The organism is Thiohalophilus sp. (assembly GCF_034522235.1).
GTDB lineage: Bacteria > Pseudomonadota > Gammaproteobacteria > UBA6429 > Thiohalophilaceae > Thiohalophilus.
In genome coordinates this window covers 1-56561 of record NZ_JAXHLN010000002.1, presented here as the reverse complement: position 1 = coordinate 56561, position 56561 = coordinate 1, and the positions used below count along the sequence as shown (strand labels likewise).

Sequence of the window (56561 nt, the reverse complement as noted above, 5' to 3'; positions counted from 1 at the left end):
CTAACTGTTATATTTTTCGACAAACTCATCGTATATCAATGTCTATACCTACCAGGGCAAAACAGGCATAAAAATATAGACTTATAAATATAATGACTTTGTAGTATAACCCGTTAAAAACCCGGCGTGCTGGTGCATATAAATACAGAATGTTGGGGAAATAGCGCCTGATTTTCAACCAAACGCCTTTGGAAAACTGCGTGGAGCAATGCCCGGAACGGACTGGAATGCGATAAGACGGATGCCCTGCCCAGGTGCGTTTAAAAGCCATTCGAAAAGATACTGAGTTACAGCTGGTCGAAATCCCGGAACATCGCTGATGCACTGCAAAAGCTGGAGACGAAACAGGCCGATGACGCGGTTACGAACAGATACATGGTGCGCAGGCCTGGCGGTGAGAACAGTCTTTTGATAGCTCAGGGAAGATGTATCTCGATAGCCAGTCAAAAAACTACTTGTAAAAGATATGCCATCCGATGCTGGCGACTTTCGTCTTGGTGCGCGCCCAGCTGGGCTGAATATACGAAGCATGATAGAACAATGCGTCTTCCACCTGCGGCTCATTGCGACGGTAATAGACATCCTCGGCGATCTTGCGCGCACTCTTGTAAGCCGGGTCCCTGGCATCCGCCTTGAGTTCCAGTTCGGTCCATGAGAAGGCCCCGACATGGCGCTTGCGTATCCTGTCCCAGCGCTGTTCGTGGACGACTTTGCATACCGTATTCGGAAAATGGCGCGAGGCCACCCGGTTCAGGGTGACTTCCGCCACCGCGTATTGGCCGGCTGCCGATTCCCCGCGTGCTTCGTGGTAAATGTTCTGCGTCAGGCAACGCAGATCGCGACTGATCTGCTTGCTGTCCTGCGCGTGGCTGATCAGCCCGTAAATACTCAGCGGCACCGCCAGCAGGACAGCGAGCAGGACACTCATGAAAGTCAGCCGGGACTTGTCTCGTGTGTACCACCACGACTGCAAACCCAGCCGCCAGCCATACCAGGTGGACGGCCGGGTCAGTTCACGCAGTTTTTCCAATACACGATACATAATGTGAGTATAGCTGTCAGCGCTCCACAAAGAGTCAGGCGACTGGCCAAAATGTGCCGCAGGCCACATCCCGGCCGTCAGTCACGCATCCTTCGGCTTTACCCGCGGGCGACGCAGAGTGCTTGATTTGATCCCGCACCGGGAGTAAATTTTTACACTTTATAATAATAAGGGAACTCACGGATGGGCAAAACACTCTTTATCTGCACCGACGGCACCTGGAACACTGCCGATCAAAAAGACGACGGGGTCATCTCCCCCAGTAACGTGGCCAAAATGGCGCGCATTATCCTCAGCACCCCGAAACAGCTTACCTGGTATGACGAAGGGGTCGGTACGCGCAACTGGCTGGACAAACTCACCGGTGGCGCCTTCGGCCACGGCCTGTTCGAGAACATCCAGGAGGCCTATCGTTTCGTGGTGGAACACTACCAGCCCGGCGACAGGCTGGTGTTGTTCGGTTTCAGTCGCGGGGCCTATACCGCCCGCAGCCTGGCGGGACTGATTGGTAAATTCGGCGTGTTGCGCAAAAAATATATCAGCAAGATCGAACAGACTTATGAAATGTATCGCAACCATGATACCGACCTGGAAAAAATTGAAGCCTACCGCGAACGCTACAGTCATGTTGACCGGGATGTGCATTTTCTCGGCGTCTGGGACACGGTCGGTGCGCTGGGGGTTCCATTGAAATCGCTCAACTGGACCACCTCATGGCTGTATAAATTCCACGACACAAAACTCTCGCCGCATGTGAAACACGCCTTTCATGCTGTGGCCGTCGATGAGAAACGCCGCACCTTCACCCCGACCCTGTGGCTGGCCGATAACCTGTGCGAGGATCAGGTCGTTGAGCAGCGCTGGTTCGCCGGCGTGCACTCGAACATCGGCGGCAGCTATAAGGAAAAAGGATTATCGGACATCACCCTGCGCTGGATGCTGGACAGGCTTAAGGAAGTATTACCGGAGGTGCAACTGGATGAAGTCTACATTGCGAGGACCGTTCTGCCCGACTACACAGATACGCTACGTGAGTCCCGCAGTTGTCTCTATATCAGTTCCTGGATCAGGCCCCATATACGCGACACCCGGCGTGCACATATCTGCAATCAGGTCATCGATGACTCGGTATACCAGAGAATAGATTGTGATCAGTGTGATTACCAGCCGAAGAATATTGTACGGAACTGACATTCTCGGCTGGCCCTGCCTCGTGTTGAGTTAAAGCAACAATGGTCTCGCAGAGACGTTTATGCCCGTTGTTTGGGTGCAAAACCGCAAAATTTCTTTCTGGATCTCTCCGGCGTTGAGAGAGTCACGCAGTTTGGACAAGCACAGCATTTATACGTAGGTCAGGTTGCGCGTAGCGCTACCTGACATTCTCGTTATTGGTCAGACGAGTCTGTTCAGTCTTTCTGCGCAATGATTATTGCCCGCCTGGGGGCGGGATAGCCTTCGATTGACTTGCGGTGATCGTCGGGGTCGAGAAAATCGGCCAGGGACTGGAAGGTCATCCAGTCGGTGGCGCGCTGTTCGTCGGTGGAGGTAGTCGTGACATCAACCGTGCGGATGTTGGTGAAACGGCAACGTCGCAACCAGCGTTCGAGCATCAACACCGAGGGCAAAAACCAGACGTTACCCATGCGGGCATAGCGATCTTCCGGGAACAGACAGGTATGCTCGTCGCCTTCCACCACCAGCGTCTCCAGCACCAGCTCACCACCCGGAGCCAGACAGTCACGCAATTGCAGCAGATGATCCAGGGGCGAGCGACGGTGGTACAGCACGCCCATGGAGAAGACAGTATCGAAGGCCTCCAGTTTTTCCGGCACATCGTCGATGCCCAGCGGCAGCACATACACGCCCTGCTCGCCGGCATAACGGTGCATGACTTCATACTGCAGGGTAAATAACGGGGTGGGATCGACACCGATGACCAGCTCGGCACCGGCACCTTTCATGCGCCAGCAGTGATAGCCATTGCCGCAGCCGACATCCAGTACCGTGCGCCCGGCCAGTGGTGAGATGTGATCTTTTAATCGATCCCATTTCCAGTCGGAGTGCCATTCGGTATCGATATGGATCCCGAACAGCTCGAACGGGCCCTTGCGCCAGGGGTGCAGTTGTTTTAACTGCCGCGTTAATGTCTCACGTTGTTTGTCGTCCAGTTCGCCGCCGTCGCCGATGCGCACCGCGCCCCGACTGAAATCACAACTGACCGGTGGCGCCTCCGGCATCGCCGCCACCGCGGCCTGCCATTTTGGCAGATCGCCATAGCGTTTGGGATCCAGTCTTTTTTCGATCTGCCCCGACAACTGTTGCGCCCAGCCGGCCAGCGGGGTATTCGCCATGCGTTGATACAGGCCGGAATAGTCGATCATTTCACCGCCAGCAGGGAAGCAAAGTTAAAACATTGAAACCATTGATGGACCTCTTTAAAACCGGCCTGTTGCAAGCGTTCACGATGGGTTTCAAAACTATCGGGAACCAGTACTTTTTCCAACGCGGTGCGCTTCTGACTGATCTCCAGTTCGCTGTAGCCGTTGGCTTTTTTAAAGGCCAGGTGCATGTCGCTCTGAAACTGCTGCTCATTGTCGTTATCAAATGCGAGCTTTTCCGATAACACCAGCGCACCACCGGGCAACAATCCGGCATAGATCTGATCCAGCAGAGCCTGGCGCTCGGCCTGTGGAATAAACTGCAGGGTAAAGTTGAGCACCACCAGCGAGGCCTGTTCTACCTTGATATCGCGAATATCAGCGCAGATCACATCCACTTCAACCCCAGAGTCCTTAATCCCAGAGTCCTTAATCCCAGAGTCGTCCTGTGCCAGGAACTGGCGACAGCGTTCGGTCATGGCTGTGGAGTTGTCCACCGCGATAATCCGGCAACTGTCATGCGCAATCCGCTGACGCATGGAGAGTGTCGCCGCGCCCAGTGAACTGCCAAAATCATAGATCCGGCTGTCGGGCTTTGCATAACGCTCCGCCAGCAGGCCCAGCAGGGAAATGACCGTCTCATAGCCGGGAACCGAGCGACGGATCATATCCGGAAACACGCCCGCCACCTTCTCGTCGAAGGCAAAGTCCACAATCATCGGTTGTGGCGAGGCATAAATCTTGTCGCGGGGTTTATCGCTCATGGTCGCTTACATAAATACGTATAACAGACCGGCGCCCAGTAACAACCGGTAGATGACAAACGGCAGCATGCCGATGCGATCCAGCAGTTTCAAAAACCAGTGAATGCACAGATAGGCAGTGATACCCGATAATACTGTGCCCAGTACGATTGGCGCCCATTCAATCCCGCCCTGTTGAATCAGCTTCAGACTCTCGTAGCCCCCGGCCATCAATATGGCCGGGATGGACAACAAAAAGGAGAACCGCGCTGCGGCCGTGCGGGTCAGCCCCATCAACAGACCGGCAGTCATGGTGATCCCCGAGCGGGAAGTGCCGGGGATCAATGCCACGGCCTGCGCAAGACCGATGAAAACGATATCCTTCCAGCCGAGGCGGTGTTCATCGCGTACCTGCCGGCCCATCACATCGGCCAGCCACAGCAATAATCCGAAACCAATCGTCGCCCAGGCAATGACCAGCGGCGAGCGCAATGTGGTATCCACCAGGTCGTGCAACAGCAGGCCGAAGACCGCCACCGGAATACTGCCCAGGATCACCGCCCAGGCCAGGCGGCTATCACCGGTCTGTTGGCGCTGCACGCAGGAACTCCCCCAGTCGCGTGCCATGGTGATCACTTCGCTGCGAAAATACCAGACCACCGCCGAGAGCGTCCCCACATGCACGGCCACGTCGAATGCCAGGCCCTGATCGGGCCAATCGCTCAGTTGCGGTACCAGAATCAGGTGCGCCGAGCTGGAAATGGGCAGAAACTCGGTCAATCCCTGGAGCACGGCCAGGATGATGATCTGAATCAAAAGCATGTCGGGTTCTCGTTATAATTGGTGGCGTAAATCACGCCCGCTGAAACCTTTCGGTAATACCGTACTGCCCTTGTTGAGCAGCATCACCTTGAAGATCTCGCCCATCTCCTGGGGCAGGGTCAAACGCTTGACCTCGCCGGCACGTTGCAAATAGTCGGCTTCATCACCGCCGTGCTGTTCGAGCCGCTGCATCAGGCCGGCATCCAGCAAAAAATGCGCCTGGGTGGTATAACCGGCCACGCCAAATCCGGCCGCCAGGGCGCTGTCCGCCACACAAGTAAAATCCACGTGCGCGGTGATATCCTGCAATCCCGGATAGACAAACGGATCATCATGGGCACGATGGCGATAGTGGCACATGAGCGTGCCGCGCTGACGCTGGGGATGATAATACTCGTGGCGCGGATAACCGTAATCGATCAACAACACGATGCCCTGCTGCATCTGTTCACCAAGCGATTCAATCCACTGCGCCGCATCAAGATTGATTTCGCTCAGATAATCATCGGGTAACGGCTGCGGCTGTTCGATCGCCGCCAGGTGTTGTTGCAACTGTTCATTGACAAGCAGTTGCTCGCCGCTGACAAAGCCATCCTGCTCAAACCCGACAGTCTGCTCGTACCACTGGCCCTCGCGCTTGTGAACCCGATGCACAGGCATCGCGTCCAGCAACTCGTTGGCCAGCACCACACCGTTAAAATCTGTCGGCCAGTTTTGCAGCCACTGCACCCGGGATAACAATTCGGGACAGTGTTGTTCGAGCTGTTGCCGCTGGCGTTCGCGCAGATCGGCGCTCAGCTCCAGTATATAATAGTGTCGCGGCAGACAATCCTTTGCCTGCCAGTCCTGTAACAACCGCGCGGCCAGTATGCCGCTGCCGGCCCCCGCTTCCAGCAGATCCCAGTCAGGCCGGCTCTTTAATACAGGCGACAGGGCTTCGGCGAGACATTCAGCAAATAAAGACGAAATTTCCGGCGCGGTGACAAAATCGCCGGCGGCGCCGAACTTGCTGCTGCCGGCGGCGTAGTAACCGAGTCCCGGCGTATACAGGGCCGCCTGCATATAGTCATGGAAGGGGATCGCGCCGCCGGCAGTGGTTACGATCCGTTCACGGATCGCCTCGATCAGGTTCAGGCTGTGTTGCTGCGCTGCCGCATCGGGCTCGGGCCAGTCGGCCAGATCCACCTGACTCTGGCGCAAGCGCCGGGGAAAGCGTTCGATCGGCGCGCCGCGCCCGGAATGGGGATCCGCTGTATTCATCGACTGATTACGTTTAAAGTGTACGGCTGGTGGCGAAAACCGAAGGATAACACAGCATGTCTGAACACAAGGTGGTTTTGATTACCGGCGCGGCCCACCGGATCGGCGCCACAACCGCACGCCTGCTGCACGAGCAGGGCATGAACATCGTGCTGCATTATCGCCACTCACGCGAGGCGGCGGAAAACCTGCAACTGGAACTGGAACACCAGCGCGCCGATTCGGTGGTGCTGGTGCAGGCCGATTTGCATCACACCCACGAGCTGCGGCAACTGGCCAAACAGGCCGCGCAGGTCTGGGGACGACTCGATGTATTGATCAACAACGCCTCGACCTTTTATTCCACCCCCGTCGAATCGGCCAGTGTTGCGCAGTGGGATGACCTGATGGGCACCAACGTCAAGGCGCCGTTTTTCCTGAGCCAGGCGGCGGCCCCGTATCTGCAAGAACAGCAAGGCTGCATCGTCAACATCGTCGACATCCACGCCGAACGGCCGTTGCGCAACTTTCCCATCTACAGCATGGCCAAGGCCGCACTGGGCATGATGACCAAGGCCCTGGCCGCCGAACTCGGCCCCGAGATCCGCGTCAACGGCGTCGCCCCCGGCGCCATTCTCTGGCCGGAAAACCTGGAAGACGCAGATAAGGAAAAAATTATCTCACGCACCTTCCTCAAACGCCGCGGCAGCCCGGATGACATTGCCAAAGCGATTCTGTATCTGATCCGTGACGCCGGCTACATGACCGGCCAGATCCTCGCCGTCGACGGCGGGCGGTCGCTGAATTCATAAAAAAAGGCTTCACCACCAAGACACAAAGACACCAAGAAGATCACAAATAATTTTATTATGAAGATGTTGGCTTAGTGTTCAGTCATCAATTTAACCGGGTCACATTACATATGATTATGTCCCGCGGCTGGAGATAATTTCCTCCCCTGGCCAGATTGAATTATTTATTACTTCGTGTCTTGGTGTCTTGGTGGTTAATCTCTTTTTATTTCCATTCAAAAGGAATCGGCCAGAGAGACTGGCTGGCCTTGTCGAACTGTTGCCACAGTTCCGACATGGTGTTCTGTATTTGGGGATGTTTGAGATCCGGGGCGATCTCGGCCAGGGGTTGCAGGACGAAGGCGTTGTGGGTGATCTCTTCGCGCGGCAGGTCGATGCCCTGGTCCTGCAAATCCAGGTCGTCGTAGAGCAGCAGATCCAGGTCCAGGGTTCTGGATGAAAAACGCGGGCCGGTGCGTTTGCGGCCAAACCGGTTTTCGATATCGTGCAGGGTATCAAGGACCTGTTGTACGGGCTGCTGCGTTTTCAATCCGACGACCAGGTTGAGAAAGTTGTCGCCCTCGAAGCCGACCGAGGCGCTTTCGTAGACACGGGAGAGGATCAGTTCACCGTACTGTTCTCTCAGTGCATGGATGGCGCCGCGAATATTGTGTTCCGCGTCGATATTGCTGCCAATGCTGATATAGATCTGCGCCATATCAGGCCTGCGTGCCGCGCTCGATGATCACGCCCACGTCCCGTGCGCCACGCACCGCGCCCTGCTTGTTGAGCCGGATCCGCACCCAGGGCACGTCGAATTCGCCCAGAATGATCTCGGCGACTTTTTCCGCCAGGGTTTCCACCAGCTGGTATTCACTCTCTTCTACAAATCCGATGATGCGCTTGGCCACCGCCTTGTAGTTCAGGGTATCGTCGATGTGGTCGCTGGCGGCGGCCTGACGGATGTCGGCACCCATTTCCAGATCCAGCACCACGGTCTGCTTGATGCGCCGCTCCCAGTCATAGATACCGATGACGGTATCGATGCGCAGATCGTTGAGGTAGATAATATCCATACTCGTACAACTTTGCCTGATCAACTGGCGCACAACTATACACGGCTTGCGCCAATCCCTCTATAATCCGGCCTCCAGTGGGGAGGATTTATCCATGGCGATCATCGATTACAGTCTGATAGCGGGCGCTTATCTGCTCGGCTCGCTCTCATCCGCCATCATTGTCTGCAAGCTGGCGGGGCTGCCCGATCCGCGCGGCACGGGCTCCGGCAACCCTGGCGCCACCAACGTGCTGCGCCTGGGCAGCAAGAAGGCCGCCGCCATTACTTTGCTCGGCGATATGCTCAAGGGCTTGCTGCCGGTACTGCTGGCGATCACGCTGCAGGTCAGTCCGCTGGTGCTGGGGCTGGTCGGCTTCGCGGCCTTTGTCGGCCATCTGTATCCGGTGTTTTTCCGGTTCAAAGGCGGCAAGGGCGTGGCGACGCTGCTGGGCGTCCTGTTCGGGTTTGGCTTCTGGGTTGGTCTGGCGACGGCCGCCACCTGGCTGTTTATTGCCAAGGGCTTGAAGATCTCCTCCCTGTCGGCGCTGGTCGCCATGGCACTGGCGCCGGTTTATACGTGGTTGATACTCGGCCCGGTATGGGAGCTGGTGATTGCCAGCGCCGCCATGGCCGTGCTTTCCTTCTGGCGCCATCGCAGCAATATTGCCCGGCTGTTAAAAGGTGAAGAGAGCCTGATCGGAAAAAGCTGACCTGGATCATACAGTGGCACGCGGCAACCAGACGGAACGATATCCAATTTCTCACCAATTCTTAAAGGCGGTTCCAGGTCATTGCGAGCACCCTTGAGGGCATAAACTTCGCGCGGCAATCTGGCGAAGACAAATCAATCGGCTAAAGATTGCTTCGTCACTTTGTTCCTCGCAATGACCCTTTAACTCAAAGGCTGCCTAGAAAAAGGTCCCATCCAGCGGCGATGAGGCACTGGCGTACTGCTTGCGCGGCATGCGCCCGGCCAGGTAAGCCTCGCGGCCGGCCTCGATCGCCTTTTTCATGGCCGAGGCCATCAGTACCGGATACTGCGCGCCGGCGATAGCGGTGTTCATCAACACCCCGTCGCAACCCAGCTCCATGGCCACCGCCGCATCGGACGCGGTGCCGACCCCGGCATCCACCAGCACCGGCACGCTCAACTCATCGATGATAAAGCGGATGTTATAGGGATTGCGGATCCCCAGCCCCGAACCGATGGGCGCGGCCAGCGGCATCACCGCCACGCAACCCATGGCTTCCAGCTCTTTGGCGATAATCAGATCGTCGGTGGTGTAGACCATCACCTTGAAGCCGTCCTTGATCAGGGTCTCGGCCGCCTTGAGGGTTTGCTGCACATCGGGGAACAGGGTCTTCTCGTCGCCCAGCACTTCCAGCTTGACCAGATCGTGGCCGTCCAGCAGCTCGCGGGCCAGGCGACAGGTGCGCACCGCATCCTCAGCGGTATAGCAGCCGGCGGTGTTGGGCAGGATGGTGTATTTGTCCGTCGGGATGGCCTCGAGCAGGTTGGGCTCGTCCGGATTCTGGCCGATGTTGCTGCGGCGAACCGCCACGGTGACGATCTCCGCGCCGGAGGCCTCGGTGGCCAGGCGGGTTTCTTCCAGATCCCTGTACTTGCCGCTGCCGACCAGCAGGCGGGAGTGGTATTCCCTGCCGGCAATGGTCAACGGGGTATCTTGTTTACTGCTGCTCATAATCCTTCCTGAAAATCGGGCGGGTGAAAAAAAAGATTATACCCTCTCGGGCAGCGAGACAGGTCAACCGCCACCCACGGCATGGACGATTTCCACCCGGTCACCGTCGGTAAAGGTATGCTCGCCATAGCGGCTGCGCGGCAGGATCTCCAGATTCACCTCCATGGCGATACGCCGCCCGCCCAGGCCCATCTGCTCGACCAGCGCCGCCGCCGTCAGACCTGACTCGATCTGTTTCTGCTCGCCATTAACAATGATCTGCATAATCCTGCCGCCAAACGCCACGTAAAAATAAGGGAAACCCGGCCGCCGCCACGGTAAAGAGCGGTATCTTACCAGTTGCGGGCATACTTCGTCAGGATCAAGGGAGCCCGATTCAAAAAGCGCAAGGGGCGCGTACCCGGCGCTGTTCGAAGGACTCATGGGAGATCCTTGCCACGGCGACTGCCCTGCCTCTGACCATCGCGCTTGTAAAGCGCTCCCACAAAGACAAATCTGAAACAGCAAGCACCCGGACCCGAATTTCCCTGGCACCTGGTACCTCGCCTCTGCTCGACGCAGGTGTCTGGTTACCAGGGGCAAAGACCTGAACCTGCCCGGGGCTGGTTTTCCTCGTCCCTAGTACCTAGTACCTCGCCCCTGCTCGCGCTAGAATAGCGCGAGCCTGCGGGTGTAGTTCAATGGTAGAACCGGAGCTTCCCAAGCTTCTAATGTGGGTTCGATTCCCATCACCCGCTCCACTTTCAGGCGACCTCGCTCTGCCCGCCGGTGCATCGAACATAACCCGGTCAGCGCGTGCGACTCGCCGAATCAGACCCGGGGTCGAGGATCTCCCTGTCTGTATCCGACACCCTTAATCCCGTTTTCGGCACCAACCAACAGACAGCGGTTTACCCCTGTAATACACTCTTACTTTAATACGTTAGCCCGTTCGGATGGTGACAGGACAACCCATGAAATCGATTTTAAAAATCTTTTTGATCACATTGGCAGCTCTGGTGTTACTGGTGCTGGCCAGTATTGCAGTGGTCACCCTGGTGATCGATCCCAACGACTACAAGGCACAGATCATCGACACGGTCGAGGCGCAGACCGGCCGTGAGCTGAGCATCCCGGGTGACATTCGCTGGAGTTTCTTTCCCTGGCTGGGCGTGGAACTGGGTGAGACCCGACTGGGCAATGCGCCCGGCTTCGAACCCGACACCTTTGCCGCGGTGGAACAGGTCGAGATGCGGGTCCGACTGTGGCCATTGCTGTTCGCCGAGCTGGAAGTCGGCCAGATTATCCTGGGCGGGCTGGATGTGACGTTGCAACGTAATGCCGCCGGTGTCAGCAACTGGGATGATCTGCTGCACCCGGCGCCGGTGGAGCAAGCACCTGACGCGGCGCCGGATACCGGTGGTCCCTCGCCGTTGTCGGCACTGGCCGTGGCGGGAGTGGAAATACGCCAGGCACGAGTGGTCTGGGACGATCAATCCACCGGGCAATACGTCGAAGTGGCGCCCCTGAATCTGACGCTCGGGCGCATCGCATTGGCCACTCCCATCCCGGTCAGTGCAGACTTTCGTCTGCAAAGCCGCGCGCCGCAGGTCGATGCCAGGGGCCGCCTCTCGGTGCAGATCACCGCGCACCTGGAACAACAGCAGTTGCTGGCCGAGAAGCTGCAATTTCACACTGACATGAAGAGCACCCTGATCCCCGGCAATCAGGCCGAGATCAGGCTGAACGGGCCGCGGATTCATCTGGATCTGGCCCGGCAAACGGCCACCGCCGAGGCCTTCTCTCTCGAGACATTCGACTTGCAATTGCAAACGGACATCGAGGCCAGTCAGATTCTGCAAGCACCCAGGTATAAAGTCAGTGTGGCACTGGAACCGTTCTCCCCCAAAATGCTGCTGAAAAAGCTGCAGATCGAACTGCCACCGATGGCCGACGAGCAGGCACTGCAAACGGCGCAACTGAATGCGACAATCGACGGCGATCTCCAACAGATCCGTATCCCGGAGCTGTTTGTACAGTTCGATGAAAGCGAGCTGAGCGGTGAACTGGCGATCAGCAATTTCAGCCGCCCCGCGATCACCTATGCGCTGACACTCAATCAAATCGACGTAGACCGTTACCTGCCGCCGCCGGCCGACGCCAGCGAGGCTGCCCCATCTGCCGACACGTCAGCCTCCGACAGCAAGACCGTGCCCGCCACGCCGGCCACCGCGGCGGCCGCCACCACGGAGTTGATCCCGGTGGAAATCATTCGCCCGCTGGATATCGGCGGCACACTGCGCATCGATCGGCTCAAGGCCATGAACCTGCGTTCCCACGAGATCCGGATCACCACAAGGGCCCGGGACGGTCGGGTTCGACTGCACCCACTGGGGGCACAACTGTACGAGGGCAATTACAGCGGCGATATCACCCTGGATGTCCGCGGCGACACCCCGCGCCTGACACTGAATGAAACCCTGGCCGGTGTGCAGATCGGCCCCCTGCTCAAGGATTTGTGGGGCGACGACAAACTGCGTGGCCGCACCGACCTGTCACTCGATCTGACCGCGCGGGGTAACGATCCCGATGCCATTCGCAAGACCCTGAGCGGCAACAGCCGGTTTGCTGTCCAGGAGGCCGAGGTGAAAGACATCGACATGGCGCAACTGCAAAACGTGGTCAACGAGATCGACAACGACATCAAAGCTGTCACCAACGCCGCCAACCTGGTGGAAGCCAAAACCCGCCTGGACAACATCAAACAGCAGTTCGCTGGCATCAAGAATCCGCAGGCGGACAACGCCAGTTACTTTTCCGAGGTGACCGGTACGGTGCAAATCAAAAACGGCCTGGCGCGCAACAAGGATCTGCGGGCACGCCTGCCCTTCGGTCGCATCCGCGGCGAAGGCAGTTTCGATCTGGTACGCCTGTACAGTGACTACACCGCCTTTATCAAGCTGACCTCCAAAGGTGAAGTGGCAGAAGGCGAGAGCTATGAGCAGATGGACAAGACGCCGTTCAAGATTCACTTCAAGGGTCCGCTCGACAGCCTGACGCCACAACCGGACTTCAGCGATTACCTGCGCGCCGAGAGCCGCAAGGTGCTGGACAAGATGGAAGCCGAAGCCAGGGCCAAAGTGAAAAAGAAAGCCGACGAAAAAATCGAACAGGAAAAAGAGGAGATTGAAAAGAAGCTGGAGGAGAAGGCTGGCGACGCACTCAAGAAACTGTTCAAGTAAGCCTGCCTGCCGCTGGTTCGTGACGCTGCTGGCGGCCTGCCTGTGTCCCGCCGCCCTGCACGCCGGGGAAGTGCTGCACTCACAGGTGCGCCGCGACGGCGATCATTTTCTGATTCACCTGCAAATGCAAATTGACGTCCCGACCGACGAGGTTTACCGACAACTTACCGACTATGATCAGTTGCACCGCTTGAGCGATGTGATCGTCAGCAGCCGGGTGATCGACACCCGGGACCACCGGCAGCGCGTGGAGGTGATCAGCGAAGGCTGTGTGCTGGTGTTCTGCCGCCGGGTCACCCAGGTACAGATCGCCACTACCCTGGGCCAGGGCTATATCCGCCTGATCGACGATCCCCAACAGAGCGATTTTCACTCGGGGCGCACCCTGTGGCATATTGCGCCGGCCGAGCGTGGCACCCATGTCACCCTCAGCGCCGATTTGCAGCCGCGCTTCTGGGTGCCGCCGCTGATCGGCACGGCCATCTTCAAACACAAACTGCTCAGCGAGAGCACTACTTTGATCAACAACCTGGAACAATCCGCCCCCGATGCCCCCTGAAAGCCAAACCGCGCAGCAACCCGCCCGCTTCGACCAGCGTCTGCTTAACTGGTTCGATCAGTCCGGTCGCCACGATCTCCCCTGGCAGCAGGAGCGCTCTGCGTACCGGGTCTGGATTTCGGAGATCATGCTGCAGCAGACCCAGGTGGCCACGGTGATCCCCTATTTCGAGCGCTTCATGGCCCGCTTCCCCGACATCCGCGCACTGGCCGATGCCGAACTGGACGCGGTGCTGCATCTGTGGACCGGGCTGGGTTACTACGCCCGGGCGCGTAACCTGCACAAGGCCGCACAACAGATCCGGGATCAGCATGGCAGCGATTTTCCTGACGACTTCGAGCAGGTGCTGGCCCTGCCCGGCATCGGCCGTTCCACCGCCGGGGCGATTCTGGCCCAGGCCCGGGATCAACGCTTTGCCATCCTCGACGGCAATGCCAAACGGGTTCTGGCGCGCTACCACGCCGTCGACGGCTGGCCGGGCGATAAGGCGGTGGAGCGCCGCCTCTGGGAGCTGGCCGAGGCCGCCACCCCGACACAGCGGGTCCGAGACTATACCCAGGCGATCATGGACCTGGGCGCCACCGTCTGCCGGCGCCGTCAGCCCGACTGCCCCGCCTGCCCGCTGGCCGAGGATTGCCAGGCCCGCCGGCAGGGCAATCCCCACGATTATCCCGGCCGCAAGCCGCGCAAGGCCCTGCCGGTGCGCCAGACCACCATGCTGATCCTGCAAAACCCCGCCGGCGAAGTGTTGCTGGAACAGCGCCCGCCAGCGGGCATCTGGGGCGGGCTGTGGAGCTTTCCCGAGTGCCCGCCGGACACCCCGCCACAGCAGTGGTGCGCCAGCCAGCTCGGCCTGGAGGCGGATGAGCTGACCCCGCAGGCCCCGTTGCGTCACACCTTCAGCCACTTTCATCTCGACATCCAGCCGCTGTGCGGCACGATTCGGGGGGACCCCACGCGGATGATGGAACCGAGTAAAAGAGTCTGGTATAACACACGCCGGCCTGACGCGCGGGGGCTGCCCGCCCCGGTCAAGGCCCTGTTGCAACAGCTGGCAACCGAATCCGACTAATTGTCCAAGCGAAGGAGACTTTCATGGCCCGTATGGTGCACTGCGCAAAACTCGACAAAGAAGCCGAAGGGCTCGACATGCCCCCCTATCCGGGCGAACTGGGCAAGCGTATTTTCGAGAATGTCTCCAAGGAAGCCTGGCAGATGTGGATCCAGCATCAGACCATGCTGATCAACGAATACCGCCTCAGCCCCATGGATCCCGAGCACCGTAAAATGCTGGAAGCGCAAATGGAACAGTTCCTCTTCGGTGAAGGCGCCGACACCCCCGAAGGCTACGTCCCGCCCTCCGCCTGATTCGACTTGACGCCGGGGTCGCTTTTCACGTTAAATACGCGACTCTTGCCCGTACGTACGTAAGGGCCAAGGGCCGAGTAACGAGGGACGAGGCACGGCAATAGCGTTCTTCCCCGAACCCGAACTGTGGCACAACCCGGTTTTTACTCGTTACTCGTCCCTCGTAACTCGTCACTGATATATAGGCCGGGTAGCTCAGTCGGTAGAGCAGGGGATTGAAAATCCCCGTGTCGGCAGTTCGATTCTGTCCCCGGCCACCATCTTTTCCAGTAACTAGGAGCTAGGTACTAGTGACTAGACACTGCATCACGGGCCCTTTCATCCGATACGTCTTGCCGGTAATTCTGATACCTGTGGCCGGACCAGTACCACGCATCTATAACGCTCGTGCCTACGCAGCGCACCGAAATCAATTTTCATACGAATGAAACCAGAGCCCGTTCAGGCCCATGACCATCGATGACCCCAAGCTCAGCCAGTATCTCGATCACCTGTGCAATCAGGGATGTACGGCGGTGCGCGAGGTAATTGAACAGATGGAAGCCGGTGACGATGTACCCGAACTGGCCAGTTTAAGTCCGTCCGAACAAGAGTATTTGTTAGCGGAACTCAAAGCCATCATGGCAGTGTACGACACCCGCGATTATCACTGAAGGTATTCGGCCCAGTTGATCGACTGATCGCCGAAGACCAGGAAGTGGGGGTTTAGCAGCTCTTCTTTGGTGTTGTAACGCAGCGGCTGCATCCGGGTATCGGTCATGCAGCCGCCAGCCTCCTCCACAATACACTGCGCCGCCGCGGTGTCCCATTCCGAAGTCGGCCCGAGACGGGCATACAGATCGGCCGTCCCCTCGGCCACCAGGCAGGATTTGAGCGCGCTGCCCATGCTGATAATTTCATAATTGTCGAGCTGGGCGATGAAGTTCTTGAACTCGGGCGTCTGGTGCGAACGGCTGCCGGCGATGATCATCTTGTCAGGGCAATGTTCCCTTACCCGGATGCGTTGCGGCTCATCCAGGCCGCTGCGCTTGTAGGCGCCCAGTCCGTGGGCGGCGTAATAGAGACTGCCGATCACCGGTGCATACACCACGCCGAGGATCGGCTCGTGGTCGTCGATCAGCGCAATATTCACGGTAAACTCGCCGTTGCGCTTGATGAACTCGCGGGTCCCGTCCAGCGGGTCCACCAGCCAGTAAGTCGGCCAGCTGGCCCGTTCGGCAAAGCTCATCGGCTTTGACTCCTCGGAGAGAATCGGCAACTGCGGGGTCAACGCTCTCAGGCCGGCTTCGACCGCCTCATGGGCCGCCATATCAGCTTCGGTCAGCGGCGTGCTGTCGTGCTTCTGCTCGACCGAGAAACCCAGATCGTAGATCACCATGATTCGCCGGCCGGCTTCATAGGCGATCCGTTTCACCGGATCGATGAGGGTTTTCAGTTGCTGGTGACTCATGGGTGCACGATACACCTGGGTGGCCGAATGCAGGCGCGTATTGTGCCAGTATTCCCCGGACAACTCCACGCACCCATTGCCGCGCAACAGCGTCCGATACTTGACAAACTCGCCACCCTGCCGGCCTGTTAGGCAGCCACAAAGTGCACCGCGATCGATTCAGTTAACCGCCGCCCGGAACATCAATTCGGTATTCAGACGTCCTTCGAACCAGGCATTGACATTGATACCCTCGGAGCGTTCATCGACCTCGAACCCACGCTGTTGTTGGGGTGATACCGAAACCAGTTGCAGACCGGTACCGCTATAGTCGATATCCATGCTGACCCGCATGGGGTAATAGCCATCCAGAAACTTGCGCATGAACGGACCGTTTTGCATGGTAAACCGCCCCCCGTCGCGACTTTCCAGCGCCCGGGTCCAGGCGGAGACACACAGCTGCGCCCCGGCCTGCACATCGCGCAACTGGACGCTATTTCCCTCCACCCAGCTTTCACTGATATTTTCGGCGCGGGTAATCGTCAGATCCCGAATGCGTCCCTTTTTGAACAGGACCTGGACCCGACTGAACTCATCCATGTTGTCATGGCACTGTTGCAACCGGACCCATCCGGTCGCCAGGCTCAATTCGCTGATCACCAGCTTGTTGTGGTGATGGTGCACCGGCTTGCCGGGGGGCTGGGGAAGAAAAACCAGACTACCTTCATTGACATTCGCCGCCGACTGACCCGGCGGATGGGGATCATCGCTCTCAAACCAGCGCTCCAGCTCCTCCTGGGACAGCTCCTGACTCGCTACCGAGCCACCGGCCAGTAACAGCAGACCGGCCAGAAGAATTTTGCCGTAGCTATTCATAAAGACCGCCTCCAACATGCTGCCCTATGCGATAAGCCTAGATCAAAATTGCACAATCCGGTACGTTAGCCGCCACAAATCCGACCCCGATAGCCGATGCTTGACTGGAATAATATTGACACTGTTTTGCTGGATATGGACGGCACCCTGCTGGACCTGAATTTTGACACCTATTTCTGGACCGAGCATGTGCCGCGCCGCTATGCCCAGCAGCACGCCATGGAACTGGACGCCGCCAAGCAGGCGCTCTACCCGGTTTTTCGTCGTATCGAGGGTACGCTCAACTGGTACTGTGTCGATTACTGGAGTGAGACCCTGGGAATGGACATCGCCGCCCTCAAGACGGAGATCGATCACCTGATCGCCATCCATCCCTATGTGACGGAATTTCTCGACCAGCTGCTACTGCATGGCAAAACCCGTGTTCTGGTCACCAATGCCCATCCAAAAAGTATGGAACTCAAGTTCGAACGCACCGCCCTGCACAATCATATCGAGCACGTTGTTTGCTCTCACGAGTTCGGCATTCCCAAGGAGGAGCAGGACTTCTGGCATCGGCTGCACGCACGGCTGCCATACGACAACGCCCGCACCCTGCTCATCGACGACAGCCTGCCGGTACTGCGCTCGGCCCGTGAATACGGGATTGGTCATCTACTGGCGGTAAAACACCCGGACAGCCAGCTTCCCCCCAAGGATGTGGAAGAGTTCGACGCGGTGCGCTGCTTCAGTGAAATCATGCCCGGGTAACAGCGATGCGCCCTTTCTCTGTTGCCCTGGAAATTAACGCAGAGAACGCGGAGGCGTTTATGCCCGTTGTTTGGATGCAGAGAACGCAAAGTTAAATTATTTATCCAGAAATCTGCTCAGGAAGCACTCCTGCGATACATCCCACGACTTTGGCAGCAGTTGATTTCATCAAATTACTTCTCTGCACCCAAACAACGGGTATAAACGTTCTTGGCGTCTTTGCACCCACACAACGGGCATAAACGTCCTTTGCGTTACTTCCAGAAACCCGGAGAAGAGTCGGATTGCCGGACACCGCGTTGCTCAGTCCGACCTACCGACTTGTAGGCCCGATATAGCGCAGCGGTATCGGGCAATCGTCGGGGTGCCGGACACCGCGTTGCTCAGTCCGGCCTACCGGCTCAGCACTCAGAACTGAGAACTGAGAACTGAGAACTGAGAACTATTATTTAAACCGTTTGTCCCAGTTCTTGAAGCGCTTGCGGCAGTAATCGTCGAGCTCCTTGTAGCTCTGAAAATAGTATTCAAACCCCTCTTCGGCCGGGGCGTCGAATTCGCAGTAATCGTTACTGTAGTCCCGGCAGACCTGCGGCCGGGTTTCGTAGATACCACAGTTGCCATCGTTTTGCAGATGGTTGCAGCGGGTCATCACCACCAGAAACCAGCCGTCCTCGTCCTTGTAGGCCTGAATATTCGCATGGGCCAGCTGCCAGAGAAGATGATCAAAATCATCCTTGGAGCGCGGGGTATCGATCTCCTGGGTGATGTAATTACAACACTTGGTACCGGGGCAAAAGCTGCATTTGTTCTCGGGGGTCAGTTTGACCGGGATGGTTTGCTTGACGGACATCTCGAAATACCATTAATTTTGTGTTGAAACTGTAACAGGATGCCAGTCATACTGGCGCGATTATATTTTGCATAGTTGTCGTGGGGAAGCCCCCAGGGAATGACCTATGATACAAGAACAAACCCGGAATTTTCTCGATTATCTGAAAACCACCCGGATGTGGTCCAATCCGGACTTCAGTCAGGCCGTCGCCCGGCTGATCATCTGGATGTTCGCCTTCAGTCATATCGGCGCCGGCATTCATACCGGCTACTATCCGGACAACCATGAAGAATATTTTCTTTTTGCCGCGATTTTTCTGATCTATACCATCGCGGTTCTGATCAGTGTATTTATTTACCCCGATTCGAAAATCCGGCCCTACGTGACCATTCCGCTGGATATTTCCGCTATCAGCACCGCCATGATCATCACCGATGCCGGCCCGTTCAGCCCTTATTTCCTGTTCTACCCCTGGATTTATATCGGTTATGGGGTACGTTACGGGCGCTGGGAGCTGTTCGCGGCGACCGCGGCGAGTGTCGTCGCTTTTTTGCTAATCCTGATCTATACCGACACCTGGTACTCCCATTATATCGACGCGATTGCCTATGTCGTTTTCCTCCTGGCTCTCCCTTTCTACCTCAATGTCATGATTAATCGCATCAAATCCGCCCGCTCTGAAGCGGACAAGGCCAACCGGGCCAAGAGCGAATTTCTCGCCACCATGAGTCATGAAATCCGCACGCCCATGAGCGGCATCATCGGTATGACCGAACTGCTGGATAAAACCGATCTCGACAACAAACAGCGGGAGTATGTTACCAATTTAAAGGAGGCCTCCACCACCCTGCACTCAATCATCAATGATGTGCTCGATCTGTCAAAGATCGAGGCTGGGAAATATGTCTTCCAGCAAACCCGTTTTGATCTGCAAGCCGTGTGCCGGGGGGTCACCAATATCTTTGCTCCTCCCGCCGCCGAGAAAGGAATCGAAATAAACTGCCATATCGACAAATCGTTGCCGCGCTATTTTGTCGGCGATCCCAATCGCCTGCGCCAGATCCTGCTCAACCTGATAAGCAACGCCATAAAGTATACGGAAAAGGGCAACGTCACCATTAACGTTTCACAGCGCAACAGACAGGACGATATTTATCTGGTCCATTTCGAGGTCCGCGATACCGGTATCGGGATCGAAAAGAACAAACTGGCATATATTTTCAATCCCTTCTATCAATGCCACGACGATCATCCGGCGCAAAAGTCCGGCACCGGTCTGGGTACTACTATCTCCTTTAATCTGGTCCATGCCATGAGCGGGAGAATGGGCGTCGACAGCGCCCCCGGAAAGGGTACCTGTTTCTGGTTTGGCCTGCCGCTGCCCGCAGCTGATAACCAGGAGAGCGCCCCGACCGGTGAACAGACCACGCAGAACATCGCTACGGAAAAAACCGCTCTGCATGTCCTGCTCGCCGAGGACAGTGAAATTAACGCCAAAGTCATCACAACCTTCCTGCGCATGGACGGGCATGATGTCACCCATGTCACCGATGGCGATCAGGCACTGCAAATGCTGATACAAAACCACTATGACCTGGTATTGATGGATATGCGCATGCCGGCGCTCAACGGCATCGAGGTAAGTCGTGCCTGGCGCAAGCAGGAACCTGCCGGGCGACACGTGCCGATTATCGCCCTGACCGCCAATGCCACGACGGAGGATCGCAGCAACTGCCTGGCTGCCGGAATGGATCACTTCCTGGCCAAGCCAGTCAGCCACGATACGCTGCAGGCGGTGATCAATTCTTTTCAGGAATCGAACTGCCTGAGCAGGGGGGACTGAAGACGCTGAAAATCCCGCGGCGCCACATATTGCAAAAGCTCCTTGCCGTCTTCATCTAACAGCAAGTCCAGCCCTTTGTCCGGATACAAAAAATGCTGTTTGTCATCACTGATGCGGATAATCTCGGCGGGTGTCCCGAACCGCCGGCGAATCATCTCTTCATCCAGATTCACATAGGGAATGTAGCCGAGTCCGCTGATCGTCATGTCGTACAGTAATTCGCGATCGGCCGCTGAGGGTCGATAGCGCCGGGCGCCGCTGTCCACGGTCCGGCTATTGCCTGCGCGCTCCTTAAGAGCCTGTAATTGCGCCTCATCCGCATCAAGAGTCAAAATATACTTGCCGCTAATACCACCGAGCGTGACTTCGTTAAAATAGATCTCCAGCGACATACTGCCATCACGATTTTCGAACAGACCCTCATCATGACGCGAGCCAAGGATATCGCGGGCCTCTGCCAGTGTAGTGCGGTTGAACTCGATGCCGAATACCCGGCTGCCGCCGTTGGGCAACGACTCGATTTGCCAGGGATAAATCTGCCCTGTTGGCGCTGACTGTTGCTCACAAGCAACCAACAGCAAAGATACAGCCAGTACCATTAACAATCTTGACATTGCGTTTCACCAGATAATTGCATCGCGGCACAGCCGCTCCTACGCGGGATTGGGTGGCACCTGCAGCCAGAATGTCACCGGCCCGTCATTGACCAGACTGACCTGCATATCGGCACCGAAGCGTCCGCTGGCAACCGGCCGATGCCGTTGCCCGGCCTGCGCCAGCATTAGCCCGAACAGCCGCTCGCCTTCGGCGGGCGGGGCTGCCCGGCTGAAACTCGGGCGCATCCCCTTGCGGGTGTCCGCCGCCAGCGTAAATTGCGGCACCAGCAACAGACCGCCGCCGGCGTCGCGCAAGCCCAGATTCATTTTACCTTCGACGTCGGCAAATACCCGATACCCCAGCAGCCGTTCCAGCAGACGCGTCACCTGGAGCTCGTCGTCGCCCTGTTCGACACCGATCAGCGCCAGCAGGCCTGGACCGATCTCACCGACGACCGTTTGCGAAACCGTGACACTGGCCCGGCTGACCCGCTGGATCAGTGCGATCATCTTCGACCGAGTTCGTTGGCCATGCGCCGCGTGGCCCGGATCAGGGCATCCACTGTACCCGGTTCCGTGGCCGAATGACCGGCATCGGAAATGATGGACAACTCTGCCCGTGGCCAGGCCCTGTGCAGTTGCCAGGCGTTTTCCAGCGGACAGATCATGTCGTAACGGCCCTGCACGATGTGACCGGGAATCTGCGCAAGGCGGGGCGCCTCATTGAGGATCTGGTTGTCCGTCAGGAAAGCATTGTGGCTGAAGTAATGCGCTTCGATGCGGGCCAGACTGAGCGCAGTATGTGTATCCCCAAAGTGATTCAGCACCCCTTTACTGGGTCGCAGCGTGGCGGCGCGACCCTCCCACAACGACCAGGCCTTGGCAGCCGTCAGGCGGGCGATCTCGTCATCGCCAATCAGGCGCTGGTAATAGGCCTGCACCATGTCTTCGCGCTCTTCTGATGGGATCGGCCGCAGATACTCTTCCCAGTAGTCCGGAAAGATCCGATGCGCGCCGTACTGATAAAACCAGTGGATCTCCTCTGGCCGGCACAAGAAGATACCCCGCAGGATCAGCCCCAGTACCCGCTCGGGGTGGCTTTCAGCATACACCAGTGACAGGGTGGAGCCCCAGGATCCTCCGAACAGCACCCACTGTTCGATATCCAGATACTCGCGCAGTGCCTCCATATCCGCCAGCAGAGCCTGGGTGGTGTTGTTCTCCAGCGACGCGTGCGGGGTGGAATGCCCCGCCCCGCGTTGATCGAACAGGATGATGTGGTACTTTTCAGGATCGAAGAACTGGCGATGATAGGGCTCACAGCCGGCACCCGGGCCGCCGTGGACGAACAGCACCGGAATACCTTCGGGGCTGCCGCACTCCTCAACATGCAGGACATGCGGCGCCTCGACGGCAAAGCTGTGAGTCACATAGGGCTTGATCGCCGGATACAGGGTCTCCACTCGCCCGTCCTAGTCCTTCACCGGTTCGCCCCGAAAACCTATGGCGGCGGCAATGCCGGCCAGTGCCAGACCGATCAGGATCAGAAACGGGCCAATACCGGTATTCAGTATTGTGTTGGCCCAGCCCAGACCGAAGACCGTGCCCAGATAGAGCATGCCCGAGTGCAGCAACGCGCCGGCAATGAAGATCCAGCTGATCACCTGCTTGAAGATGACATTCACCGCCAGAAAACCGAGCACAATCCCGACCACGATATTCAGTAACGACTCGAGGTTACCGTGAGCGTGCGCACCGCCTTTGATAGCGTCGATTTCACTTTCCATGTTAAACAGCTTGTTAAGCGACAGCACCCCTGCCGTATTGGCCCTGGCGATCTCCTCGCCACTCAACGGCTCCAGCATCTCTTCGAAATCATTGGTCTGCAGCTGTTGCAGGCGGCCGACCGAGGACTGTTTTTCCTGCACGGCCGCGCCATAGGCCTCGTACTTGTCGACCATGACGAGACCCAGTGCCGCGGTAAAGACCAGATAGATAAAACCGAAAACGATATTCTTTTTACCAACCATGACCGCCTCCTTGTGCTGCCTGCTTTTTATTGATGGGTATCCATCATAAAGCCTTTATGCAGAGCACGCCAAGGCGAGGATCCGTTTTTTGCCCCGGCCAAGGCGGGCCTGGGCCGACTTCAGCTGGCGCGTGCTGCCTTCTTGCGCTCGTGCTCCTTGAGGAACTTCTTGCGCAGGCGAATATGGTGCGGTGTCACTTCCACCAGTTCATCGTCGTCAATGAACTCCAGTGCCTGCTCCAGGGTGAGCTTGATCGGCGGAGTGAGTACGATATTCTCGTCCGTCCCGGCGGCACGCACGTTCGTGAGCTGCTTGGCCTTGAGCGGGTTGACCACCAGATCGTTGTCGCGCGAGTGGATGCCGATGATCATGCCTTCGTACACATCCGTCCCGTGACCGATGAACATCCGCCCGCGCTCCTGCAGGTTATACAGCGCATAGGCGAGCGCCTTGCCGTTGGCGTTGGCGATCAGCACGCCGTTGTTGCGCTGGCCGAAATCGCCTGTGCGTAACGGCCCATAATGATCGAACACGCTGTAGAGCAGGCCGGTGCCCTGGGTGGCGGTGAGAAACTCGGTACGAAAACCGATCAGCCCGCGCGAAGGAATAATAAAGTCGAGCCGCACCCGGCCCTTGCCGTCGGGGGCCATGTTGGTCAGCTCGGCACCGCGCTGGCCGAGTTTTTCCATCACCCCGCCCTGGTGCTGCTCTTCCACGTCCACGGTCAGCTGCTCGTAAGGCTCATGACGCTGGCCGTCCACCTCGCGATAGATCACCTCGGGACGGGAGACGCCCAGCTCGTACCCTTCGCGGCGCATGTTCTCGATCAGGATCGACAAATGCAGTTCGCCGCGCCCGGAGACCCGGAACTTGTCCGGATCCCCGGTCGGCTCGACGCGCAGGGCGACATTGTGAATCAACTCCCGCTCCAGGCGCTCCTGGATCTGGCGCGAGGTGACAAACTTGCCGTCCTGCCCGGCAAAGGGCGAGTTGTTGACCACGAACATCACGCTCACGGTCGGCTCGTCCACCAGCAGGGCCGGCAACGCCTCGACATTGGCCGGATCACACAGGGTATCGGAGATATTCATACCGTCGATGCCGGTGATGGCAACAATGTCACCGGCCTCGGCCTCCGGCACTTCAAGGCGTTCCAGACCCAGAAAGCCCAGCACCTGCTGAACCCGGCCGTTACGCCGTTTGCCATGACGATCGATGATGACCACGTTGGTGTTGGTGCGCAGCTTGCCACGGGTGATGCGGCCGATACCGATGACACCGACATAGCTGTTGTAGTCGAGCTGGCTGATCTGCATCTGCAGCGGCGCATCGGGGTCCACGTCGGGATAATTGACCCGATCGACGATGGCCTGGAACAATGGGGTCATATCACCGTCGCGCACCTCGGACTCCAGCCCGGCATAGCCGTTCAGCGCCGAGGCGTAGACCACCGGGAAATCGAGCTGCTCATCGGAAGCGCCCAGACGGTCGAACAGATCGAAGGTCTGATCCAGCACCCAGTCGGGACGGGCGCCGGGGCGGTCGATCTTGTTAATGACCACGATCGGCTTGAGACCGCGGGCCAGGGCCTTCTCGGTGACGAAGCGGGTCTGGGGCATGGGCCCGTCCACCGCGTCCACCAGCAGCAACACCGAGTCGACCATCGACAGCACCCGCTCCACCTCGCCGCCAAAATCGGCATGGCCGGGGGTGTCGACGATGTTAATGCGATAATCCCCCCACTTGATGGCGGTGTTCTTGGCCAGGATGGTGATGCCGCGCTCTTTTTCCAGATCGTTGGAGTCCATGATCCGCTCCTGCGCCTCCCCCCGGCTCTCCAACGTCCCGGACTGGCCCAGCAGCTTGTCCACCAGGGTGGTCTTGCCATGGTCAACGTGGGCAATAATGGCAATGTTACGCAGATTCTCGATCACAAAAGTTCTCCAACGGGGTCGGCAAAAAGGGCGCATTATACGGGAACTGGACGAAAAACAGGCAAGATATTTCGGTTCCGGGCGAGATTACCCCACTGTGGCAAGTACCGGCCCGGGGTGGCAGTGGCGAAAACCACCGAACACACTGAACTCACTGATTATCTTGAAAATATTCCGTCAGGTGTCATGATTCACATTCGGTGACTTCGGTGGTCCCGTATGGCCGATCCCCGGCGATAACGCCACCGATACCGTGATAACGGGCCTCTCAGCCGGCGGCGGAATCCTGCTCGTCGGGCGGAATCTGTTCCAAGCGGTAGCCCTGGTGGTAGATGGAGCTCAACCGCCAGCCCCGCTCGGGAAACAGTTCGAGTTTCTTACGTATGCGGCTCACGTGGGTATCCACGGTGCGGGTATTCAGGCTGGCATCATAGCCCCAGACCGAGGAGAGGATGTAGTCGCGTGACAGCAGCCGGCCGACATTCTGGAACAGCAACGTCACCAGCTTGAACTCTTTTTCGGTCAGCTTGATCGGCTCATCATCGCGGGTGATCAAGCGTGATTCCTGGTCGACCCTGAACTCGTTCAGCGTGAATACATCCTGTGCACCGGGCTTGTGCGAGCGGCGGGTCACTGCATTGATTCTCGCCAACAGCACCGGCCGGTGTATCGGCTTGACCAGATAATCATCTGCGCCCTGGTTAAGCATCCTGACCATATCTTCTTCGGAATCGCGGGCAGTGACAAATACGATGGGAGTATCCCATTCCGCCTGATGCTTCAGCCGCGAGAGAATTTGCTCACCGGAGAAATTTGGTAACAGCCAGTCCAGCAGGACCACATCGAAGTTCTTGTGGCTGGCCTGGCGAATAAACTCCAGGCCTTCCCGGTAACAGGAGCAGTCATGGCCGGCTTCCTCCAGCCACAAGACAAGTAGTTCCAGCATTGCCGGATCATCTTCCACCAGCGCAATATGCACAGCTCCCCAACCCCCTAAAAGACGGTAATCAGCCCCGTAAATCCCACGATCTTGTTTTCATCCCGGGCAATGGCCAGCCCGATAAATTCACCCAATAATTTTTATGTATATAGCAGATTTGATTTGCGGCTGCCAATGGTTACTTTAAACACCGGCGAGTGCTCTCCTCGCCCACCACAACAGCAGGTACCCGGAAATGCCCGGATGACTGATCCCTGTCAAACAGAATTTCCCACTATCATTGTGCACTCAGCGCGCTAGAATGGCCCCTTCGGCAATGGCGAGGCATCGGTTATGGCGACACGCTTCTCCCCCGATATGGGCTATCTCGATCGGTTTTTGCGTATGATTGCCGGTCTGATTTTGATCTATGTCGGATTCATCACACCGCAGCTTGTCGGCAATGCTATGATCAATCTGCTTCCGGGGCTGCTTGGAATTCTCAATCTGGCCTCGGCGCTGACCGCATTCTGCCCGCTCTATAGTCCGGCTAACATCAGAACAAGGTAAGGACAAAAACAACCTGTCATGAATATGGGCAGAAAATTATTTCTCGGCTTTATCGGCATCTCACTGCTTGGTATCACCCTGTTTGGTTATATCACTTATCAGACTGCGCACCAAACCCGGATTGAGGAATTAACAAAGTCCACCGTGGACAATGCCGCGCAACTGGCCACAATTCTCGGGGGAAGCGATCCGGACAAAGCCCGGGAGCTATTGCAGAACCTTCAATCTCGTCAACAGGTTCTTGCCTATAACCTTTTTATCGTCGACCGGCAGCAGGCCGTTATCTTCAACACCCTGCCAAAAGAGATGGCGGCAGGGCTGACCCGGTCGTTACCGAACAGCAGCGACAATACCGGTCGCACCGAGCTCGGGAATCTCTATCTTCTATGGTCAAGACAATCGGTTCCCGATAGCGAACTTACTCTCTATATATTACGTCAGGTGCAAAAAAGCGGCTTCATCCCGTTTTTAAAAAGTGCCGGAATTCCGCTTGCTATCGCCAGTCTGATTCTGTTGTGGCTGGCTTTCTGGTGCGCGATGATCCTGGGTTCGCTATACCAGCGTCTCGACCAACAGCGTCGTGAACTGGAATACCAGACATTACATGACAGCCTGACCGGCCTGCTCAATCGCACCTCCCTGGTCGATCAGACCGAATTACGCCTGCAGCGTCCCCTGTCCGAAGGTGAGTGTATTGCTCTGCTGATTATTGATATCAAACGCCTCAAGGAGATCAATGATACGCTCGGCCATTATGCCGGCGACGCCCTGCTTCGCCTGATTGCCGAACGGTTACATGATGTAATTCGTGAGAATGATATTCTTGCGCGCATTGTCAGCAATGAGTTCGCCATTCTGCTTGACGGGGTATCGGAGGAGTCGGTTCTTGCAGCCACAACCCGGATACAGGAAGCATTGAGCGAAGGTTACGAAATCGAGGGGCATAAGTTCTATTTAGGGGCAAGTATCGGCGTGGCCTTTTATCCTGAACATGCCCTGGATGCCATCAACCTGATTCGCCATGGCGAAATGGCCATGTACGCGGCCAAACGTATCGGCACCGATATCACAATCTATGATGAAACACACAAGACCAGCACGCTTGAACAACTCAAGCTGGTCAGTGATTTGCGCACTGATCTGGAGAATAAAAATATCAAGTTGTATTTCCAGCCCAAGGTCAACCTTGAGAGTGGCCAGACTGTCAGCCTGGAGGCGCTGGCACGCTGGGAACATCCGGATCATGGCTATATAGCCACCAGCCGTTTTATTCATATTGCCGAAAATACCGGCCTGATCAATCAACTGACCTACTGGGTCATGGAACAGGCGCTCAAACGCAGTCGGCAATTACAGGACCAGGGAAAGTCATTGAATATCGCTATCAACCTGTCCATGTGGAATCTTCAGGATCTCGAACTTGTCGACTACCTGCAGAGCCTGATTGACAAGTACAGGGTCGAACCTTCCCGCATCACGCTTGAAATTACCGAAACAGCCATGATGGTCAATCACAAACGGGCACTGCATACCTTGCACCGCCTGCACGAACTCGGGGTCATTTTATCGATTGACGACTTTGGAACCGGCTATTCTTCGATGACCTACCTCAAGCAATTGCCGCTTGGCGAGGTAAAGATCGATAAGAGCTTTATCAAGTCTATACACCAGAAGCCCAGTGATTCTTCCATGGTGCGGGCAATCATCGATTTGGCCCACAATCTTGGGCTCACGGTGGTGGGCGAGGGCGTGGAAAACCGGCAGATCGCCGAAATATTACGCGAGCTCGGCTGCGATCAGGGACAGGGAAGTTATTACGCCGACGCCATGCCGTTTGACGAGCTGCTCGGATGGCTGGAAAACTGAGTACTGAGTACTGAGTTTTCAGGCTGCTTTATGCTTGCGCCGCTGACGCACCGCACTGGCCAGTTCCCTGAGCAGTTCCTCGCTCTCCTCCCAGCCGATACAGGCGTCGGTGATGCTCTGCCCATAAACCAGTGATTTGTCATCCTCGACATCCTGGCGCCCGCCAATCAGATGGCTTTCAATCATCGCGCCCATAATACGCTGATCACCGGCGGCGATTTGCCCGGCGACATCGCGAGCCACATCCAGTTGCCGCATATGCTGCTTCTGACTGTTGGCGTGGCTGAAGTCGATCATCACCTTCTCTTCCAGCCCGGCTTCACGCAGTTCCTGGCAGGCCGCGTCGATACTGGCGGTATCGTAATTGGGCTGTTTGCCGCCGCGCAGAATAATATGACAGTCTTCATTGCCGGTAGTGGCGAAAATGGCCGAATGGCCCGCCTTGGTCAGTGACAGGAAATTGTGTGGCTGACTGGCGGCGCGAATCGCATCGATGGCGATCTTGAGCGTCCCATCCGTGCCGTTTTTGAAGCCGACCGGCGAGGAGAGCCCGGAGGCCAGCTCACGATGAACCTGGCTTTCTGTCGTGCGCGCACCGATCGCGCCCCAGCTGACCAGATCCGCAATATACTGCGGCGTAATCAAATCCAGAAATTCGGTTCCGGCCGGCACGCCCAGGTTGTTCACATCCAGTAGTAGCGTGCGCGCCAGGTGCAGTCCCTTGTTGATGTTGAAACTCTCATCCAGATCCGGATCATTGATCAGCCCTTTCCAGCCGACGGTGGTGCGTGGCTTCTCGAAATAGACCCGCATAACAATCAGCAAATCCTCGCCCAGCTCTTCGCGCATCGCCTTCAGGCGCCCGGCGTATTCGACCGCGGCTTCCGGATCATGCACCGAGCAGGGTCCAATGATCACCAGAATGCGATCGTCGCGACCGCGCAGAATATTATGGATCGCGGTGCGGGTCTCGAAGATAAGCTTTGAGGCGGCATCGGTCATCGGACAGTCGCCATGCAGCTGCACCGGCGGAATGACCTCCTTGAGCGCGGTAATCCGCAGATCGTCGGTTTTGTATTTCATATTCATAACTGCCAATTCTAACGTAATCGGAGCAAAAAATGTTCACCTCATCGCCCTGATCCGTGGCCTCCTCCCACCAGGATGCTGCCCGAGGGGGCAGAACAGTAGACCACCGAATACACCGAGGGCCACTGAAGACACCGAATCAGGCTGCGACCCACTGAACGACTGACATGTCACCTTTCGGTGTTTTCGGTGACTGTTCGGTGTCGTCGGTGATCCCATCCCCCTCCCGGCCGCAGGCTAGTTGACGCCCAGGTGCCGGCGCATGAAATCGGCCGCACGCTGGATGGCGTCCTTCGAGGCGAGATCGTCGGCAAAGGTCCGCACACTTTCCGGGCGAAAGTCGAAACCCCGCCCGACGCCCGGATAGACAATCAGCCGGGCCGGCTTGTCGGCTTCCTGCAGGGATTCAATGCTGCTTTCGATGACCCGCCGGCGCTGGTACTGCTCCTCCTCGCCGATAAAGACCAGCACGGGGATTTCCAGCTGATCGACTTCCTCGGCAAACCCGTAGACCTGCAGCGGCTCCGGGGCATTGGGATCCTGCAGGTGCGGATAATAGGAAACATAACAGGCCACGTCCGACTTCTGACGCCCGAACGTGGTGGCCACCTTCAGGGTGTAATACCCGCCCCGGGTATGGGAATAAAGACAGATCCGGTCACTGCTGATGTCCTGGCGCGACAGCAGGGCGTCGACACCCTGATTGACGTCCTTCTCCAGTACATAATCGTGTTCGATCGGGTGAGTGCCGATAAAATGGGCCTGATAAATGTCCGGCGCCAGCACCACAAAACCCCGGGCCGCCAGGCGCCTGACGTGACGCCGGATCAGCTCATCCAGCCCGCGCCGACCGTGCTGGAACAACACCGCCGGAAACTTGCCGGCCTGTTTCGGTCGCGCCAGCATGGCGGGGATCGTGACCCCGTCGCTTTCATAGTTGTGCTCTTCAACCACGACGTCGTAATTGCGCGGCGCCTCGATCACCCCCTCGTTCCACCACGCCTCACTCCACCACAATTCTTTCGCGATTTGTGGCTCATCATGCGCCCCGGCTATCTGCATGAGAATCATCAGTATCAGGCCTGTCACGTATCGCATTACGCTCTCTCCACATCTCAGCTCACCCCCGTCTGGCGTGAGGACTTCTCAAAAGCGAACAATCTTACCGACCCAGGTGGGTGAGGTAAATCTTTTCCTCTTATTCAATATACAGGAAGCAACGCAAAGAACGTTTATGCCCGTTATTTGGGTGCGGAGGAGAAAAGGACGCAAGGTAAATTTTGACAACGAGCTTTCAAATGGGCGTTGCCTTACAGTCAGTCACAACAATAACGGCAAGCATTTTTATAAAATCACTTCTTTGCGTTCTCCGCGTCTTTGCGACCTCCGCGTAATTTACACAGCACCAACTACTGGGGATCCGCACTCTTCGTTATTTCCAGTGGTGCTGAAAAACGCTATTTAAGGTCGAAGCGGTTACGACGCTGAACAAGGTCGTTGCTGTTCTCCAGTCCTTCAAGGTATGAGGCAAAATCCGGCACCGGGTAATTCTCCTCACTGCGGATTTTGTTCTGAAGCTGCTCGGCGTGCTTGAGAACATTGCTGTAGATTCTCATGACCCGCGCCTTGCGCAACCATTTAAGCGCCTCGGCGGCCTCGGGACGGGTGTCGGTGGCCAGTCTGTGGAACAGGCGCATGACATTGCGTGAGTTGACATCAATACCGCCCAGGTGACCATAAGAATGTTCCTGTGGCGGAAAGATCGGCGCGATAATACGCAATAACTGGGCTTCCATAATCGGCGAGATTTCAATGCCGGTCTCGGCATCCCGGTCACTGACTCTCATCATAAAATCCAGTAACGGCAGTACTTTCTGTTTCTCGCGGCCTATATATGTGGAGAGATCCTGAGCAAACTCTTCCGGTGACAGCAAAAACGCTGTTGCCAGCCAGTACAGGCGTTTATTCTCTTCCTTGATGCCATTCGGATCATTAATCAGATCCCGTGCCGCTTGTAGCAACTCTTCATTCTCCGCATAACGCAACGCAGCAAAAATCAACTCCTTGAACGTTTTCATCTTGCAGCTTTGCCAGTGAATCAGTACCGGCAATAATATTTCCCGATTCAGATCGGCGTATTCAGAATCGGCCAGAACCTTCCGCAGTCCCGGCAACATTTGCGCATTATTATTTATCAGCCCCTGCCAGAAACCGTTGAGTGCCGGTGCCGATACGGCGGTATCAGCCAGTAACTTGTCAAACCATTCATCACGCTGCAAAGTCTGATTGGCGAAATGAAAGCAGAGCGCCGATTGCAGTATCGAAGCCGGCAACTGTTTAACCTGTTCAGGGTCAATTTGCATCAGCCGATCCATGCCGGCGAGCACCACGTAACCACCGGGAATGCTTTCATCTTTAGCCAGGCGGCCACCGATTTCATACGGCGGGGGAATATCATCGCGTTGCAAGGCGGCAACAAATCCCGCCAGCACCGCGTCGCTCACCTCGCGATTGGCCAGTATCGCCATCTTGTCCGCCGGGGCAAGCCCGTCATCGATCTCGTAAAACATGCCAAGATAGGCGCGCGCAAAGGGCTCCAGAATCTGCATATCCTCGCCGTTGCGCAAGGTGTCGAGTTGACCAAGCAATCGCTCATCATTATCTCTGCGCGCCTGGGCGAAGGTATTGTCGGAATCACTCATAAGAACTGCCGGTTTATGGGAAGATAATCAGCTCAAACCAGACTCTATTATAGATAGAGCCGGCTACACATGACAGCCCTCAGGCCGAAAGCGGAAAAGGCCCTCGCTCGATCAGGGTGATAAATTCATCAATCCGCACCGGCTTGCTGAATAAAAAGCCCTGACCGCTGTGCGCGCCATAATTTCGTAAAAAATCGAGCTGCCCGTGATTTTCAACACCCTCGCCGACCACCTTGAGTTTGAGACTCGTTGCCATAGCGATAATCGCCTGGCACAGTTGCTTGTCGCTGTGATCGGACTCGATATCACGAATAAAACTGCGATCGATCTTGATCTCGGTGAAAGGAAAGCGTTTCAGATAACTCAACGAGGAATAGCCGGTACCGAAATCATCCAGAGACAGTTCCACACCCATCCGCCGCAACGCCTGCAACACCTCGATAGTATGGCTGTCTTCGCTTAGCAACAGCGATTCGGTGATTTCGATCTTCAGGCGAGTCGGTTCGACCTTGTATTCCCGAAGTATGCCGGTCAATTGCCGGGCAAAATCCTCACGCCGGATCTGGCGCGAGGAAATATTGACGGCAATGCGCTCATCACCGAAACCGTTTTTATCCAGGGTATGCAAATCATGACACACCTGACGCAGGACCCATTCGCCAATCTCCAGAATCTGACCGCTCTCTTCCGCCAGAGGAATAAACTCGGCTGGCGAAACAGCTCCCAGCTCGTCGTTTTCCCAGCGCAATAACGCCTCGGCACCGGTGATGTATCCGCTTTTCAGATCCACTTTGGGCTGATAGGCGATATACAACTCATTTTTCGGCAAAGCCCGACGCAGACGAGACTCCATGGCCAGTCGCTCGGCAGCCCGCTCGTTCATGCCCTCGGTATAAAACCGGTAGGTGTTCTTTCCGACCTGCTTGGCCAGATACATGGCCGCATCCGCGTTGCTCAACAGGGTATCGGTGGAAATACCGTCATCGGGATAACCCGCAACGCCGATGCTGCCGGTTATGATAAATTCCCGGTCTTCCACATAGACAGGACTGGCCATACGATTGAATATTTTGCTGATGGTTTTTTCCACATGGCGCTGCCACCGCCGAACAGCAGCATCAGCGCCAGCTTCGGTACCCGGAAGTTGAAAAACAGCGGCGCACTCAGCAGCAGGATCGCTTCCAGATAGCGGGCAATAACCCAGAACTGGATACTGGCGTTACCGGCATCAAAATCCAGTACCCCCATCCCCCTGAAGCTCAGGGTATGCATGAGATCCAGAATGCCGATCCAGAGATACCCGATCCCCAGATACATGAGAAAGTGGTTACGCGAAAAGTCGTAGGTATACCAGGCCACCATCGCCAGCACGACGGCTACCGTAATGGCGAACAGCTCGGCCAGGGTGTGAAAAAGCAGAAAATTGTAGCGGCTGACCAGAGCCAGCACGCCGATCAATAATACCGGGACCAGCCAGCCCTGCCCGCAGAGAAGCGAGCACAACCACGGTCGAACCACTTGAGAGGATTTTGTTGTTATCACAGCAGGAACAGGTCCGTTATCAAACGTGTTGAAGTTATAACGGCATATTCCTGAAAATACTTGAGAAATTCCTCCTGACCGGCTTCAGCCGGGGAGGGGTAGCCGGGGCAAACGAATCCGATCAGACGGCGCGGGGCAGGGCGACCTGCTGTCCGCTGGAGGCCCAGGCAATCATCCCGCCACGCAGGTTATACACACGCTCAAACCCCTGCTGCTGCAGGTACATACAGACCTGGGCCGAACGGGCGCCGCTGCGACAAACCACCACCAGATCCTTGTGCTTGTCCAGTTCGTTGAGCCGCACCGGCACGGTTGCCATGGGCATGGGATCGGCACCCGGCACGGTTCCGCGGCTGATCTCGTTCATTTCACGAACGTCGATCACGCGAAAGCCTTCCGCCTTGCGGTCATACCATTCGGCCAGGTCGGGGGCATCGATTTCCTTGATGTTCCAGTACATACCACTCTCCGGTTAGAAGTGTAGCGATAGTATATTAGTGATTTCTAATATTTCAACCCTGAACACCCAAACTATGATCCGCGCCGAGTCTCCGGCCAACCTGCCGCCCGCCCCCGATCCTCGTGTAGTATGGCCGGCCGGACCCTCAACCGCCTGAATCCTGACCACGACAATGCCACCCACCACTGATCCCGCCTCCGCAAGCCTGGTCGCCGCCATCGAAGCGCTGCAGCAACAGGCCCGCCGTGCCGACCAGCGTGCGCTGATAGTGGCCGCCGGCGATCCCGCCTGGGGCCGGGCCCTGGCCGAGCCGTTTTGGCGCGTCCACGAGCCCGAAAGCCGGTTATGGCTCACTCACGCCCCCGAAGGCCCCGAACAGACGGCCTTGATCAAGGCCGATCAACTGCTCGGCCAGGAGCGCCAGCTGCTGATTTTTGACTTCCACGCCGGTATCGAGGCCGACGCCTTTGGCGCCGCCAGCGGCACACTGGCCGGCGGCGGATTGTTGCTGATGCTGACCCCACCGCTGGCCGACTGGCCCGCAGAGCCGACGGCCAACCCGTATGCCGCCGCTCCCTCGCGTTTTGTTCGCCACCTGGTGAAGGCGATCGAACAGGATCCGGCGCTGATGCTGCTGCAGGAGCCGGATCGGATCCGGGCCAGTCACCATCCCTATCGGCCCGCCGCCCCGCGTCAAGCGGTGGCGCCCTGCCGCAGTGCGGATCAGCAACGGGCGGTAGCGGCATTGATTGCGCTGGGCACTCGCGGCGAAGCCCGCCCGCTGGTCATCACCTCCGACCGCGGTCGGGGCAAATCGGCCGCGCTGGGGATCGCCGCGGCCCGCTTGCTCGAACAACAGCCCGGATTTCGGATCGCGGTCTGCGCCCCGCGCCCGCAGGCCAGTGCCGCGCTGTTCGAGCGGGCCGGTGAGCTGCTGCCCCGGACCGAAAACCGTCGCAACCGTCTGCAATACGCCGGCGGCTTTTTACAGTTCATGGCCGCCGACGCCCTGCTGGCGCAACAACCGCCGCTCGATCTGCTGCTGATTGACGAGGCGGCCGCCCTGCCGCTGCCGGTGCTGGAGCGGTTACTGACCTGCTATCCGCGGCTGGCTTTTGCCACCACGGTGCACGGCTATGAGGGGACCGGGCGCGGCTTCGCCCTGCGCTTCGGGCCCACGCTCGATCGCCTTGCCCCGGGTTGGGAGGCGTTGCGTCTGAACGAGCCGATCCGCTGGCGGGCCGGCGGTGCACAGGAAGCCGATCCCCTGGAGCAGTTTGTGTTTCATGCCCTGCTGCTGGATACCGAGGCCGCCCCTCCTGCCGAGATGGACAAGGTCACGCCGTCGAACTGCGTGTTTGTCGAGCTGGATCGGGCGACGCTGATCCGTTCGCCGGCGCGGCTGCGGCAGCTGTTCGGCCTGCTGGTCCTGGCCCATTACCGGACGCGACCGGCGGATCTACAACGTTTGCTGGATGCCCCGGGGATGCGTCTGTTCGCCCTGGCGTATGACGGGCAGCCGGTCGCGGTCGCAGTACTGGCCAACGAAGGCGGCTTTGATGCATCCACCACCGAGGCAATCTATCGGGGCCGGCGCCGCCCGCCGGGCCATCTGCTGGCCCAGAGCCTCGCCTTTCACGCCGGTGTGCCCGATGCCGCCCGTTATCGTTATGTCCGCATCATGCGCATCGGGGTGCATCCGGCCCTGCAGCGTCGTGGCCTGGGCAGCACCCTGTTGCAGGGTCTCATCGCGCAGCTCGAGGCCGAGGCGGAACTCGATGCCGTCGGCGCCAGTTTCAGCGCCGGCGCCGAATTGCTGCCGTTCTGGCAGCGGGCCGGGGTGATGCCGGTGCGCCTCGGGCTGACCCGCGAACACACCAGCGGTCGGCATTCGGCGCTGGTGCTCAAGCCCCTGAGTCCGGCCGGGCAGACGGTGTTCGCTCGCGCCCGGGAGCGTTTCGAGCAGCACTGGCCAAGCTTGCGGGCCGGTCCCTTGCGGGATCTGGAACCGGCCCTGGCGACCCGATTGCAACCTTCAGACCCGGCTCAACCGCAGACAACATTGACCCGGGCCGATCGCGAGGACATCGACTCCTTTGTCCACGGACTGCGCGGTTACGAGGTCTGTGCCTGGCCCCTCGAAAAGCTGATCACCCGACTGTTCGCCAGCCCGGAATGTGCCGCCCGGCTGGATCCGACTGACCGGCAGCTGCTGGCCCGGCGGATCGTGGACAAATGCGACTGGCCGACACTCTGTGACGAGTTTAAGCTGAAGGGACAAAAAACCGCCCGGCGACGATTGCGCGAAGCCGTGCACAGGGCCTGGCAATTATGGGCATAGGAGAGGTCATGGATCAGCAAGAAGAAATTATGCAGATGATCAACCTGCTGGCCGGCGCCGCCCAGGCCGGCGCGCAGGGGGTGCTGGCCCAGGCCGCCCTGAATCTGATGCAGGCCTCCGAAGCGGTGGTCAAGGCCCGCAAGCTGCAGATGAGCGACGAGTTCCAGCAGGCGGCGATGGATCAGCTGCTGGGCGCACGCCAGGCCCTGTTCCAGGCCCTGGAGTTGCCTGACGCCATGAGCGAAGCCCGCCAGGATGTGATTAACAACGGCCAGCAACCCTATCAATCCGGACAGTGAAACGGAGTAACATAAAATGAAATTCAGCCTGCTGGCCGTGGGACAACAGTTCGAGTACCAGGGTGAGACCTATATCAAATCCACCCCGCTGATCGCGCATCAGGTGGATACCGGCGAGCAGCGGCTGATCCCGCGCTCGGCGACTGTTATCAGCGATGTTAATCCGTCAGCCCCGGCAACGGATGACTCACCCCGTATCGACTCGCGGGAAGTGCAACAGGCTTTCGCCGAATTCGAAGCGATGTTGCAGGAACAGCTGCAACAGGATACCCGGTATGCCCGGGCATTCGAGGAGGCCAAACAGACCTTTTTACTGCGGCTGAAAATAACGCCCGGTTATTGACCGGGCGTTCGTTCACTCATCGTAATTGTAATCATCCAGCAGTTTGCGCAACCGCATCATTTCCATATGCTCTTCCAGCCGCTTGCGGGCGGTGTGGCTGTAGCGCGCGTCTGAACTTTCATTGTCGAAAATATCGCTGGCGTTCAGGTCATCGTCCAGCAACAGTTCATCTTTATCGAGCATGCCTTCACCCTGTACCACATACATTTTGCTTAACCCTCCAGGAGGAGGTCGGCCGCGAAGGCCGACTGTAACGCCCCGTAATCGAGCCATTAACTGCACTTGATTTAATTGCGCTATTTAGAGGCCAGACTGCACGCCGTAAAGCAAAATAAATTTATTGACACCATCGTTTTTTTTAATTGATATTGGCACCTGAATTCCATCAACCTGACGGGATATCGCCCGGGGACGCGCCGGCATCATGGACATTCACGACTTTGTGACCTTCCTTGAGGTCAGCCGCACCCGCCATTTCGGCCAGGCGGCCAAAAACCTCCATCTCACCCAGTCTGCGGTCAGCGCCCGCATTCACCAGCTGGAACAACAACTCGGCACCGCGCTGTTCATCCGCGAGCGCAACAACATCCAGCTCACCCCGGCCGGGGAGAAGATGCTCCGTTATGCCGAGGTCATCACCACCGCCTGGAACCGGGCCCGGCAGGAGGTCGGCCTCAGCCAGAGCGGGCAACTGCCGTTCGGGATCGGCGGTATTGTCAGTCTGTGGGACATTCTGTTGCAGGAGTGGATACAGCAACTGCACCGCGAGCATGGCGAGTTGGCCCTGCATGGTGAAACCCACGGTAATGATGTGTTGATTCGTCGCATACTGAACAACACCCTGGATATCGCCTTTGTCTTCGACGCGCCGCAAAATGACAACCTGGCGATCCGCGCCGTCGCCACAATTAATCTGATCATGGTCGCCTCCGAGGCGGGCGACGCGGCCCGGGCCCTCGCCCGGGATTACATTCTGGTGGACTGGGGAACCTCGTTTTTAATGCGCCACGCGCAACAGTTCCCCGAACAGCCCACTCCGACGCTACACATCGGTCAGGGACGCATTGCCCTGGCATTTATTCTCAACTGTGGCGGCAGCGCCTATCTGGCCGAACCGATGGTACAACCCTATCTGGACGACGGGCGTCTGCAGCGCATCGAAGATGCACCGGCGATCGAACGCACCGCCTACGCCGTTTACAACAGCCAGAACGAAAAGGCGGAGCTGATCGAACAACTTCTCGATGAAATACGAATAGTCTGATCGGATGGCGGGCACCACTGAACACACTGAAGTCACCGAACATCCCGAGCCCTTATCAAGGACTATTATATTTATTGGTGTTTTCAGTGGCTTCAGTGTGTTCGGTGTAACTCATGTACGATTTCACAACTGGCCCCGGCGAACTGGTGTTACACCGGAGGATAGTTTACTGTTTCCGACATGAGCGCCAAGGCAAGCAAAGCCCCGCGTAACTGGCCCCGGCTGTCCGGGGAACGGCTGCTGGAATTGCGCATTTGCGATCTCGGACTGCGCATCGAGGGCAGTCCCCTGAGTGCCCCGCTCAAACAGCTCTATCGGGAGCTGGAACAAAAAGCACTGCGCTTTTGCCCGCATGTCTGGTTGTCGGATGAGTGGTTCTGTCCCGACGGCATTCCCGGTTTTGGCATACCCTTTTTTCTGGCCCATACCCGTTTGCGACGACTGGAACGCGAATTCATGCTGGAAGTGGAAGGCGGGGATCGCACCTGGTGCCTGAAACTGATGCGCCATGAAACCGGCCACGCCCTGCTCAACGCCTATCGACTGGATCAGCGTCGCGACTGGAAACAGACCTTCGGCCGGCCGTCCATTCCCTACCCCGACACCTATCTGCCCAAACCCTACAGCAAACGTCATGTCCGCAACCTGCCCAACTGGTATGCCCAGAGTCATCCGCACGAGGACTGGGCCGAGACCTTTGCAGTCTGGCTCAATCCCCGCTCGGACTGGCCACGCCGTTATCGCAACTGGCCGGCACTGAAAAAACTTCATTATGTCGATGAACTGATGAACGAGATCCATGACAGGCCGCCGCGACTGCGCAACCAGCGAACCGATACCCCGGTGGAAAAAATTCGCACCACCTTGCGCGAATACTATGACGACAAGATCTATCGTTACGGTCTGGACAGTCCGGAATTTTCCGACACCGATCTGACCCGCCTGTTCTCCGCCGCGGCCGACTACCGGCACAACGAAAAAGCCTCTCGTTATATTCGCCGTCACCGCCGTGAGTTGACCAGCACCGTCGAACGCTGGACACATGAATATCGCTATCGAATCAATGAAGTTATCAACGAGATGATAAAACGCTGCGACGAGCTGCAACTGCGCGTCATCGGTAGCGATGAAGAAACCCGCCCCGAACTGGCCGCCTGTCTCACCATGCTGGTAATGAGCAAGCTTCACAGTGGAGGTTTTCATATCGCCTTATGAAGAAAAAGCTCAAAGTCATGATGCTGCTGCATCCGGAGATGGTGCCGCCCGAGGATCTGAGCGAACCCGATGATCCCCGTCACGACAAATACCGCACGGAGATGGACGTCAAACAGGCCCTGCAGAAGCTCGGACATCAGGTAATCATCGTACCGGTGCATGATGATATTGCCCCCATTCGCCAGGCCGTTGAGTCCTGGCAACCGGAAATCGCCTTCAATATGCTGGAGGATTTTGCCGGCTTCGGTGCGCTCGATTTTTATATCGTCAGCTATTTACACATGCTCGGCGTGCCCTACACCGGCTGCAACGCCCGCGGCCTGTTACTGTCGCGCGACAAGGCGTTGTCCAAAAAACTGATGGCTTATCACCGGATTCGCGTACCCCGCTTTCGGGTGTTTCCTGTCTCCCGCAAGCCGACACTTAAACGCGCCGTCAGCCTGCCCTATCCGATGATCGTCAAGTCCAAGATCGAACAGGGCTCGGTGGGTATCGCCCAGTCCTCCTATGTGGAGAACGCCGAAGAATTGATCGAGCGTGTGCAACAGCTGCATCAGATGAGTGGCGAGGATGCCATCGCCGAACAGTATATTGAAGGCCGCGAACTGTATGTCACGGTCATGGGCAATCAGCGGCTTGAGGTTCTGCCGATCCGGGAACTGGTGTTCGATAAACTCGATGACAGCATGCACCGTATCGCCACCTATCAGGTCAAGTGGAACGAGAAGTACCGCGACAAGTGGGGGATTGATTACCGCTTTGCCCGCAACCTGCCCCAGGGTGTCGAGGCGCAGATCAACCACCTCGCCAGGCGGGTCTATCGGGTCCTGGAGATATCCGGCTACGCCCGGCTGGACTTGCGTCTGGCAGACGACGGGAAAATCTATGTGCTGGAAGCCAATGCCAACGCCGCGATCAGCCGCGACGACGATGTGGCCTATGCCGCGCAAAAGGCCGGCTACAACTACGAACAGCTGATCCAGAAGCTGCTTAACCTGGGACTGCGCGCCATGCACGGCAGCTAGGTCGCGCTGTCACATCCCTGCACGGATTTGTTAGACTCTCTTTACCCCGCTTCAAACAACTTTTATCAAGGCCGGACCCATGAGCGAACAAAGCATCGATATCGACAATCTGCGCATGAACACCGACGATCTCTACCGTGAAGAGGTCTTCACCGATCAGCAGGTCGGGACGCTGCGTCGTCTGACGCCGGTCACCACCGACGGCAGTGACGACAGCTCGCGGTCGGTACGTTATCTCGGCCAGTCGCAAATGATGACACCGATGGGTGCCCTGCCGTTGAATTTCGAGATCGAGGCCGACTCACTGGAACAGGCCCTCGAGAGGTATGCCGATGCGGCCAAACAGGCCGTGGAAGGGACCCTGGAAGAACTCAAGGAGCTGCGTCGCGAAGCCGCTTCGCAGATCGTGGTGCCCGAAGGCGGGGGCGACATGGGTGGCGGACCCGGCGCGCCGGGTGGCATGGGCGGTCCCGGCGGTGCCGGTTTCAAGCTGCCCTGACACCTCCCGCGTCATTCCAGAGCGGACAGATAGGCGGCCAGCGCCTCGATATCCTCACCGTCCAGTCGACGGGCAATGGATTCCATTATCGGACTGCGACGCGTCGCCGTCCCTTCCTGGCGTTCACCCCGGCCATTGGCGCGAAACCCGCCGAGCGTCATACGCAGATAGTCCGGCTGCTGGCCCGCCAGCCGGGCATATTCAGCACTGCCGTGAGCCCCCTCGCCATGGCAACTGACACACCGTTGTAAATAAATTCGCCGTCCCGCCGCCGACAGCTGTTCATCCTGGGGACGGACCTGTACCTGCTGGCGTGCGTAGTAGATCGCCAGATTCACCTTGTCGTCCAGAGTAAACTCCTTGGCCAGGGAGTTCATGACAAAATTTTCCCGTTCGCCCCGGGCGAACTTGCCGATCTGATCCAGCAGATAGACCGGGTTCTGACCGGCCAGATTGGGGACCTCCGGCTTGACGCTGTTACCGTCGTCACCGTGACAATAGCTGCACAGCAGCGCCCGGTTGCGACCGGCCCGCATCGCTTCCTGCTTTGCCGCCGGGTCCTCCAGCCGCTGGTCGATAATCAGCATCAACCCCTTGACTTCATCTTCCACCGCCATCAGCGGCGAACCCGACAGGCCCAGCAACATTAACAGGCAAAATCTGACAGTCAGTTTTCGGTACATACTATCCCCTCGCAAACAACTCAAGTAATCGCAATACGGCAAGTACTGCATGACGCTGTGGAGTGTATCGGTCTGCGAGTGCGTGATTTGAGGGAAAATCCGTCCACTTTGATCCAGATCAAACTGAACGCCATTCGTAAAAATAGATGGAATAATTTACCTCAGCAGGCGTCCCGAATATCGGATCACCCGGACTTTAATCGGTGCTGCCGCGCCTCAGCCCTGATCGTGCCGATCGCAGGGTGCCCGGTACTTATCCGGCACATTTTCCGGGCAGGCGCCGCACTGTTCGTTACCGGGGACGGCAAAATCGATCTTGCGTGGATAGGGCAGATCCATATTGTTCATAATCTCGACAAATTCATCCAGGCTCTTGTTGTTGCCCAGTCGCGGATTACGAATCTTCTCCTGTGCGATGGTGGTGACAAAACGGCCCTCATAATCGTGGCAGGGATAAACCAGAGTCTCATCCGGCAGGGTAAAGAATTTGTCGTGAATACTGCGATACAATGTCGCCGCATCACCGGATTGAAAATCGGTCCGGCCACAGGCTTCGATCAACAGGGCATCACCGCTGAACAGCATCTTGTGCGTACCGTTATCGATCAGATAGGCATGATGATGATCCGTATGTCCCGGCGTATACAGCGGATGAATCTCGATACTACCGAGACGAAACGGTTCTCCCTCCCTGACTCCGATATCGGTACAGGGTAGCTGGTCAATGGCCGGGCCGACGATTCGGCTGCCGGTCAATTCCTTGAGCCGTTTGGCACCGGTCAGATGATCGGCGTGTACATGGGTATCCAGGGTGAAGTCCAGCTCCAGGCCCAGATCGTTCAGCAGTTTCAGATCCCGCTCCACGGTATCCAGTACCGGATCGATCAATGCGGTTTTGCCGCTGTCCGGACAATGCAGCAGATAGGTATAGGTCGACGAGTCCGGTTCAATCAGCTGGCGAAATAGCATCAGCACTCCTTACAGTCGTATCAGTTCCAGTAATCTGTATAGTCTTTTTCAAATCGGATTCAACAGTTAATTTTCAGACTTCGAATCATTGTGCACAGCGATTCGTTTGATCACCTGCTCGTTCAGTTGTTGCAGCACCTCTTCCCTGCCGGGGGTGATATGTTCGCCTGTCAGCCACTGCAGTTCATAAGGTTCACGCAGGGAGGCGTGCAACTTGGCCACACTGGCGGGGGGATATGCTGTATCGCCACGCGAATTAATCACCACCACCGGGCGCGGCGAGATATTTCCCACCCAGCGTTCCGGCTTCAGGTAGTCGGTTGCGGTGATAAAGCCGAGCACGCTTGCTGCCAGCGTTCGCAATGGCTCAAAACGAATCCGGTCGCGCAGACGATACTGATAGATGGCCCGCGGATCGGCCGCCCCCTGGATCAACCAGACGCGGCTGAAACGCTCGTCCAGAGCGCCTGGCACACTGACAAAAAACGCACCGAAGCTGACGCCGACCAGCTCTATCTGGCGGGTGTCCACATACGACTGTCGGGCCAGATACTCGAGGGTGAGCATGATCGCCGGCGGTGTATCCAGAACCGCCTGCTGGATATCGTCCAGATTCCACAACAGATCCAGGCCGGCAAAATGTGTTTTACCGTGATAGGGGTAAGAGAGTGAGGCGATTACGACGCCGCCGGGATCCCGCACCAGTTCTGCCGCCTCCCGGCCTGTGCCATAGCCCCCGAGCAAAATCACCAGCGGACGCGGTTCATCAACATTCTGTGGACGACGCACCGTCACCTCGACCTGCAACCCCGAGGAAGCGCGCAGAGTCAGGTGTCGATAGTCCGAGTTGTCGGCCTGCCAGCGACGGGTAACGTCCACAGTCTCGATATTCCCCCGGCGCTGCGCAAATCCGGCACTGGGATCGCCGAGCACCGGCCACGCCAGCCACAGCGACGGAATCACCAGCCCCCCCACGATCAGCGCCACGATCAACCATTTTGCGCGAGAGGGTCGATCCCGGTGCCACAGTCCACGGCGAGATAAATTCATAGCCTTATAACAACAGATATCCGGTTTACAGGGCGCCCTGGGCGCCTGCCTGCATGATATCCATCAGCGCGTCACGTACCCGCGTCGCCTCGGTCTTGAGCTCCTCGCTCAATGTGGTGCTCTGCAACATCATATCGAGGTTCATCATCACCAGCCAACCCTGGCCGTCTTCATCTTCAACCAGCGCGATACGACAGGGCAGGTAAGCGGCAAAGTGGATATTCTCTTCCACCATGCGCTGCGCCGTGAGCGGATCGCAGAACTGAAAGATCTCCATACGCCGCGCATCCCGACCCATGGCTTCCACCTGTTTCGACAGCGGCAACTCGGCAACAAGGCCCATATTGTGGATATTGGCACGCAGCTTCATCGAATCGATCGCCTCGTCCATGCTGATCCCCTCTTCCAGCTGCATTTTAACGACCGTCTGTTCCAGTTTGACGTCGGGGGCGTCCGCCGCTTTTGCCACAGACAACGCAAGCAATCCGACGGATAAGAACAATAGAATAAGTCTGTTCATTCATAACTCCTTGGCAGCAATGGTCACTGTCACAGTATTTAACTACATTACCTGATGCTAAACCTGTCGTCATCCTCAAAACGGATCCTCGATCACCTTTCCATTATCCGGTTAATGGTCTAGATTTTAACAAAGTTGCCTTTTGACTTACTTGCCCGGTCTTTGACCGACTATGAGGAGATAACCGATGTTTCGTCTACGTTTACCTGCGGTCTTACTATTCACGGCCGCATCATTCTCTGTTTCGATAACTGCCCCGGCGGCTGAAATCAGCCAGGGTACCATGTTGAGCAATTCCTGTGCCGCCTGTCACGGCACCGACGGCAACAGCCCCGGCGCCATCCCCACTCTGCACGGCAAATCCGCCGCGTTTATCGACCGCGCCCTCAGGGAGTTCCGTTCCGGCGAGCGCGAGTCGACGGTCATGGGACGCCACGCCACCGGCTACAGTGACGAAGAGATTGCGCTGATAGCCGAATACTTTGCCGGCTTGAAATAGGAGTTGCCATCATGAACAGTATTAATCGTAGACAGTTTATCCAGTTACTTGGTGGCGGCAGTGTCCTGGCCTCCTCAATCGGCCTTGTCGCCTGCTCAAAACAGCCCAGTGCCTCCGCCCGGGTGGTGATTGTTGGCGGCGGTTTCGGCGGTGCCACCTGCGCCAAATACCTGCAGCGCTTCGACCCCGATCTTGATATCACCCTGGTCGAACCCAAGCAGAAATTTGTCACCTGTCCCTTCAGCAATCTCGTTCTTGGCGGAATGCGTGAGATGAACAGTATCAGTCACAGTTATGACGCTCATACCAAACGGGGTATCAAGGTACTGCACACCAGCGCACGCGAGATCGATCCAGCGGGCAAGAAGGTACACCTGGCCAACGGCAAGACACTGGAATATGACCGGCTGGTGGTCTCTCCCGGGATCGACTTTCGCTGGGAAGATGTCGAGGGCATGAGCTCCGACGATGTCGAAAAGCTGCCTCACGCCTGGAACGGCGGCCCGCAGACCGTCACCCTGCGCAACCAGCTGACCGCCATGCCCGATGGCGGCACCGTCATCATTGCACCACCGGCCAACCCGTTTCGCTGCCCACCAGGGCCCTATGAACGGGCCAGCATGGTTGCCAACTATCTGAAACAGAACAAACCCCGCTCCAAGGTATTGATCCTGGATGCCAAGACCAAGTTCTCCAAACAGCCGCTGTTCATGCAGGGCTGGGAACAGCTTTATGGCGACATGATCGAGTGGGTCAGCGGGGATGCCGGCGGCCGCATCAGCCGGGTCGATATCGCCGGCAAAACCCTCTATAACGAGCTTGGCGAGGCCCATGCCGGAAGTGTGGTCAACCTTATCCCGCCACAGAAGGCCGGCAAAATCGCCCATGACGCCGGACTGGTCGACAGTTCCGGCTGGTGCCCGGTGGATCAGCGCACATTCGCATCGACCCAGCATCCGGATATCCATGTCATCGGCGACGCTTCGCTGGCGGGGGCCATGCCCAAATCGGGTTTCGCCGCCAACAGCCAGGGCAAGGTCTGCGCCGCGGCCATCGTCTCCGCGCTGCACAACACCACCATGCCTGAGCCCTCCTACGTGAATACCTGTTACAGCCTGGTCGGTCCCGACTACGGCATCTCGGTCGCCGCGGTCTACCGCTATGCCGAGGATCAGGGTATCTACAAGGTGGACGGCTCCGGCGGGGTCAGCCCCGCGGATGCGGATGCCGAATTCCGGCAAAAAGAAGCCCGCTACACCCGCGGCTGGTACGCCAGCATCACCAGCGATACCTGGGGTTAAAACAGGGGCGAGGTTCCAGGGGCTAGTTTCTAGTCTCCTGGAACCTGATGCCCTGACTGCACGCCGGCTTGATGCCACTGCCAAAGTCACTTTGAAATCGCGATGTCAGGTAACGCTACGCGTAACCTGACCTATCCACTTTAATTCAACATTAAAAATTAAAAATTCAACATTGCAGTTCTTTCTGCCAACTGCCATCTGCACACTGCCAACTTTTATGCCCCTCTCGACAACACCAGTATCTGATACGGCGCCATCACCAATTCTCGCGTAGCTGTGATGGTATGGCCCCCGAACAGATCGACCATGGTCTTGCGCAATCCCAGCATACGCAGGCGGCGAGCCTCCAGCTTTTGCTCATGCTCGCTGAAATTGGCCAGAATGAACACGCTGTACTGATTATTACTGCGAAAGAAACTGAACACGTGCTTGTTGCCGCTGTCGGTAAACTCGGTTTCTGCGTTATCGAAGGCCGGGTTTTGCTGGCGTAACTGAATCAGACGCAGAATGCCCTGATAGATTCGGCCGGTGACACTCTGGTTATCCCCGCGTTGCTCGGCCAGTTCCCAGTCAAAGGCGGAGCGGTGCAACCAGCGGGTATCTCCCAACTTGGTGTTATCCTGTTCATAATCCTGATTGTTCAGCGTGCCGATCTCATCGCCAATATACAGCAAGGGAATACCGCCCAGCGTGACGATCACGCCGTGCAATAACAATATACGCTTTATTGCCAGTTCGATTTCCGCCTCATCCTTTTCTTCCAGCGCTTTATCCAGGCCGCACAATGAGGCAGAGGTCCCCGAAATACGCGCATCACCGGTCTGTTTGTTCTCCTGAAACGGTGCTCCGCGGGCGAAACTGCCCGGATAACGGCCGGTATAGAAGTCTGTCAAAAAGCGCCGATGCTCGCCGGGATCGAAATCCACCGCGATGACATCCTCATCGGCAAATGCCCAGCCGATGTCGTCATGACTGCGGACATAATTGATCCAGGCACAGCCGGCGGGGATGTTAAAGTCGTCCTTCATCGCATTGAACAATACCCGTACATCACGGGTCGCCAGCGCCTCCCACAACAGCGCCATCAATTGCGGATGATAAGAGAGTGGACACTCTTCAACGCCAATATATTTTTTTACTTCATCGGGGTGCACAATTGCCTCCGACTTGAATACCATCGCCGGTGCCGCAATACTGGCGATGGCATTAAAAGCCTGGATAACCCAGTGCGCTTCGGGCAGATTCTGACAGTCTGTACCCAACCGCTTCCACAAAAACGCCACCGCATCCAGGCGCAGGATCTCGACCCCCTGGTTGGCCAGAAACAGCATCTCTTCGAGCATTTGGTTGAACAACGCCGGGTTCTCGTAATTGAGGTCCCATTGATAATTATTGAACGTGGTCCAGATCCACTTTTTTATCCGGTTACGATAGGTAAATGCACCGGGATGATCCTCGGGGAATATCTCACCCATGCTGCGCTCGTAGGCATCCGGCAGGGCGCGATCCGGATACATGCGGTAATAGGCCTGATAATCCGCGTCTCCCGCCAGGGACGATTTGGCCCAGTCATGTTCATCCGAGGTGTGGTTCAAAATGAAATCCAGCACGAGAGAAATGCCGTGATGTCTCAACTCGGTCGCCAGCGCCTGCAGATCCTCCATCGTACCAAGCGGCGCATATACCTCACGGTAACTGCTGATCGCATAACCGCCGTCATTGTCCCCTTCCGGCATTTTGAACAACGGCATCAGGTGCAAATAGGTAATCCCCAGTTCGGTCAGATAGGGGATCCGGGCACGCAGATTTTGCAGGTCGCCTGCAAACAGGTCCACATAACACATGGCCCCCACCATGCGGTTGGACAGATACCATTCGCGATTGACTTCGCGCATGGCATCCAGCGCCCGCAGTTCATCCGGACGTTGTGACCACATACGAGTGGTGGACTTCAGGATATTCTCGAGATGATAGAAAAAATCGTATTTCTCACCGTACAGCGCATACAGGCGTTCGAACAGGCCGGGGAAATGGCGCTTGAGTCGCTCCACGTAACCCTCCCATTCCGCGCTGTCTACCTGCTCCTGAAACCCGGCTTCCAGGCGCGGCAACAGACGCGCGAGCGTGGTGGCGCTCTCTTTCTGTAACCACAGGGGATCAATATTACGAACCGTGTTCACGCCGTCTCCAGTTCTTTAGCTGTCTCCTGTTCACTATATGCCACAGGACGACGCATTTTAAGTATCCAGCGGATTCTGTCGATAAAATAGTTGCAATTGCCGGTATACGCCCGGATAGGTATCACGAAGCACCGCCGGGCGCTCAAAAAAGACCTCACTCAGCACGGCAAAAAACTCGGCCGGTGCTGTGGCCGCATAGTGATCGATAGGGGTGGGTTTGCCGTGCGCAATACGCTGGCGCAGATCCGCATAGGCGGCACTGAACACCTCGTTCCATTGGACAGCGGACATCTCCCGATGCAGGGGCGGCATGCCATTGGCCACGCCGTTTTGCATATCCAGCTTGTGGGCGAATTCGTGAATAACCAGATTGTGACCGTCGATTGCACCACCTTCCAGGGCGGCATCGGCAGACAATACCACCGGTCCTCGCTCCCAGGACTCGCCATTCAACGGCGCCTTGACCCGGTGCACTATGCCGTACTCGTCCATCTCGCTGTGCATCGGTGTAAAGCCGGCGCGATAAATAACCACCGAAACCCAGCCGTCGTACCAGTCGCGCCCCAGATTCAGGATCGGCAAACAGGCTTGCAGGGCGATCACCAGCTTTAATTCATTGGTCACCATCAGATCGCCGGCGCCTTCCAGCGACTTGCCATGCAAAAAAAGAACGGCAAGTCGTCGCAATCGCATCTTCTCATCGCCACTCAGTCGATCCAACAATGGCAATCGTTCAAAAGCGCTTCGCCATTCGGATTCGCTGTAGGGCGCGCGCCGGATGATACGTTGCTCCCGCCACTGTTTGAGAAAGTTCAACATAAAATGCGATCAACTCGTGCAAGAATAAAAATGATATCGGCTTTGTCGGTGATTCTGATTGCAGGCGTCATACTATAAAATATGATCCGATACCCAAACAAAAAAGCCAGTGCATCGCTGCACTGGCTTTTTTCTTGGCAGGGGGTGTCTGTCCCGCTCAGTCGGCGTCATAACCCAGGCTTTGACCCAGCCAGCGTTCGACCTCGGCCACGGACATGCCCTTGCGTTTGGCGTAGTCTTCGACCTGATCGCGGTTGATCTTGCCGACCCCGAAGTAGCTGGACTCGGGATGACTGAAGTACCAGCCACTGACCGCCGCCGCGGGCCACATGGCCATGGAGTCGGTCAACTTGACGCCGGTATGGGTCTCGGCATCCAGCAACTCCCACAACTTCAGCTTCTCGGTATGTTCCGGGCAGGCCGGATAGCCGGGAGCCGGACGGATCCCCTGGTACTCTTCGCGCACCAGCTTGTTGCTGTCGAAGTTTTCGCTCTTCAGACCGTAATCCGGCGTCCAGTCGCTGGGCTCGTAACCCCAGTTGATATGCCGCATGCGATCATGCATGTGCTCGGCAAAGGCCTCGGCCAGCCGATCCGCCAGTGCCTTGAGCATGATCGAACGATAATCGTCGTTTTCCTTTTCGAAGCGCTCGATATGCTCGTCGATGCCCAGCCCGGTGGTTACAACAAAACCGCCGATATAATCCGGCTTGCCACTATCTTTGGGCGCGACAAAGTCGGTCAGACAGCGGTTGGGTTTACCCGGCGGACGCTGGGTCTGCTGACGCAGATGATTCAGGGTCATTTTGACCTTGTTGCGGGAATCATCCTCGTAGACCTCGATGTCGTCATCGTTGACGCTGTTGGCCGGCCACAGACCGACGATGGCCTTGGCCTTGAGCCAGCGCTCTTCGATGATCTGATCCAGCATCTGCTGCGCATCATTTAACAGTTTCTTCGCCTCGGGGCCCTTGTCGGGATCATCAAGTATCTTCGGATAGGAACCTTTCATCTCCCAGGTGTGGAAGAAGGGCGTCCAGTCAAGGTAGGGGCGCAGGAACTCCAGCGGCATGTCATCGAATACCTGGATACCCGGCTGTTCGGGAACCGGCGGGGTATAGTCGGGCCAGTCGATCTTGGTCTTGTTGGCCCGCGCCTCTTCCAGGGTTACCCAGTTGGTCTTGGCGCGGCGCCCGGCATGGTTCTCACGAACCTTGTCGTATTCAGCACGCAGTTCGGTAACGAATTTTTCCCGATGCAGTTCACTGATCAGATTCTGGGCCACACCCACGGCCCGCGAGGCATCTTTCACCCACACGGTCGGGGCGTGATAGTGCTGCTCGATCTTCACGGCAGTATGCGCCTTGGAGGTAGTGGCACCGCCGATCATCAGGGGAGTATCGAAACCGTTACGTTCCATCTCCTTGGCCATGTGCACCATCTCGTCCAGCGACGGGGTGATCAGGCCGGACAGACCGACGATATCCACATTCTCTTCTTTGGCTTTTTTGAGAATGTCATTGGCCGGAACCATGACGCCCATGTCGACCACTTCAAAGTTGTTACACTGCAGTACCACACCGACAATGTTCTTGCCGATGTCATGCACGTCGCCCTTGACCGTTGCCATCAGAATCTTGGCATCGGCCCTGGCGCCCTCTTCCTTCTCGGCTTCGATAAAGGGGAACAGATAGGCCACGGCCTTTTTCATCACGCGGGCCGATTTGACTACCTGGGGCAGGAACATCTTGCCGTCGCCGAACAGATCGCCGACCACATTCATACCGTCCATCAGCGGGCCTTCGATCACTTCCAGTGGCTTGTTGAATGCCTGACGCGCCTCTTCGGTATCGTCATTCACATAGGCGTCGATACCCTTGACCAGCGCGTGTTCCAGTCGCTTGGCCACCGGCCAGCTGCGCCATTCCAGATCTTCTTCCTTCTTGGCGCCGCCGCTGCCATCGCCCTTGTACTTGTCGGCCAGATCCAGCAGACGTTCGGTGGAATCGTCACGTCGATTGAGCACCACGTCTTCCACGGCCTCACGCAATTCTTCGGGCAGATCGTCATACACGGCCAGCTGACCGGCATTGACGATCCCCATATCCATGCCCGCCTTAATGGCGTGATACAGGAATACGGCGTGGATCGCTTCGCGCACCGAGTTGTTACCGCGGAACGAGAACGACACGTTGGAGACGCCGCCACTGATCAGCGCATAGGGCAGGTTGTTCTTGATTTCGCGGATTGCCTCGATAAAGTCGACGCCGTAATTGTTGTGCTCCTCGATACCGGTCGCGATAGCGAAGATATTGGGATCGAAGATAATGTCTTCCGGCGGCATGCCGATCTGCTCGGTCAGAATCTTGTAGGCACGGCTACAGATCTCGACCTTGCGTTCCTTGGTGTCAGCCTGACCGGTTTCATCAAAGGCCATGACCACCACGGCGGCGCCATAACGGCGGCACAGTTCGGCCTGACGAATGAATTCTTCCTCGCCCTCTTTCATGGAGATGGAGTTGACCACCCCCTTGCCCTGAACACACTTGAGGCCGGCTTCGATAATGTGCCACTTGGAGGAGTCGATCATTACCGGAACCCGGGAGATATCCGGCTCGCTGGCGATCAGGTTGAGAAAGGTCACCATGGCATGTTCGCCATCGAGCATGCCTTCGTCCATGTTGACGTCAATGATCTGGGCGCCGTTCTCCACCTGTTCGCGCGCCACATCCAGCGCGGTGTCGTACTGCTCATCCAGAATCAGACGTTTGAACCTGGCCGAACCGGTCACGTTGGTCCGTTCGCCGACGTTGACGAACAGCGAGTCCTTGTCGATGTTGCACGGTTCCAGGCCACTCAGGCGGGTAATGTGTTTATCTTCGGGGAGCTTGCGCGGCTCATAGGGCGCAACCGCCTCGGCAATCGCCTTGATGTGTCCCGGTGTAGTGCCGCAGCAACCACCAATAATATTAAGAAAGCCGCTTTTGGCCCATTCCTCGATCTGCTCGGCCATTTCTTCGGGCGACTCGTCATACTCGCCGAATTCATTGGGCAGGCCCGCATTGGGATGGGCATTGACATGACAGGTGGCGATACCGCTCAGCTCTTCAATGTGCTGACGCAATTCGCCGGCACCCAGCGCGCAGTTGAAACCGAAGCTGATCGGCCTGATATGCCGCAGCGCATTATAGAACGCCTCGACAGTCTGACCCGACAGGGTACGGCCGGACGCATCAGTGATGGTCCCGGAAATCATCACCGGCAGGCGCTTGTCTTCATTACCAACAAAATAGCTGTCGATGGCAAACAGTGCCGCCTTGGCGTTGAGGGTGTCGAAAATGGTTTCCACCAGAATCAGATCCACGCCGCCGTCGACCAGGCCACCCAGGGCCTCGGTATAAGACTCGACCAGTTGATCGAAATTGATATTGCGGAAACCCGGATTGTTCACATCTGGCGAAAGACTGGCGGTACGGTTGGTCGGGCCCAGCACCCCGGCCACGAAGCGTGGCTTGTCGGCGGTGGCCACCGCTTCGCAGGCTTCGCGCGCCACTTCGGCGGAGGCCTTGTTCATCTCGTAGACCAGCTCTTCCATGTGATAGTCGGCCATGGAAATGGAGTTGGCGTTAAAGGTATTGGTCTCGACGATGTCGGCACCGGCTTCGAGATAGGCGGTGTGAATATCGCGAACGATCTTGGGCTGGGTCAGAGACAACAGATCATTGTTGCCTTTGACATCGGATTGCCAGTCAGCGAAACGCTCGCCGCGATAATCTTTCTCTTCGAGTTTATAGGTCTGGATCAGGCTGCCCATGGCGCCGTCCAGAACGAGAATACGTTGCTTTAAAGCTTCTTCAAATTGACTCATAACTAATTCTTTTAGCCGTTGTTAATTGACTGAAATGCGTAAAAAATAGGAGAACACGCGGATAAGAGCAAAGCAGTATACCAGAAAACAGGGGCCATCTCTATTTCCCCCGATCATGGTAAGGATGCTATCTGCCTGAAAACAGTGAAAATCACGCCGTTATAGCGCTATAACGCGACCATTATGTCGTCTATGCGACAACCCGACGAAGGCGAAAACAGCCAATCAGCCTGTCAATTTAGTCAAGACGAGTAATTCACGATAAAGCAGTAACAGCGCAACTAGAATCAACAACATGCCAAACATGCGCGCTGACTTGCCTTTTATCACACGCACGGTAAACGGCGATCGGGTTCTGGCCGGTGGCACACGCAAAGAAGCGATGATGCGCCAGCCATACCAGAGGAAAAACAGTATGGGCAGCATACGCCACAAACTGTATACATAGCCGGTCAGTTTTTTCTTCTCTTCCGCCAGCGCCATCACCCGATAAGGATCGGCCGCTTCCGGATCGGGGACAAGTAAAAAATCGATCAGCGGCTGCAAACCAATCGCGATCAAAAAATAGACGGCGATGATCAAGGCGAGGTTCAGACGCAGTGGCTTGTCGCCATATTCAAACTCTGGTTCTGGTTCCTGCATGGGTACAAGATAACATATCCACTGCCTGGCCGAGCAGCGGCAACGGACCACAAGCCATATATATGGTGATCCACCCGAAGGCGCGTTACACTAATATTGTTATGTCGAGTCCTGTTTCAGCCGCCAGCAGCGAAGTTTCATCCCGCCCCGACAGTGCGCCACTTCTGAGAGCCCCCAAGGCGATCCTGCGGCCGGTGGGGCGGGCCATCGCTGATTTCAACATGATCCGCGAGGGCGACCGCATTCTGCTGGGCCTCTCCGGCGGCAAGGATTCCCTGTCGCTACTTCACATCCTGCGCCACTTGCAGCGCCATGCGCCGATTCGCTTTGAGCTGGCCGCCCTGACCGTGGACCCGCAGATCGAGGGCTTTCACCCGGAGACGCTCAAGGATTATCTGGCACAGCTGGGGATTCCCTACTTTTTCGAGAGCCAGCCGATCGCCGAGAATGCCAAAAGCCAGATGAAGAATGACTCGTTCTGCGCCTATTGCTCGCGCATCAAGCGCGGCATTATGTATGCCACTTGTCGGCGCGAAGGCTATAACGTACTGGCCCTGGCCCAGCATCTGGACGATCTGGCCGAAAGCTTCCTGATGTCGGCCTTCCGCAGCGGCCAGCTGCGCACCATGAAGGCCTGCTATACCAACCGCGAGGGCGATTTGCGCATCATCCGGCCGCTGGTCTATGTGCGCGAACGGCAGACGGCCGATTTCGCCCACCAGCAGATTCTGCCGGTCATTCCCGACTCCTGTCCGGCCTGTTTCGCCATGCCCACTGAGCGGGATCACATGAAACAGCTGCTGGCGCAGGAAGAATCCCACAACAAGCAGCTTTTCAAGAGCCTGATGACGGCTATGCGCCCCCTATACTCAAAAGACGAGGCGAAATAGCCTTTAATATCCCACACAAAGAATATTTTTCTGAAAAACGCCTCATTTTCCCAAAGTACCGTAGAAGTGGGAAAAATTATTCTTTAATAGCGGCGTATTAAAATTGTAGTGGGAGTAAATACCCTTACCCTGAAAACGGAAATGTGACAAATTGTGAATTTATTCACATTTCTTTTATCACGGCGCTATGATTACCAATAAGGTCACCAGGCACCCCAACATGTTGGGATGTATAAGCCGGGATGTTCTCCAAATGTGTAACACGATGAGCCTGTCGGGAGGTGTGTCAGATGAAGCACGTCAAACGTGAAGCGCCAACGATGGTCCAGTGTGGCGAGGGCTGGTGTATTGAAACACCGGCCGGCATGGAAGGCCCGATGGACAGCCGACAGGATGCGGCCGTTTACCTGAACCTGCTCAACCGGGTGAATGCCGCCCGCAATGAACTGGCCTGCCTGGATTGCGAGGCTCCGTAACCGGTACCCGTATCACCCCCCCCCCCCACTGCCTTGTCCGGTTCGCCCGCCCGAGCGGGCCGAACCGGCCACAAGGAAAATCCTGTACGCTACAAGGCGTGCAGGATTTTTATTTTTCCGTTTCGATAACAACGCATGCGTGAATTTCTGCTGTTGCTGCTCGCCCGTCTGCCCCTGGTGGTGCTGCACAGCGCCGGCTGGGTGAGCGGCCAGCTGTTTTGGCTGTTGCGGGCCAAGCCGGCGCGGATTGCCCGGCGCAACCTGGACGTTTGCCTGCCACAATTGAGCAACACAAAACGCCGCCAGCTGGCGCGCAGCAGCCTGATTGCCACCGCCCGCACCCTGCTCGAATCCTTTCGCCTGTGGCACGGTCCGGCTGATCGGGTCATCAAACTGGTCCGCCGCGTCGAAGGGGAACCCACCCGGCTTGCCCATCAGCATCAGGCTCCGGTGCTGTGCGCCTGGGCCGAACGCCTGCCGCGCGCACGCGGCTTTGTCCTGCATTTCGAACCGCTGGATAACGCCATCGCCGGCCCCGATCCCGAACAGGGCAGCGCCATTATGAACCGCGAACTGGAACGCCTCATCCGCCAGTGCCCCGAACAATACTGGTGGAGCCACCCGCGCTTTCGACACCGCCCCGAAGGCGAACCGCCGATCTATTAGCTGACTCTCTGGGAATTAACGCGGAGGGCGCAGAGTCGCAAAGACGCAGAGAAGAACAATTAATAGGGTTTAAACAGACCTACAAGTCCCTGTGACGCCATCAACTATTGGCGAAGTGCGATAATAAATTTTCTTTCTCCGCGCCTCTGCGTTATCCATCGTGTTCTATCTCACTTCACTGAGCAGCTGGTCGATCATGCGCTGGGCCAGAAAGGCGAGGAGCCGATCTACTAGCTGCCTCTCTGGAAATCAACACGGAGATCGCAGAGTCGCAAAGACGCAGAGAAGAACAATTAATAGGGTTTAAACAGACCTACAAGTCCCTGTGACGCCATCAACTATTGGCGAAGTGCGATAATAAATTTTCTTTCTCCGCGCCTCTGCGTTATCCATCGTGTTCTATCTCACTTCACTGAGCAGCTGGTCGATCATGCGCTGGGCCAGAAAGGCGAGGAGCCGATCTACTAGCTGCCTCTCTGGAAATCAACGCGGAGATCGCAGAGTCGCAAAGACGCAGAGAAGAACAATTAATAGGGTTTAAACAGACCCACAAGTCCCTGTGACGCCATCAACTATTGGCGAAGTGCGATAATAAATTTTCTTTCTCCGCGCCTCTGCGCCTCCGCGTCCTCTGCGTTATCCATCGTGTTC

The 56561-nt window shown here is 57.1% G+C and carries 57 protein-coding genes and 2 tRNA genes; 26 read left to right on the top strand and 33 right to left on the bottom strand.

Annotated features, from left to right (window positions below; genetic code table 11):
• Positions 1–451 precede the first annotated feature (451 nt).
• Positions 452–1042, bottom strand: a complete 591-nt coding sequence (locus tag U5J94_RS00465; protein WP_322563681.1) for a cell wall hydrolase — start codon at positions 1040–1042, stop codon at positions 452–454.
• Positions 1043–1225: 183 nt separating this feature from the next.
• Here U5J94_RS00465 and U5J94_RS00460 point away from each other — a divergent pair, with 183 nt between their 5' ends.
• Positions 1226–2233 carry a DUF2235 domain-containing protein gene (locus U5J94_RS00460; RefSeq protein ID WP_322563680.1) on the top strand — a complete coding sequence of 336 codons (1008 nt, stop codon included), beginning with the start codon at positions 1226–1228 and terminating at the stop codon, positions 2231–2233.
• Positions 2234–2448: 215 nt separating this feature from the next.
• On the opposite strand, the gene cmoB is transcribed toward U5J94_RS00460, so the two are convergent.
• From cmoB to U5J94_RS00440, 4 genes are read right to left on the bottom strand one after another with little or no spacing between them, the layout of a single operon-like run.
• Entirely contained in the window at positions 2449–3423 is a 975-nt protein-coding gene (gene cmoB / locus U5J94_RS00455) for a tRNA 5-methoxyuridine(34)/uridine 5-oxyacetic acid(34) synthase CmoB (protein ID WP_322563679.1), read from the bottom strand.
• Positions 3420–4184 carry a carboxy-S-adenosyl-L-methionine synthase CmoA gene (gene cmoA, locus U5J94_RS00450; protein ID WP_322563678.1) on the bottom strand — a complete coding sequence of 255 codons (765 nt, stop codon included), beginning with the start codon at positions 4182–4184 and terminating at the stop codon, positions 3420–3422. The genes cmoB and cmoA overlap by 4 nt, the downstream gene beginning before the upstream one ends.
• A 6-nt stretch (positions 4185–4190) precedes the next feature.
• Positions 4191–4985: an undecaprenyl-diphosphate phosphatase gene (locus U5J94_RS00445; protein WP_322563677.1), complete on the bottom strand. Its 795-nt coding sequence runs from the start codon at positions 4983–4985 to the stop codon at positions 4191–4193.
• 12 nt (positions 4986–4997) lie between these two features.
• On the bottom strand, positions 4998–6245 hold the full coding sequence (locus U5J94_RS00440; RefSeq protein ID WP_322563676.1) for a class I SAM-dependent methyltransferase: 1248 nt from the start codon (positions 6243–6245) through the stop codon (positions 4998–5000).
• A gap of 56 nt (positions 6246–6301) precedes the next feature.
• Between U5J94_RS00440 and U5J94_RS00435 the strand changes: the two genes are divergently transcribed.
• Positions 6302–7036, top strand: a complete 735-nt coding sequence (locus U5J94_RS00435) for a pteridine reductase (RefSeq protein ID WP_322563675.1) — start codon at positions 6302–6304, stop codon at positions 7034–7036.
• 205 nt (positions 7037–7241) lie between these two features.
• Here the strand turns inward: U5J94_RS00435 and folK are convergent, their stop codons facing one another.
• Together folK and folB are read right to left on the bottom strand one after the other, a co-directional pair.
• The gene (gene folK / locus U5J94_RS00430) at positions 7242–7733 is read right to left on the bottom strand and encodes a 2-amino-4-hydroxy-6-hydroxymethyldihydropteridine diphosphokinase (protein ID WP_322563674.1); all 492 of its coding nucleotides are present in this window, start codon (positions 7731–7733) and stop codon (positions 7242–7244) included.
• A gap of 1 nt (position 7734) precedes the next feature.
• Positions 7735–8091 (bottom strand): dihydroneopterin aldolase, encoded by a 357-nt coding sequence (folB, locus tag U5J94_RS00425; protein ID WP_322563673.1) that lies wholly within the window; start codon positions 8089–8091, stop codon positions 7735–7737.
• A gap of 94 nt (positions 8092–8185) precedes the next feature.
• Here folB and plsY point away from each other — a divergent pair, with 94 nt between their 5' ends.
• On the top strand, positions 8186–8782 hold the full coding sequence (gene plsY / locus U5J94_RS00420) for a glycerol-3-phosphate 1-O-acyltransferase PlsY (protein WP_322563672.1): 597 nt from the start codon (positions 8186–8188) through the stop codon (positions 8780–8782).
• Between the two features lie 198 nt (positions 8783–8980).
• Here plsY and U5J94_RS00415 read toward each other — a convergent pair whose 3' ends face one another.
• Both U5J94_RS00415 and thiS read right to left on the bottom strand, forming a co-directional pair.
• Positions 8981–9775 (bottom strand): thiazole synthase, encoded by a 795-nt coding sequence (locus U5J94_RS00415; RefSeq protein WP_322563671.1) that lies wholly within the window; start codon positions 9773–9775, stop codon positions 8981–8983.
• A 63-nt stretch (positions 9776–9838) separates the two neighbouring features.
• Positions 9839–10039 (bottom strand): sulfur carrier protein ThiS, encoded by a 201-nt coding sequence (gene thiS, locus U5J94_RS00410; protein ID WP_322563670.1) that lies wholly within the window; start codon positions 10037–10039, stop codon positions 9839–9841.
• Positions 10040–10441: 402 nt separating this feature from the next.
• Between thiS and U5J94_RS00405 the strand changes: the two genes are divergently transcribed.
• The 7 genes from U5J94_RS00405 (at position 10442) to U5J94_RS00375 (ending at position 15576) form a co-directional block, all read left to right on the top strand.
• Positions 10442–10515 (top strand) — tRNA-Gly (locus U5J94_RS00405).
• A 213-nt stretch (positions 10516–10728) separates the two neighbouring features.
• Positions 10729–12996, top strand: a complete 2268-nt coding sequence (locus tag U5J94_RS00400) for an AsmA family protein (protein WP_322563669.1) — start codon at positions 10729–10731, stop codon at positions 12994–12996.
• 19 nt (positions 12997–13015) lie between these two features.
• Positions 13016–13555 (top strand): SRPBCC family protein, encoded by a 540-nt coding sequence (locus U5J94_RS00395; RefSeq protein WP_322563668.1) that lies wholly within the window; start codon positions 13016–13018, stop codon positions 13553–13555.
• On the top strand, positions 13545–14627 hold the full coding sequence (mutY, locus tag U5J94_RS00390) for an A/G-specific adenine glycosylase (RefSeq protein WP_322563667.1): 1083 nt from the start codon (positions 13545–13547) through the stop codon (positions 14625–14627). The genes U5J94_RS00395 and mutY overlap by 11 nt, the downstream gene beginning before the upstream one ends.
• A 23-nt stretch (positions 14628–14650) precedes the next feature.
• Positions 14651–14923, top strand: a complete 273-nt coding sequence (locus U5J94_RS00385; protein WP_322563666.1) for an oxidative damage protection protein — start codon at positions 14651–14653, stop codon at positions 14921–14923.
• Positions 14924–15107: 184 nt separating this feature from the next.
• A tRNA-Phe gene (locus U5J94_RS00380) sits at positions 15108–15183 on the top strand.
• A 189-nt stretch (positions 15184–15372) separates the two neighbouring features.
• Positions 15373–15576, top strand: coding sequence for a hypothetical protein (locus U5J94_RS00375; protein WP_322563665.1), 204 nt, complete (start codon positions 15373–15375; stop codon positions 15574–15576).
• On the opposite strand, the gene cysQ is transcribed toward U5J94_RS00375, so the two are convergent.
• Positions 15570–16373, bottom strand: coding sequence for a 3'(2'),5'-bisphosphate nucleotidase CysQ (gene cysQ, locus U5J94_RS00370; RefSeq protein WP_322563664.1), 804 nt, complete (start codon positions 16371–16373; stop codon positions 15570–15572). The two genes, U5J94_RS00375 and cysQ, sit on opposite strands and share 7 nt — an antisense overlap.
• Positions 16374–16532: 159 nt before the next feature.
• Positions 16533–17228, bottom strand: a complete 696-nt coding sequence (locus tag U5J94_RS00365; RefSeq protein WP_322563663.1) for a hypothetical protein — start codon at positions 17226–17228, stop codon at positions 16533–16535.
• 96 nt (positions 17229–17324) lie between these two features.
• Here U5J94_RS00365 and yrfG point away from each other — a divergent pair, with 96 nt between their 5' ends.
• Positions 17325–17978, top strand: a complete 654-nt coding sequence (yrfG, locus tag U5J94_RS00360) for a GMP/IMP nucleotidase (RefSeq protein ID WP_322563662.1) — start codon at positions 17325–17327, stop codon at positions 17976–17978.
• Between the two features lie 445 nt (positions 17979–18423).
• Here the strand turns inward: yrfG and U5J94_RS00355 are convergent, their stop codons facing one another.
• Entirely contained in the window at positions 18424–18828 is a 405-nt protein-coding gene (locus U5J94_RS00355; RefSeq protein ID WP_322563661.1) for a YkgJ family cysteine cluster protein, read from the bottom strand.
• A 106-nt stretch (positions 18829–18934) separates the two neighbouring features.
• Between U5J94_RS00355 and U5J94_RS00350 the strand changes: the two genes are divergently transcribed.
• Positions 18935–20653 carry an ATP-binding protein gene (locus U5J94_RS00350; protein ID WP_322563660.1) on the top strand — a complete coding sequence of 573 codons (1719 nt, stop codon included), beginning with the start codon at positions 18935–18937 and terminating at the stop codon, positions 20651–20653.
• On the opposite strand, the gene U5J94_RS00345 is transcribed toward U5J94_RS00350, so the two are convergent.
• From U5J94_RS00345 to U5J94_RS00320, 6 genes are all read right to left on the bottom strand, one after another.
• Positions 20620–21267 (bottom strand): hypothetical protein, encoded by a 648-nt coding sequence (locus U5J94_RS00345; RefSeq protein ID WP_322563659.1) that lies wholly within the window; start codon positions 21265–21267, stop codon positions 20620–20622. The two genes, U5J94_RS00350 and U5J94_RS00345, sit on opposite strands and share 34 nt — an antisense overlap.
• Positions 21268–21306: 39 nt before the next feature.
• Positions 21307–21759 carry a D-aminoacyl-tRNA deacylase gene (gene dtd / locus U5J94_RS00340; RefSeq protein WP_322563658.1) on the bottom strand — a complete coding sequence of 151 codons (453 nt, stop codon included), beginning with the start codon at positions 21757–21759 and terminating at the stop codon, positions 21307–21309.
• Positions 21756–22712: a prolyl aminopeptidase gene (pip, locus tag U5J94_RS00335; protein ID WP_322563657.1), complete on the bottom strand. Its 957-nt coding sequence runs from the start codon at positions 22710–22712 to the stop codon at positions 21756–21758. Before pip ends, dtd begins: the two co-directional genes overlap by 4 nt.
• Positions 22713–22721: 9 nt before the next feature.
• A complete protein-coding gene (locus tag U5J94_RS00330) occupies positions 22722–23279 on the bottom strand; it encodes a hypothetical protein (protein ID WP_322563656.1) in 558 nt (185 codons plus the stop codon).
• 119 nt (positions 23280–23398) lie between these two features.
• Complete coding sequence (gene typA / locus U5J94_RS00325) at positions 23399–25213, bottom strand: translational GTPase TypA (protein WP_322563655.1); 1815 nt, start codon at positions 25211–25213, stop codon at positions 23399–23401.
• Positions 25214–25481: 268 nt separating this feature from the next.
• Entirely contained in the window at positions 25482–26192 is a 711-nt protein-coding gene (locus tag U5J94_RS00320) for a response regulator transcription factor (RefSeq protein ID WP_322563654.1), read from the bottom strand.
• A 294-nt stretch (positions 26193–26486) separates the two neighbouring features.
• Between U5J94_RS00320 and U5J94_RS00315 the strand changes: the two genes are divergently transcribed.
• Together U5J94_RS00315 and U5J94_RS00310 are read left to right on the top strand one after the other, a co-directional pair.
• Positions 26487–26702: a DUF2892 domain-containing protein gene (locus tag U5J94_RS00315; RefSeq protein WP_322563653.1), complete on the top strand. Its 216-nt coding sequence runs from the start codon at positions 26487–26489 to the stop codon at positions 26700–26702.
• Between the two features lie 24 nt (positions 26703–26726).
• Complete coding sequence (locus U5J94_RS00310; RefSeq protein WP_322563652.1) at positions 26727–28568, top strand: bifunctional diguanylate cyclase/phosphodiesterase; 1842 nt, start codon at positions 26727–26729, stop codon at positions 28566–28568.
• Between the two features lie 18 nt (positions 28569–28586).
• Here U5J94_RS00310 and aroG read toward each other — a convergent pair whose 3' ends face one another.
• The 6 genes from aroG to U5J94_RS00280 all read right to left on the bottom strand — a co-directional run bounded on the left by aroG (position 28587) and on the right by U5J94_RS00280 (position 34361).
• Positions 28587–29657, bottom strand: coding sequence for a 3-deoxy-7-phosphoheptulonate synthase AroG (aroG, locus tag U5J94_RS00305; protein WP_416224130.1), 1071 nt, complete (start codon positions 29655–29657; stop codon positions 28587–28589).
• Positions 29658–29894: 237 nt separating this feature from the next.
• Positions 29895–30755 carry a dienelactone hydrolase family protein gene (locus tag U5J94_RS00300; RefSeq protein WP_322563650.1) on the bottom strand — a complete coding sequence of 287 codons (861 nt, stop codon included), beginning with the start codon at positions 30753–30755 and terminating at the stop codon, positions 29895–29897.
• 359 nt (positions 30756–31114) lie between these two features.
• A complete protein-coding gene (locus tag U5J94_RS00295; protein WP_322563649.1) occupies positions 31115–32359 on the bottom strand; it encodes a hypothetical protein in 1245 nt (414 codons plus the stop codon).
• 79 nt (positions 32360–32438) lie between these two features.
• On the bottom strand, positions 32439–33416 hold the full coding sequence (locus U5J94_RS00290; RefSeq protein WP_322563648.1) for a GGDEF domain-containing phosphodiesterase: 978 nt from the start codon (positions 33414–33416) through the stop codon (positions 32439–32441).
• On the bottom strand, positions 33374–33862 hold the full coding sequence (locus U5J94_RS00285) for an MASE3 domain-containing protein (RefSeq protein ID WP_322563647.1): 489 nt from the start codon (positions 33860–33862) through the stop codon (positions 33374–33376). Before U5J94_RS00285 ends, U5J94_RS00290 begins: the two co-directional genes overlap by 43 nt.
• 160 nt (positions 33863–34022) lie before the next feature.
• A complete protein-coding gene (locus U5J94_RS00280) occupies positions 34023–34361 on the bottom strand; it encodes a rhodanese-like domain-containing protein (protein WP_322563646.1) in 339 nt (112 codons plus the stop codon).
• A 172-nt stretch (positions 34362–34533) separates the two neighbouring features.
• Between U5J94_RS00280 and U5J94_RS00275 the strand changes: the two genes are divergently transcribed.
• From U5J94_RS00275 to U5J94_RS00265, 3 genes are read left to right on the top strand one after another with little or no spacing between them, the layout of a single operon-like run.
• On the top strand, positions 34534–36702 hold the full coding sequence (locus tag U5J94_RS00275; RefSeq protein ID WP_322563645.1) for a tRNA(Met) cytidine acetyltransferase TmcA: 2169 nt from the start codon (positions 34534–34536) through the stop codon (positions 36700–36702).
• 8 nt (positions 36703–36710) lie between these two features.
• The gene (locus U5J94_RS00270; RefSeq protein WP_322563644.1) at positions 36711–37001 is read left to right on the top strand and encodes a hypothetical protein; all 291 of its coding nucleotides are present in this window, start codon (positions 36711–36713) and stop codon (positions 36999–37001) included.
• 16 nt (positions 37002–37017) lie between these two features.
• On the top strand, positions 37018–37344 hold the full coding sequence (locus U5J94_RS00265; RefSeq protein WP_322563643.1) for a hypothetical protein: 327 nt from the start codon (positions 37018–37020) through the stop codon (positions 37342–37344).
• Positions 37345–37356: 12 nt separating this feature from the next.
• On the opposite strand, the gene U5J94_RS00260 is transcribed toward U5J94_RS00265, so the two are convergent.
• Positions 37357–37551 (bottom strand): PA3496 family putative envelope integrity protein, encoded by a 195-nt coding sequence (locus U5J94_RS00260; protein ID WP_322563642.1) that lies wholly within the window; start codon positions 37549–37551, stop codon positions 37357–37359.
• 217 nt (positions 37552–37768) lie between these two features.
• On the opposite strand from U5J94_RS00260, the gene U5J94_RS00255 reads away from it, so the two are divergent.
• From U5J94_RS00255 to U5J94_RS00240, 4 genes are all read left to right on the top strand, one after another.
• Positions 37769–38608 (top strand): LysR family transcriptional regulator, encoded by an 840-nt coding sequence (locus tag U5J94_RS00255; protein WP_322563641.1) that lies wholly within the window; start codon positions 37769–37771, stop codon positions 38606–38608.
• 180 nt (positions 38609–38788) lie between these two features.
• Complete coding sequence (locus U5J94_RS00250) at positions 38789–39823, top strand: putative zinc-binding metallopeptidase (RefSeq protein WP_322563640.1); 1035 nt, start codon at positions 38789–38791, stop codon at positions 39821–39823.
• Complete coding sequence (locus U5J94_RS00245; protein WP_322563639.1) at positions 39820–40848, top strand: D-alanine--D-alanine ligase family protein; 1029 nt, start codon at positions 39820–39822, stop codon at positions 40846–40848. Before U5J94_RS00250 ends, U5J94_RS00245 begins: the two co-directional genes overlap by 4 nt.
• A 79-nt stretch (positions 40849–40927) precedes the next feature.
• Positions 40928–41347, top strand: a complete 420-nt coding sequence (locus tag U5J94_RS00240) for a hypothetical protein (RefSeq protein ID WP_322563638.1) — start codon at positions 40928–40930, stop codon at positions 41345–41347.
• Between the two features lie 11 nt (positions 41348–41358).
• Here the strand turns inward: U5J94_RS00240 and U5J94_RS00235 are convergent, their stop codons facing one another.
• The 4 genes from U5J94_RS00235 to U5J94_RS00220 form a co-directional block, all read right to left on the bottom strand.
• Positions 41359–42030, bottom strand: coding sequence for a c-type cytochrome (locus U5J94_RS00235; protein WP_322563637.1), 672 nt, complete (start codon positions 42028–42030; stop codon positions 41359–41361).
• 216 nt (positions 42031–42246) lie between these two features.
• Positions 42247–42999, bottom strand: coding sequence for an MBL fold metallo-hydrolase (locus tag U5J94_RS00230; protein WP_322563636.1), 753 nt, complete (start codon positions 42997–42999; stop codon positions 42247–42249).
• A gap of 66 nt (positions 43000–43065) precedes the next feature.
• Complete coding sequence (locus tag U5J94_RS00225) at positions 43066–44049, bottom strand: hypothetical protein (protein WP_322563635.1); 984 nt, start codon at positions 44047–44049, stop codon at positions 43066–43068.
• A 25-nt stretch (positions 44050–44074) separates the two neighbouring features.
• Positions 44075–44569 carry a DUF302 domain-containing protein gene (locus U5J94_RS00220; RefSeq protein ID WP_322563634.1) on the bottom strand — a complete coding sequence of 165 codons (495 nt, stop codon included), beginning with the start codon at positions 44567–44569 and terminating at the stop codon, positions 44075–44077.
• Positions 44570–44852: 283 nt separating this feature from the next.
• On the opposite strand from U5J94_RS00220, the gene U5J94_RS00215 reads away from it, so the two are divergent.
• Both U5J94_RS00215 and U5J94_RS00210 read left to right on the top strand, forming a co-directional pair.
• Entirely contained in the window at positions 44853–45068 is a 216-nt protein-coding gene (locus tag U5J94_RS00215; RefSeq protein ID WP_322563633.1) for a c-type cytochrome, read from the top strand.
• A gap of 11 nt (positions 45069–45079) precedes the next feature.
• A complete protein-coding gene (locus U5J94_RS00210) occupies positions 45080–46369 on the top strand; it encodes an NAD(P)/FAD-dependent oxidoreductase (RefSeq protein ID WP_322563632.1) in 1290 nt (429 codons plus the stop codon).
• Between the two features lie 215 nt (positions 46370–46584).
• Here U5J94_RS00210 and U5J94_RS00205 read toward each other — a convergent pair whose 3' ends face one another.
• The 4 genes from U5J94_RS00205 to U5J94_RS00190 all read right to left on the bottom strand — a co-directional run bounded on the left by U5J94_RS00205 (position 46585) and on the right by U5J94_RS00190 (position 53878).
• Entirely contained in the window at positions 46585–48549 is a 1965-nt protein-coding gene (locus U5J94_RS00205) for an alpha-amylase family protein (RefSeq protein ID WP_322563631.1), read from the bottom strand.
• A gap of 57 nt (positions 48550–48606) precedes the next feature.
• Positions 48607–49368, bottom strand: coding sequence for a M90 family metallopeptidase (locus U5J94_RS00200; protein ID WP_322563630.1), 762 nt, complete (start codon positions 49366–49368; stop codon positions 48607–48609).
• Between the two features lie 157 nt (positions 49369–49525).
• Positions 49526–53236, bottom strand: coding sequence for a methionine synthase (gene metH, locus U5J94_RS00195; protein ID WP_322563629.1), 3711 nt, complete (start codon positions 53234–53236; stop codon positions 49526–49528).
• A gap of 225 nt (positions 53237–53461) precedes the next feature.
• Positions 53462–53878 (bottom strand): hypothetical protein, encoded by a 417-nt coding sequence (locus tag U5J94_RS00190; RefSeq protein ID WP_322563628.1) that lies wholly within the window; start codon positions 53876–53878, stop codon positions 53462–53464.
• A 221-nt stretch (positions 53879–54099) separates the two neighbouring features.
• Between U5J94_RS00190 and U5J94_RS00185 the strand changes: the two genes are divergently transcribed.
• The 3 genes from U5J94_RS00185 to U5J94_RS00175 all read left to right on the top strand — a co-directional run bounded on the left by U5J94_RS00185 (position 54100) and on the right by U5J94_RS00175 (position 55910).
• Entirely contained in the window at positions 54100–54768 is a 669-nt protein-coding gene (locus U5J94_RS00185) for a tRNA 2-thiocytidine biosynthesis TtcA family protein (protein WP_416224138.1), read from the top strand.
• 290 nt (positions 54769–55058) lie between these two features.
• The gene (locus U5J94_RS00180; RefSeq protein ID WP_322563626.1) at positions 55059–55244 is read left to right on the top strand and encodes a hypothetical protein; all 186 of its coding nucleotides are present in this window, start codon (positions 55059–55061) and stop codon (positions 55242–55244) included.
• Between the two features lie 135 nt (positions 55245–55379).
• Complete coding sequence (locus tag U5J94_RS00175) at positions 55380–55910, top strand: hypothetical protein (RefSeq protein WP_322563625.1); 531 nt, start codon at positions 55380–55382, stop codon at positions 55908–55910.
• Positions 55911–56561 lie beyond the last annotated feature (651 nt).

Coding starts and splice junctions, on each gene's coding strand:
- U5J94_RS00465 (WP_322563681.1), bottom strand. CDS start 1,042: ATGTATCGTGTATTGGAAAAACTGCGTGAACTGACCCGGCCGTCCACC.
- U5J94_RS00460 (WP_322563680.1), top strand. CDS start 1,226: ATGGGCAAAACACTCTTTATCTGCACCGACGGCACCTGGAACACTGCC.
- cmoB (WP_322563679.1), bottom strand. CDS start 3,423: ATGATCGACTATTCCGGCCTGTATCAACGCATGGCGAATACCCCGCTG.
- cmoA (WP_322563678.1), bottom strand. CDS start 4,184: ATGAGCGATAAACCCCGCGACAAGATTTATGCCTCGCCACAACCGATG.
- U5J94_RS00445 (WP_322563677.1), bottom strand. CDS start 4,985: ATGCTTTTGATTCAGATCATCATCCTGGCCGTGCTCCAGGGATTGACC.
- U5J94_RS00440 (WP_322563676.1), bottom strand. CDS start 6,245: ATGAATACAGCGGATCCCCATTCCGGGCGCGGCGCGCCGATCGAACGC.
- U5J94_RS00435 (WP_322563675.1), top strand. CDS start 6,302: ATGTCTGAACACAAGGTGGTTTTGATTACCGGCGCGGCCCACCGGATC.
- folK (WP_322563674.1), bottom strand. CDS start 7,733: ATGGCGCAGATCTATATCAGCATTGGCAGCAATATCGACGCGGAACAC.
- folB (WP_322563673.1), bottom strand. CDS start 8,091: ATGGATATTATCTACCTCAACGATCTGCGCATCGATACCGTCATCGGT.
- plsY (WP_322563672.1), top strand. CDS start 8,186: ATGGCGATCATCGATTACAGTCTGATAGCGGGCGCTTATCTGCTCGGC.
- U5J94_RS00415 (WP_322563671.1), bottom strand. CDS start 9,775: ATGAGCAGCAGTAAACAAGATACCCCGTTGACCATTGCCGGCAGGGAA.
- thiS (WP_322563670.1), bottom strand. CDS start 10,039: ATGCAGATCATTGTTAATGGCGAGCAGAAACAGATCGAGTCAGGTCTG.
- U5J94_RS00400 (WP_322563669.1), top strand. CDS start 10,729: ATGAAATCGATTTTAAAAATCTTTTTGATCACATTGGCAGCTCTGGTG.
- mutY (WP_322563667.1), top strand. CDS start 13,545: ATGCCCCCTGAAAGCCAAACCGCGCAGCAACCCGCCCGCTTCGACCAG.
- U5J94_RS00385 (WP_322563666.1), top strand. CDS start 14,651: ATGGCCCGTATGGTGCACTGCGCAAAACTCGACAAAGAAGCCGAAGGG.
- U5J94_RS00375 (WP_322563665.1), top strand. CDS start 15,373: ATGACCATCGATGACCCCAAGCTCAGCCAGTATCTCGATCACCTGTGC.
- cysQ (WP_322563664.1), bottom strand. CDS start 16,373: ATGAGTCACCAGCAACTGAAAACCCTCATCGATCCGGTGAAACGGATC.
- U5J94_RS00365 (WP_322563663.1), bottom strand. CDS start 17,228: ATGAATAGCTACGGCAAAATTCTTCTGGCCGGTCTGCTGTTACTGGCC.
- yrfG (WP_322563662.1), top strand. CDS start 17,325: ATGCTTGACTGGAATAATATTGACACTGTTTTGCTGGATATGGACGGC.
- U5J94_RS00355 (WP_322563661.1), bottom strand. CDS start 18,828: ATGTCCGTCAAGCAAACCATCCCGGTCAAACTGACCCCCGAGAACAAA.
- U5J94_RS00350 (WP_322563660.1), top strand. CDS start 18,935: ATGATACAAGAACAAACCCGGAATTTTCTCGATTATCTGAAAACCACC.
- U5J94_RS00345 (WP_322563659.1), bottom strand. CDS start 21,267: ATGTCAAGATTGTTAATGGTACTGGCTGTATCTTTGCTGTTGGTTGCT.
- dtd (WP_322563658.1), bottom strand. CDS start 21,759: ATGATCGCACTGATCCAGCGGGTCAGCCGGGCCAGTGTCACGGTTTCG.
- U5J94_RS00330 (WP_322563656.1), bottom strand. CDS start 23,279: ATGGTTGGTAAAAAGAATATCGTTTTCGGTTTTATCTATCTGGTCTTT.
- U5J94_RS00315 (WP_322563653.1), top strand. CDS start 26,487: ATGGCGACACGCTTCTCCCCCGATATGGGCTATCTCGATCGGTTTTTG.
- U5J94_RS00310 (WP_322563652.1), top strand. CDS start 26,727: ATGGGCAGAAAATTATTTCTCGGCTTTATCGGCATCTCACTGCTTGGT.
- aroG (WP_416224130.1), bottom strand. CDS start 29,657: ATGAATATGAAATACAAAACCGACGATCTGCGGATTACCGCGCTCAAG.
- U5J94_RS00300 (WP_322563650.1), bottom strand. CDS start 30,755: ATGCGATACGTGACAGGCCTGATACTGATGATTCTCATGCAGATAGCC.
- U5J94_RS00295 (WP_322563649.1), bottom strand. CDS start 32,359: ATGAGTGATTCCGACAATACCTTCGCCCAGGCGCGCAGAGATAATGAT.
- U5J94_RS00290 (WP_322563648.1), bottom strand. CDS start 33,416: ATGGCCAGTCCTGTCTATGTGGAAGACCGGGAATTTATCATAACCGGC.
- U5J94_RS00280 (WP_322563646.1), bottom strand. CDS start 34,361: ATGTACTGGAACATCAAGGAAATCGATGCCCCCGACCTGGCCGAATGG.
- U5J94_RS00275 (WP_322563645.1), top strand. CDS start 34,534: ATGCCACCCACCACTGATCCCGCCTCCGCAAGCCTGGTCGCCGCCATC.
- U5J94_RS00270 (WP_322563644.1), top strand. CDS start 36,711: ATGGATCAGCAAGAAGAAATTATGCAGATGATCAACCTGCTGGCCGGC.
- U5J94_RS00265 (WP_322563643.1), top strand. CDS start 37,018: ATGAAATTCAGCCTGCTGGCCGTGGGACAACAGTTCGAGTACCAGGGT.
- U5J94_RS00260 (WP_322563642.1), bottom strand. CDS start 37,551: ATGTATGTGGTACAGGGTGAAGGCATGCTCGATAAAGATGAACTGTTG.
- U5J94_RS00255 (WP_322563641.1), top strand. CDS start 37,769: ATGGACATTCACGACTTTGTGACCTTCCTTGAGGTCAGCCGCACCCGC.
- U5J94_RS00250 (WP_322563640.1), top strand. CDS start 38,789: ATGAGCGCCAAGGCAAGCAAAGCCCCGCGTAACTGGCCCCGGCTGTCC.
- U5J94_RS00245 (WP_322563639.1), top strand. CDS start 39,820: ATGAAGAAAAAGCTCAAAGTCATGATGCTGCTGCATCCGGAGATGGTG.
- U5J94_RS00240 (WP_322563638.1), top strand. CDS start 40,928: ATGAGCGAACAAAGCATCGATATCGACAATCTGCGCATGAACACCGAC.
- U5J94_RS00235 (WP_322563637.1), bottom strand. CDS start 42,030: ATGTACCGAAAACTGACTGTCAGATTTTGCCTGTTAATGTTGCTGGGC.
- U5J94_RS00230 (WP_322563636.1), bottom strand. CDS start 42,999: ATGCTATTTCGCCAGCTGATTGAACCGGACTCGTCGACCTATACCTAT.
- U5J94_RS00225 (WP_322563635.1), bottom strand. CDS start 44,049: ATGAATTTATCTCGCCGTGGACTGTGGCACCGGGATCGACCCTCTCGC.
- U5J94_RS00220 (WP_322563634.1), bottom strand. CDS start 44,569: ATGAACAGACTTATTCTATTGTTCTTATCCGTCGGATTGCTTGCGTTG.
- U5J94_RS00215 (WP_322563633.1), top strand. CDS start 44,853: ATGTTGAGCAATTCCTGTGCCGCCTGTCACGGCACCGACGGCAACAGC.
- U5J94_RS00210 (WP_322563632.1), top strand. CDS start 45,080: ATGAACAGTATTAATCGTAGACAGTTTATCCAGTTACTTGGTGGCGGC.
- U5J94_RS00200 (WP_322563630.1), bottom strand. CDS start 49,368: ATGTTGAACTTTCTCAAACAGTGGCGGGAGCAACGTATCATCCGGCGC.
- metH (WP_322563629.1), bottom strand. CDS start 53,236: ATGAGTCAATTTGAAGAAGCTTTAAAGCAACGTATTCTCGTTCTGGAC.
- U5J94_RS00190 (WP_322563628.1), bottom strand. CDS start 53,878: ATGCAGGAACCAGAACCAGAGTTTGAATATGGCGACAAGCCACTGCGT.
- U5J94_RS00185 (WP_416224138.1), top strand. CDS start 54,100: ATGATCCGCGAGGGCGACCGCATTCTGCTGGGCCTCTCCGGCGGCAAG.
- U5J94_RS00180 (WP_322563626.1), top strand. CDS start 55,059: ATGAAGCACGTCAAACGTGAAGCGCCAACGATGGTCCAGTGTGGCGAG.
- U5J94_RS00175 (WP_322563625.1), top strand. CDS start 55,380: ATGCGTGAATTTCTGCTGTTGCTGCTCGCCCGTCTGCCCCTGGTGGTG.